The 56,490-nt window shown below is 73.8% G+C and carries 52 protein-coding genes (2 of these 52 only partly in view); 25 read left to right on the plus strand and 27 right to left on the minus strand.

Features of this window, described 5'->3' with window-relative positions; all coding sequences use genetic code 11:
- Positions 1-547, minus strand: the 5' portion of a protein-coding gene (locus ACH45N_RS09465; protein WP_397393155.1) for an AMP-dependent synthetase/ligase. Its footprint begins 1,280 nt before the window's first position; 547 of the gene's 1,827 nt are visible here — the first part of the coding sequence; the start codon lies at positions 545-547; its stop codon lies off the left edge, out of view.
- Positions 548-699: 152 nt separating this feature from the next.
- Between ACH45N_RS09465 and ACH45N_RS09470 the strand changes: the two genes are divergently transcribed.
- From ACH45N_RS09470 to ACH45N_RS09480, 3 genes are all read left to right on the plus strand, one after another.
- Positions 700-1,047: a chorismate mutase gene (locus ACH45N_RS09470; protein WP_285105256.1), complete on the plus strand. Its 348-nt coding sequence runs from the start codon at positions 700-702 to the stop codon at positions 1,045-1,047.
- Positions 1,048-1,251: 204 nt separating this feature from the next.
- Positions 1,252-2,430: a Vms1/Ankzf1 family peptidyl-tRNA hydrolase gene (locus ACH45N_RS09475; protein WP_397393156.1), complete on the plus strand. Its 1,179-nt coding sequence runs from the start codon at positions 1,252-1,254 to the stop codon at positions 2,428-2,430.
- A gap of 174 nt (positions 2,431-2,604) precedes the next feature.
- Positions 2,605-3,111 (plus strand): DUF1877 family protein, encoded by a 507-nt coding sequence (locus tag ACH45N_RS09480; protein WP_397393157.1) that lies wholly within the window; start codon positions 2,605-2,607, stop codon positions 3,109-3,111.
- A 76-nt stretch (positions 3,112-3,187) separates the two neighbouring features.
- Here the strand turns inward: ACH45N_RS09480 and valS are convergent, their stop codons facing one another.
- On the minus strand, positions 3,188-5,953 hold the full coding sequence (gene valS / locus ACH45N_RS09485) for a valine--tRNA ligase (protein ID WP_397393158.1): 2,766 nt from the start codon (positions 5,951-5,953) through the stop codon (positions 3,188-3,190).
- Between the two features lie 285 nt (positions 5,954-6,238).
- On the opposite strand from valS, the gene ACH45N_RS09490 reads away from it, so the two are divergent.
- The 4 genes from ACH45N_RS09490 (at position 6,239) to ACH45N_RS09505 (ending at position 11,848) form a co-directional block, all read left to right on the plus strand.
- On the plus strand, positions 6,239-7,222 hold the full coding sequence (locus ACH45N_RS09490; protein WP_397393159.1) for an ABC transporter permease: 984 nt from the start codon (positions 6,239-6,241) through the stop codon (positions 7,220-7,222).
- Entirely contained in the window at positions 7,219-8,226 is a 1,008-nt protein-coding gene (locus tag ACH45N_RS09495; RefSeq protein ID WP_397393160.1) for an ABC transporter permease, read from the plus strand. Before ACH45N_RS09490 ends, ACH45N_RS09495 begins: the two co-directional genes overlap by 4 nt.
- Positions 8,227-8,336: 110 nt before the next feature.
- Positions 8,337-10,043, plus strand: a complete 1,707-nt coding sequence (locus tag ACH45N_RS09500) for an ABC transporter substrate-binding protein (protein WP_397393161.1) — start codon at positions 8,337-8,339, stop codon at positions 10,041-10,043.
- The gene (locus tag ACH45N_RS09505; RefSeq protein ID WP_397393162.1) at positions 10,040-11,848 is read left to right on the plus strand and encodes a dipeptide ABC transporter ATP-binding protein; all 1,809 of its coding nucleotides are present in this window, start codon (positions 10,040-10,042) and stop codon (positions 11,846-11,848) included. Before ACH45N_RS09500 ends, ACH45N_RS09505 begins: the two co-directional genes overlap by 4 nt.
- A gap of 5 nt (positions 11,849-11,853) precedes the next feature.
- Here ACH45N_RS09505 and ACH45N_RS09510 read toward each other — a convergent pair whose 3' ends face one another.
- The gene (locus tag ACH45N_RS09510) at positions 11,854-15,432 is read right to left on the minus strand and encodes an ATP-binding cassette domain-containing protein (protein ID WP_397393163.1); all 3,579 of its coding nucleotides are present in this window, start codon (positions 15,430-15,432) and stop codon (positions 11,854-11,856) included.
- 126 nt (positions 15,433-15,558) lie between these two features.
- Between ACH45N_RS09510 and ACH45N_RS09515 the strand changes: the two genes are divergently transcribed.
- From ACH45N_RS09515 to ACH45N_RS09525, 3 genes are all read left to right on the plus strand, one after another.
- Positions 15,559-16,287: a DUF6597 domain-containing transcriptional factor gene (locus ACH45N_RS09515; protein ID WP_397393164.1), complete on the plus strand. Its 729-nt coding sequence runs from the start codon at positions 15,559-15,561 to the stop codon at positions 16,285-16,287.
- 10 nt (positions 16,288-16,297) lie between these two features.
- Positions 16,298-17,173 carry a hypothetical protein gene (locus tag ACH45N_RS09520; RefSeq protein WP_397393165.1) on the plus strand — a complete coding sequence of 292 codons (876 nt, stop codon included), beginning with the start codon at positions 16,298-16,300 and terminating at the stop codon, positions 17,171-17,173.
- Positions 17,174-17,258: 85 nt separating this feature from the next.
- Positions 17,259-18,251: a TIGR03557 family F420-dependent LLM class oxidoreductase gene (locus ACH45N_RS09525; RefSeq protein WP_397393166.1), complete on the plus strand. Its 993-nt coding sequence runs from the start codon at positions 17,259-17,261 to the stop codon at positions 18,249-18,251.
- 12 nt (positions 18,252-18,263) lie between these two features.
- Here ACH45N_RS09525 and ACH45N_RS09530 read toward each other — a convergent pair whose 3' ends face one another.
- Positions 18,264-20,072 (minus strand): protein kinase, encoded by a 1,809-nt coding sequence (locus tag ACH45N_RS09530; RefSeq protein ID WP_397393841.1) that lies wholly within the window; start codon positions 20,070-20,072, stop codon positions 18,264-18,266.
- Between ACH45N_RS09530 and cofE the strand changes: the two genes are divergently transcribed.
- Positions 19,968-20,756, plus strand: a complete 789-nt coding sequence (gene cofE, locus ACH45N_RS09535) for a coenzyme F420-0:L-glutamate ligase (protein WP_397393167.1) — start codon at positions 19,968-19,970, stop codon at positions 20,754-20,756. The genes ACH45N_RS09530 and cofE overlap by 105 nt on opposite strands.
- A 150-nt stretch (positions 20,757-20,906) precedes the next feature.
- Here the strand turns inward: cofE and ACH45N_RS09540 are convergent, their stop codons facing one another.
- The 3 genes from ACH45N_RS09540 to ACH45N_RS09550 are packed head-to-tail and all read right to left on the minus strand — an operon-like array spanning position 20,907 to position 27,117.
- Positions 20,907-24,884, minus strand: coding sequence for an ATP-binding protein (locus tag ACH45N_RS09540; RefSeq protein ID WP_397393169.1), 3,978 nt, complete (start codon positions 24,882-24,884; stop codon positions 20,907-20,909).
- Complete coding sequence (locus tag ACH45N_RS09545; protein WP_397393170.1) at positions 24,881-25,606, minus strand: DUF4194 domain-containing protein; 726 nt, start codon at positions 25,604-25,606, stop codon at positions 24,881-24,883. The genes ACH45N_RS09540 and ACH45N_RS09545 overlap by 4 nt, the downstream gene beginning before the upstream one ends.
- Positions 25,603-27,117, minus strand: a complete 1,515-nt coding sequence (locus ACH45N_RS09550) for a DUF3375 domain-containing protein (protein ID WP_397393171.1) — start codon at positions 27,115-27,117, stop codon at positions 25,603-25,605. The genes ACH45N_RS09545 and ACH45N_RS09550 overlap by 4 nt, the downstream gene beginning before the upstream one ends.
- Positions 27,118-27,323: 206 nt before the next feature.
- Here ACH45N_RS09550 and ACH45N_RS09555 point away from each other — a divergent pair, with 206 nt between their 5' ends.
- The 5 genes from ACH45N_RS09555 (at position 27,324) to ACH45N_RS09575 (ending at position 30,983) form a co-directional block, all read left to right on the plus strand.
- The gene (locus ACH45N_RS09555) at positions 27,324-27,611 is read left to right on the plus strand and encodes a helix-turn-helix domain-containing protein (RefSeq protein WP_397393172.1); all 288 of its coding nucleotides are present in this window, start codon (positions 27,324-27,326) and stop codon (positions 27,609-27,611) included.
- Positions 27,612-27,812: 201 nt separating this feature from the next.
- Complete coding sequence (locus ACH45N_RS09560) at positions 27,813-28,484, plus strand: YdcF family protein (RefSeq protein WP_397393173.1); 672 nt, start codon at positions 27,813-27,815, stop codon at positions 28,482-28,484.
- Positions 28,485-28,565: 81 nt separating this feature from the next.
- Positions 28,566-28,913, plus strand: coding sequence for a DUF1232 domain-containing protein (locus ACH45N_RS09565; RefSeq protein WP_397393174.1), 348 nt, complete (start codon positions 28,566-28,568; stop codon positions 28,911-28,913).
- A gap of 68 nt (positions 28,914-28,981) precedes the next feature.
- Positions 28,982-30,262, plus strand: a complete 1,281-nt coding sequence (locus ACH45N_RS09570; protein ID WP_397393175.1) for an FAD-dependent monooxygenase — start codon at positions 28,982-28,984, stop codon at positions 30,260-30,262.
- Between the two features lie 136 nt (positions 30,263-30,398).
- Positions 30,399-30,983, plus strand: a complete 585-nt coding sequence (locus tag ACH45N_RS09575) for a 1-acyl-sn-glycerol-3-phosphate acyltransferase (RefSeq protein WP_397393176.1) — start codon at positions 30,399-30,401, stop codon at positions 30,981-30,983.
- A gap of 102 nt (positions 30,984-31,085) precedes the next feature.
- On the opposite strand, the gene ACH45N_RS09580 is transcribed toward ACH45N_RS09575, so the two are convergent.
- Positions 31,086-31,808 (minus strand): TetR/AcrR family transcriptional regulator, encoded by a 723-nt coding sequence (locus ACH45N_RS09580; protein WP_397393177.1) that lies wholly within the window; start codon positions 31,806-31,808, stop codon positions 31,086-31,088.
- A 92-nt stretch (positions 31,809-31,900) separates the two neighbouring features.
- Between ACH45N_RS09580 and ACH45N_RS09585 the strand changes: the two genes are divergently transcribed.
- Positions 31,901-32,278, plus strand: coding sequence for a VOC family protein (locus tag ACH45N_RS09585; RefSeq protein WP_397393178.1), 378 nt, complete (start codon positions 31,901-31,903; stop codon positions 32,276-32,278).
- 201 nt (positions 32,279-32,479) lie between these two features.
- Here ACH45N_RS09585 and ACH45N_RS09590 read toward each other — a convergent pair whose 3' ends face one another.
- Entirely contained in the window at positions 32,480-32,926 is a 447-nt protein-coding gene (locus ACH45N_RS09590) for a TIGR03668 family PPOX class F420-dependent oxidoreductase (protein WP_397393179.1), read from the minus strand.
- An 84-nt stretch (positions 32,927-33,010) separates the two neighbouring features.
- Between ACH45N_RS09590 and ACH45N_RS09595 the strand changes: the two genes are divergently transcribed.
- Complete coding sequence (locus ACH45N_RS09595; RefSeq protein ID WP_397393180.1) at positions 33,011-34,096, plus strand: P1 family peptidase; 1,086 nt, start codon at positions 33,011-33,013, stop codon at positions 34,094-34,096.
- On the opposite strand, the gene ACH45N_RS09600 is transcribed toward ACH45N_RS09595, so the two are convergent.
- The 3 genes from ACH45N_RS09600 to ACH45N_RS09610 form a co-directional block, all read right to left on the minus strand.
- On the minus strand, positions 34,066-34,752 hold the full coding sequence (locus ACH45N_RS09600; RefSeq protein WP_397393182.1) for an SIMPL domain-containing protein: 687 nt from the start codon (positions 34,750-34,752) through the stop codon (positions 34,066-34,068). The genes ACH45N_RS09595 and ACH45N_RS09600 overlap by 31 nt on opposite strands.
- Before the next feature lie 72 nt (positions 34,753-34,824).
- Positions 34,825-35,928, minus strand: a complete 1,104-nt coding sequence (locus ACH45N_RS09605; protein WP_397393184.1) for a winged helix DNA-binding domain-containing protein — start codon at positions 35,926-35,928, stop codon at positions 34,825-34,827.
- Complete coding sequence (locus ACH45N_RS09610) at positions 35,912-36,535, minus strand: DUF4126 domain-containing protein (RefSeq protein ID WP_397393185.1); 624 nt, start codon at positions 36,533-36,535, stop codon at positions 35,912-35,914. The genes ACH45N_RS09605 and ACH45N_RS09610 overlap by 17 nt, the downstream gene beginning before the upstream one ends.
- Before the next feature lie 180 nt (positions 36,536-36,715).
- On the opposite strand from ACH45N_RS09610, the gene ACH45N_RS09615 reads away from it, so the two are divergent.
- Genes ACH45N_RS09615 through ACH45N_RS09625 form a run of 3 tightly spaced genes read left to right on the plus strand, consistent with a single transcriptional unit; the run spans position 36,716 to position 39,187 of the window.
- A complete protein-coding gene (locus ACH45N_RS09615) occupies positions 36,716-37,171 on the plus strand; it encodes a DUF1772 domain-containing protein (protein ID WP_397393186.1) in 456 nt (151 codons plus the stop codon).
- A gap of 41 nt (positions 37,172-37,212) precedes the next feature.
- Positions 37,213-38,283 (plus strand): diaminopropionate ammonia-lyase, encoded by a 1,071-nt coding sequence (locus ACH45N_RS09620; protein WP_397393187.1) that lies wholly within the window; start codon positions 37,213-37,215, stop codon positions 38,281-38,283.
- Between the two features lie 37 nt (positions 38,284-38,320).
- Positions 38,321-39,187, plus strand: a complete 867-nt coding sequence (locus ACH45N_RS09625) for a methyltransferase domain-containing protein (RefSeq protein ID WP_397393188.1) — start codon at positions 38,321-38,323, stop codon at positions 39,185-39,187.
- 35 nt (positions 39,188-39,222) lie between these two features.
- Here the strand turns inward: ACH45N_RS09625 and ACH45N_RS09630 are convergent, their stop codons facing one another.
- Positions 39,223-40,509, minus strand: coding sequence for a glycosyltransferase (locus ACH45N_RS09630; RefSeq protein ID WP_397393189.1), 1,287 nt, complete (start codon positions 40,507-40,509; stop codon positions 39,223-39,225).
- A 32-nt stretch (positions 40,510-40,541) separates the two neighbouring features.
- On the minus strand, positions 40,542-41,189 hold the full coding sequence (locus ACH45N_RS09635; protein ID WP_397393190.1) for a TetR/AcrR family transcriptional regulator: 648 nt from the start codon (positions 41,187-41,189) through the stop codon (positions 40,542-40,544).
- Between the two features lie 203 nt (positions 41,190-41,392).
- On the opposite strand from ACH45N_RS09635, the gene ACH45N_RS09640 reads away from it, so the two are divergent.
- Entirely contained in the window at positions 41,393-42,487 is a 1,095-nt protein-coding gene (locus ACH45N_RS09640) for a pentapeptide repeat-containing protein (protein ID WP_397393191.1), read from the plus strand.
- A 45-nt stretch (positions 42,488-42,532) separates the two neighbouring features.
- On the opposite strand, the gene ACH45N_RS09645 is transcribed toward ACH45N_RS09640, so the two are convergent.
- The gene (locus tag ACH45N_RS09645; protein WP_397393192.1) at positions 42,533-43,126 is read right to left on the minus strand and encodes an HhH-GPD-type base excision DNA repair protein; all 594 of its coding nucleotides are present in this window, start codon (positions 43,124-43,126) and stop codon (positions 42,533-42,535) included.
- A gap of 79 nt (positions 43,127-43,205) precedes the next feature.
- Entirely contained in the window at positions 43,206-43,865 is a 660-nt protein-coding gene (locus tag ACH45N_RS09650; RefSeq protein ID WP_397393194.1) for a hypothetical protein, read from the minus strand.
- 117 nt (positions 43,866-43,982) lie between these two features.
- Between ACH45N_RS09650 and ACH45N_RS09655 the strand changes: the two genes are divergently transcribed.
- The 3 genes from ACH45N_RS09655 (at position 43,983) to ACH45N_RS09665 (ending at position 47,149) form a co-directional block, all read left to right on the plus strand.
- Entirely contained in the window at positions 43,983-44,969 is a 987-nt protein-coding gene (locus ACH45N_RS09655; RefSeq protein ID WP_397393196.1) for a zinc-binding alcohol dehydrogenase family protein, read from the plus strand.
- Positions 44,966-46,642, plus strand: a complete 1,677-nt coding sequence (locus tag ACH45N_RS09660) for a CocE/NonD family hydrolase (protein ID WP_397393198.1) — start codon at positions 44,966-44,968, stop codon at positions 46,640-46,642. The genes ACH45N_RS09655 and ACH45N_RS09660 overlap by 4 nt, the downstream gene beginning before the upstream one ends.
- Before the next feature lie 123 nt (positions 46,643-46,765).
- Positions 46,766-47,149: a helix-turn-helix domain-containing protein gene (locus ACH45N_RS09665; RefSeq protein WP_397393199.1), complete on the plus strand. Its 384-nt coding sequence runs from the start codon at positions 46,766-46,768 to the stop codon at positions 47,147-47,149.
- A 106-nt stretch (positions 47,150-47,255) separates the two neighbouring features.
- On the opposite strand, the gene ACH45N_RS09670 is transcribed toward ACH45N_RS09665, so the two are convergent.
- From ACH45N_RS09670 to ACH45N_RS09720, 11 genes are all read right to left on the minus strand, one after another.
- Positions 47,256-47,843, minus strand: a complete 588-nt coding sequence (locus ACH45N_RS09670) for a ClpP family protease (RefSeq protein ID WP_397393201.1) — start codon at positions 47,841-47,843, stop codon at positions 47,256-47,258.
- Positions 47,840-48,490, minus strand: coding sequence for a ClpP family protease (locus ACH45N_RS09675; RefSeq protein ID WP_397393203.1), 651 nt, complete (start codon positions 48,488-48,490; stop codon positions 47,840-47,842). The genes ACH45N_RS09670 and ACH45N_RS09675 overlap by 4 nt, the downstream gene beginning before the upstream one ends.
- A gap of 76 nt (positions 48,491-48,566) precedes the next feature.
- Positions 48,567-50,210, minus strand: coding sequence for a hypothetical protein (locus ACH45N_RS09680; RefSeq protein ID WP_397393205.1), 1,644 nt, complete (start codon positions 50,208-50,210; stop codon positions 48,567-48,569).
- Between the two features lie 86 nt (positions 50,211-50,296).
- The gene (locus ACH45N_RS09685) at positions 50,297-50,818 is read right to left on the minus strand and encodes an alpha/beta fold hydrolase (RefSeq protein WP_397393206.1); all 522 of its coding nucleotides are present in this window, start codon (positions 50,816-50,818) and stop codon (positions 50,297-50,299) included.
- Positions 50,819-50,894: 76 nt separating this feature from the next.
- Positions 50,895-51,824, minus strand: coding sequence for a GNAT family N-acetyltransferase (locus tag ACH45N_RS09690; protein ID WP_397393208.1), 930 nt, complete (start codon positions 51,822-51,824; stop codon positions 50,895-50,897).
- A gap of 219 nt (positions 51,825-52,043) precedes the next feature.
- Positions 52,044-52,532 (minus strand): GNAT family N-acetyltransferase, encoded by a 489-nt coding sequence (locus ACH45N_RS09695; protein ID WP_285105181.1) that lies wholly within the window; start codon positions 52,530-52,532, stop codon positions 52,044-52,046.
- 19 nt (positions 52,533-52,551) lie between these two features.
- Positions 52,552-53,034 carry a GNAT family N-acetyltransferase gene (locus tag ACH45N_RS09700; RefSeq protein ID WP_397393209.1) on the minus strand — a complete coding sequence of 161 codons (483 nt, stop codon included), beginning with the start codon at positions 53,032-53,034 and terminating at the stop codon, positions 52,552-52,554.
- A 91-nt stretch (positions 53,035-53,125) separates the two neighbouring features.
- Complete coding sequence (locus ACH45N_RS09705; protein ID WP_397393210.1) at positions 53,126-53,521, minus strand: nitroreductase family deazaflavin-dependent oxidoreductase; 396 nt, start codon at positions 53,519-53,521, stop codon at positions 53,126-53,128.
- A 58-nt stretch (positions 53,522-53,579) separates the two neighbouring features.
- Entirely contained in the window at positions 53,580-54,383 is an 804-nt protein-coding gene (locus tag ACH45N_RS09710) for an ATP-binding cassette domain-containing protein (RefSeq protein WP_397393211.1), read from the minus strand.
- Between the two features lie 80 nt (positions 54,384-54,463).
- On the minus strand, positions 54,464-55,531 hold the full coding sequence (locus ACH45N_RS09715) for a putative F420-0 ABC transporter permease subunit (RefSeq protein ID WP_397393213.1): 1,068 nt from the start codon (positions 55,529-55,531) through the stop codon (positions 54,464-54,466).
- 17 nt (positions 55,532-55,548) lie between these two features.
- Positions 55,549-56,490, minus strand: partial view of a putative F420-0 ABC transporter substrate-binding protein gene (locus tag ACH45N_RS09720; RefSeq protein WP_397393214.1) — the 3' portion only. 93 nt of this gene lie beyond the right edge of the window; the window shows 942 of its 1,035 coding nt (coding positions 94-1,035); its start codon lies beyond the right edge, outside the window; the stop codon is at positions 55,549-55,551.

Consider the following 56,490-nt stretch of genomic DNA (forward strand, 5'->3'; position numbering starts at 1 on the left):
CCAGGTCGTCGCGCCGGACGGCGTCGCGCCGCTCGGCCACGATGCCGGCGGAAAGGTTGGTGCCGGCCTTGCGCAGGTCGAGCACGGCGTCCTCGTCGAGCAACAGGATGTCCTCGAGCCCGGGCAGGCTGGGCCGCACCTGCTTGACCGTCTCCGCGTGCGCGCTCGACTCGACCACGACGAGGCGCACGTCGGCGTCGGACAGGATCCACTGGACCTGCTCGGCCGACGAGGTCTCGTAGACCGGCACGGCGACGGCGCCGGCGGCCCAGATGGCGAAGTCGAGCAGCGTCCACTCGTACCGGGTGCGGGACATGATCGCGACGCGGTCGCCGGCCTTGATGCCGCGGGCCACCAGGCCGCGGGCGACGGCGAGCACCTCGTCCTCGAACTGGCTCGCCGACACCTTGATCCACGGGCCGTCTGGTGCGTCCCGCCGCTCGATGAGCGCCTGGTCTCCGGAGCGTGCCACGCGGTCCGCGAGGATCGTGTTGATGCTGGTGCCCTCTGGCACCTCCACCAATGCCGGCGACGTGGCAAGTGTCATGTGCTGCTCTCCGTTGAAGTCTTGAAGAGGTGAAGGCCCGGTATCGGGTCTTCACCAAGTTGCGTGGCCTGCTCGGGTGACTGTAGCGGATCCCTGTCTCAGGTCGGAACAGTCTTTCGCCCGCGGCGGTCACGGCCGGTTAGCCTCTACTTGTGTCTGACAACGAACCGACCAGCGCTCCGGTGCCGTCTGAGATCATCCGGCTCCGCGGGAGCATCGACAACATCGACGCGGCCCTGGTCTACCTGCTCGCCGAGCGGTTCCGGGTGACGCGCCGGGTGGGGGAGCTCAAGGCCGTCGGCGGGCTGCCCCCGGCCGACCCGGCCCGCGAGCAGGAGCAGATCGCCCGGCTCACGAGCATCGCCGAGGAGTCCGGCCTGGACCCCGAGTTCGCCGAGCAGTTCCGCCAGTTCATCGTGAGCGAGGTGATCCGCCACCACGAGCTGATCGCCGCGCAGCACAAGGGCGACAACCTGCCTGAGGTCGACACCTACGCTTGAAGGTGATGACCTGTGCGTGACGCATTTTTGCCCTCTCCGGGAACTTGGCAAACCTCGGGTCCGAATATCTCCTGTACAGGTCACAGAAATTTCCCCCACAGGGGTGGCGTGTGCCCGAGATCCGTCGTTTCCTGGAGTCAACGCCGGGGCGAGGTCATGCGGTAGGGCATCGCCTCGACCTCGGCGGGTGATGCGGAGGTGTTCATGAAGATCGATTGGCTCAAACCCCTCCTCGGCCACCCGGGACCGTTCGCCACCCTGTGCCTGGACGCGACACCGTCCGAGCACGCCGCCGACCGCGACGTCGGCGGGCGCTGGAACGCAGTGCGCAGGGACCTGGCGCAGCAGAAGGCTCCGGACGCCGTGCTGGACGCGATCGAAGAGGTGGTGCTGCGACCCACGAGGGTCCCGGGACCGCACGGCCGGGTCGTCATCGCCGACGAGACGGGCGTGCTGGTGGACCGCGTGGTGAACAACCCGCCGACCGCGAGCTCCGGCTCCTGGGAGGCCGTGCCGGCCCTGTTGCAGGCAGCCCTCGCCGCCGACGAGTCGGTGGAGCTGCTCAAGGTGACGGTGGACCGGGCGGGCGCGGACTTTCTCCGCGCGGGACCGGACGCCAAGGTGCACAGCACCTTCCAGGCGCCCCACGACGAGATCGAGAAGACCAGCTCCTCGGGGATCAAGCGCGCGCGGATAGAGTCCCGTGCCGAGGACTCCTGGGAGCGCAACGCCGCCGCCGTGGCGGCCGAGATCGAACGGCACGTGGGGGAGTCCGACCCGGAGCTGGTGCTGCTCACCGGGGACAAGCGGGCGGTCTCGCTCACCCGGGCCGCGCTGACGACGCCGACGACCGACAAGCTGGTCGAGGTGCCCGGTGGCGGGCGCAACGGGGGCGTGAACGAGAGCGCCTTCGCCGAGCGGGTGTCCGACGCCCTGGACTCCTACCGGGAGCGGCGGCGCGAACGGGTGCTGGCAGAGCTGCGTCAGGAGCTCGGCCGGGAGTCGAACGCCGTGACCTCGGTGGACGACGTCGTGGCGGTGCTCGCCCGCGGTCAGGTCAAGGAGCTCGTGCTCGCGGAGGAGTACGGGACGAGCCCCGGCCGGATGAACGGGCGCAAGCTGTGGATCGGGCCTGACCCGATGCACATCGCGGGCGACCGGTCCGACCTCGAGGCCATGGGGGTGACGGAGCGGCTCGAGGAGCTGCCCGCCAGCGTCGCGCTCGTGCGCGCGGCGGTGGGTCAGGACGCGGGCCTGACGTTCGCGCCCGAGGGTTCGGTGGAGCTCATGGACGGCGTCGGCGCGACCCTGCGCTGGCGTGACGACGGGACGCCCACGGAGGTGCTCGCGAGCATGTCCGGCGACGACCGTCGGCTGCACTGACCTCCCACGTGAATTCGATGTGAATTCTCGGCCGGTTGATCGGACAAAAGGCGCTCAGAACGGGCGCCAGACTGGATGGAATTTCCGATTTACCGCGTATGGGAAATTGTTGCGCCGGAATGTGTCCGTTTTGCCCATACACACGGAAACGCATTATCGGTACGGTCCTGGGCCATGGGGATGATTCATTGTGAGTACGCGCGGCTTGCCGCCGACGACTTCGACAAGGCACGGACAGATCTGACCTGGGCGCTGGAGCACATCGACGAGCTCGCCGGCGAATGGGTGGAGGTGGATCTTCCGGCACAGGAGGCCAGGTACTTCAGCATCGGCACCGTGTGGGGTCCGCTCCACACGGTGCTCCGGGTGCACGGCGGCATGCCCGTCGACCCGGTGCAGGGCGGTGCGGCGCTGGCTTCCACCGACGGGATCACGCCGGTGCGCTACCTGGGCCCGGAGGAGGTGGAGAAGGCGGCCGCGTTCCTGGTGGGTACGTCGTTCGACACCCTGGCGCCGCTGGCCGTGGCCGACCAGGTGTGCGACGAGGACGTGTGCCCGGACCCGGGTGAGCACGCCGCAGAGACCGACCACGAGCGCCTGGCGGTCGCCTACGGCGAGCTGACCGCGTTCTACGGTGCCGCGGCCGAGGCGGGCGACGCGGTGGTGCTGATGCTCAACTGAGCCGGAACAGTCGCAGCGGAAAAGAACGGGGGCGGGACGCCGATCAGTGTCCCGCCCCCGTTCTGTCTGCCCGGGCTCAGCCCTTGTTGCGCGGCGGGGCCTCGCCCAGCTCGCTGGAGGTGACGACGATCCCGCCCTGGACGGCCGGGTCGCCCTGGCCCTCCGCGGCGGTGACCAGGTCGAGCGGGCCGGTGACACGGCCGGCGGCCTTGACGTCCTCGACCGCGGTCTCGACCGCCGTCAGCGAGGCGGCCGGGACGGCCAGCGACGCCGCCACGATAGGCGTGCGCATCGAGGCCTTGGCCTCGGACTTCACCTTGCGCAGCGCGGCGAGCGCGTGCCCGGCGGCCGCGAGGTCGGCCGGGTCGGCGGCGCCGCCGGCCGCGCGCAGCGGCTCGGCCACGGGCCAGGGCGCGCGGTGCACCGAACCCTCGCGCCACCAGGACCAGACCTCTTCCGTGGCGAACGGGAGGTAGGGCGCCAGCAGGCGGAGCATGGTGTCGAGCGCGACGGCCAGGGCGGTGCGGGCCGAGGCTGTCTCCGGCGTGATGTCCGCCGAGTCGGCGCCCGCGCCGTACGCGCGGTCCTTGACGAGCTCGAGGTAGTCGTCGCAGAACGTCCAGAAGAACGTCTCCGTCAGCTCGAGCGCACGGGTGTGGTCGTAGGCCTCCAGCGCGGCCGTGGCCTGCTCGACCACGCCCGCCAGGCCCGCGAGCATCGACCGGTCCAGGGAGACCGTGACCGCCGCCGGGTCGAGGGCGATCTCGCTGCCCGCGCCGCCGCCGAACGACAGTGCGAACTTCGAGGCGTTGAGGACCTTGATCGCCAGGCGGCGACCGATCTTCATCTGACCCACCTCGAACGCCGCGTCGGTGCCCAGGCGGGCCGAGGCCGCCCAGTACCGCACCGCGTCCGAGCCGTGCTCGACGAGCAGGTCCATCGGCGTGACGACGTTGCCCTTGGACTTCGACATCTTCTTGCGGTCCGGGTCGAGGATCCAGCCGCTGATCGTCGCGTTCTTCCAGGGCAGCACCTTGTTCTCCAGGTGCGAGCGCACCACGGTGGAGAACAGCCAGGTGCGGATGATGTCCTGGCCCTGGGGGCGCAGGTCCATCGGGTACACGCGCTCGAAGAGGTCCTGGTCCCGCTCCCAGCCGCCGACGATCTGCGGGGTCAGGGACGAGGTGGCCCAGGTGTCCATGACGTCCGCGTCGCCCACGAAGCCGCCGGCCTGGCCGCGCTGCTCCTCGGTGTAGCCGGCGGGCGCCTGCGACGTGGGGTCGACGGGCAGGGCCTCCTCGGCTGGGACGATCGGGTGGGCGTAGTCCACCTCGCCCGACGCGTCGACCGGGTACCAGAGCGGGATAGCGACGCCGAAGAAGCGCTGGCGGCTGACCAGCCAGTCGCCGTTCAGGCCGTTGACCCAGTTCTGGTAGCGCACCCGCATGAAGTCCGGGTGGAAGTCGAGCTCCTTGCCGCGGGCCAGCAGCTCCTCGCGCAGCTCCTGGTCGCGGCCGCCGTTGCGGATGTACCACTGGCGCGACGTCACGATCTCGAGGGGCTTGTCGCCCTTCTCGAAGAAGTTGGCCTTGCGCTGGGTGGCGACGGGCTCGGTCGGCATGTCGCCCGAGGCGGTGAGTGCCTCGACGATGGCCTTGCGGGCGCTGAAGGTCGTCTTGCCCGCGACCTCGGCCTCGAACAGCTCCGCGCCCGGGCCGCCCGTGAGCCACTCCGGCAGCTCGCGCGTGATGCGGCCGTCGCGGTTGATGATCGAGCGCGTCGGCAGCTGCAGCTCGCGCCACCACTGCACGTCGGTGAGGTCACCGAAGGTGCAGCACATCGCGATGCCGGCGCCCTTGTCGGGCTCCGCCAGGTGGTGCGCCAGGACGGGGATCTCGACCCCGAACAGCGGGGACGTCACGGTGGTGCCGAACAGGTGCTGGTAGCGCTCGTCGTCCGGGTGCGCGATGAGCGCGACCGCCGCGGGGATCAGCTCGGGGCGCGTGGTCTCGATGTAGACCGGCTCGCCGTCGGGCTTGTGGAACGCGACCTTGTGGAAGTGCCCGGGGTAGTCGCGGGCCTCCAGCTCGGCCTGGGCCACGGCGGTCTGGAACGTGACGTCCCACAGGCCCGGGGCCTCGGCCTGGTAGGCCTCGCCGCGCTGGAAGTTGCGGACGAACGCCCGCTGCGCCGTGGCGCGCGAGGAGTCGCTGATGGTCTGGTAGGTCTGCGCCCAGTCCACGGAGACGCCGAGGCGCCGCCAGAGCACCTCGAACTCTTTCTCGTCCTCGGCCGTCAGCCGCTCGCAGAGCTCGATGAAGTTGCGCCGGCTGACCGGGACCTGGTCGGCGGCCTTGACGTTCTTGTCGGTGCCCTCGAACGGCGGCGTGAAGTCGGGGTCGTAGGGCAGGGAGAGGTCCACGCGGACGCCGTAGTAGTTCTGCACGCGGCGCTCGGTGGGCAGGCCGTTGTCGTCCCAGCCCATGGGGTAGAAGACCTCGAGGCCGCGCATGCGCTTGTAGCGCGCCACGATGTCAGTGTGCGTGTAGCTGAACACGTGCCCCACGTGCAGGGAGCCCGACACCGTCGGCGGCGGGGTGTCGATCGAGAAGACCTCGGCACGGGTCTTGGTGCGGTCGAAGGCGAAGGTCTGCTCGGCGGTCCAGCGCTCGTCGAACTTGGCCTCGAGGCCGTCCGCACTGACCTTGTCCGGTACCTCCTTGACCACCGCGCGTACGACCTCGGCGCCCGGTACCGCGGCGGCGGCAGGGGTCGGTGTCGTGTCAGGTGCGGGTGTGGTCGCGGCCGGGTCCGTCGGCCCGGTGGAGGCGGGAATGCTCATGCGCACCAGTGTCCCAGATTCGAGCAACCCGAGGCGCACGTCTTCCACAGGCTGCGACGGCCGTGCGCGCGGGGTGCGTCGACGAGACGTCCGCCACAGATACTTCGAGATGGTCGATAGGTGCCAGAGGCATGCACTATCGTTCTGCCGGGCCCGGAACCGGGCACACCGGTCAGGGCGGTCATCGTGGCCGTCCGACGCTCTCCAGGAGACGAATCGTGCGCATGTCGTGTTGTCGGTGCTCGCCGCACCGCCCCGTCATGTCCCGTCGTACCTAGGAGTCCCATGTCGCTCGACCGCTCCGACGAGCTGGTCGCGCCGACCGCACCGGCCGGCAGCGCTGCCGCCGCCGTCCGCCGCGCGTCCCTGTGGCGCCGCCTGGCCCGGGACCGGTTCGCCCTGGTGGGCGCCGTCGTCGTCGTGCTCTACGCGCTCGTGGCGCTGGCCGCGCCCCTGATCACCCGCGCGCTCGGCGTGGACCCGTACACCTACGACCTCGACGCGCTCGGGCCCACAGGCGCGCCCGCCGGGCCGCTGGGCGGTGTCAGCGCGGAGCACTGGTTCGGCGTCGAGCCGCTGACGGGCCGCGACCTGTTCGCCATCGTCGTCATGGGCTCGCGCACGTCGCTCCTGGTCGGCCTCGGCGCCACGGTCGTGGCCATGCTGGTCGGGACGGTGCTTGGCCTGGTCGCCGGCTACTTCGGCGGCTGGGTCGACTGGGTGGTGGCCCGGCTGATCGACGTCCTCATCGGGCTGCCCGCGCTCGTGTTCATGATCGCCGTCGGCGCCGTCGCACCCGACTGGTTCCCCCGCCTGCTGCTCCTGGTGCTCGTCATCGGGCTGTTCGGCTGGTCGTCGATCGCCCGCGTGGTGCGCGGCCAGGTCATGGCGCTGCGCGCCGCCGGGTTCGTGCGCGCCTCCCAGGCGCTGGGCGCCTCGCACGCGCACGTGCTGTTCCGGCAGGTGCTGCCCAACCTCGCCTCGACCGTCGTCGTGTTCGCGACCATCTCCATCCCGGGCGCGATCGGCTCGGAGGCCGCGCTGTCGTTCCTGGGCGTGGGCGTGCCGCCGCCCACGCCGTCCTGGGGCCGGTCGATCGGCGACGCCGTCACGTGGTTCTCCGTGGACCCCGTCTACCTGCTCTTCCCGGGGCTCGCGCTGTTCGGCGTCACGCTGGCGTTCAACGCGTTCGGCGACGGCCTGCGGGACGCGCTCGACCCGCGCGGCGGCGGCCCGAGGCGGCGGCGCCGTCGAGGGGGTGCGCGATGAACCTCGTCCGCTTCCTGGCGACCCGGCTCGCGACGCTCGTGTTCGTGCTGCTCACGGTCTCGTTCCTCACCTACGCGCTGTTCGTGCTGCTGCCCGCGGACCCGGCGCAGCTCGCCTGCGGCCGGCCCTGCACACCCGAACGGCTGGAGACGGCGCGGGCGTTCATGGGGCTCGACAAGTCCGTCGTGGAGCAGTGGTGGGAGTTCGTGCGCGGCGTGTTCACCGGTCGCACCTTCGGCTCGGCGGGCGCGACGATCGACTGCCCGCAGCCGTGCCTCGGCTACTCCTTCGTCCGGAACGCGCCGGTCACCGAGCTCATCGTGGGACGGTTTCCCGTGACGGCGTCGATCGCGGTCGGCGCGGCGGTGCTCTGGCTCGTCGTGGGTGTGGGCGCCGGCGCCGTGGCCGCGGTGCGCCGCGGCACCGCCCTGGACCGCGGGCTCATGATCGGGGCGATCACCGGGGTCTCCGCGCCCAGCTACCTGGTGGGACTGCTCGGGATCCTGCTGTTCGGCTTCACGCTCGACATGGTCCCGGTGTCCGGCTACGTGCCGTTCGCCCAGAGCCCCGTGGACTGGGCGTGGCACCTGGTGCTGCCGTGGTCCGTGCTGGCCCTGTTGTCGGCGGCCGTCTACACGCGGCTGACACGCTCGCAGATGCTGGAGGAGCTCGGCTCGCCGTACGTCCGCACGGCCCGGGCCAAGGGCATCACGGAACGCCGGGTCGTGACCCGGCACGCGCTGCGCAACGCGGCGATCCCCGTGGTCACGCTCTTCGCGCTGGACCTCGGCGCGCTCCTCGGCGGGACCGTCATCACCGAGCGGGTGTTCTCGATGCCCGGCATCGGCGCCCTGCTCATGGAGGCGGTGGGCGCCACCGACGTCCCGCTGCTGGTGGGCGTCACGGTGTTCACCGCGGCCATCGTGGTGATCGCGAACCTGGCGGTCGACGTCGTCTACGGCGTGCTCGACCCGCGGGTGCGGCGCGGAGGGAGGACCCGATGACCCGGCGATGTCGTCGGTGACGTCCGACCCCGCACCCCGCGGGACGCCGTGTCCCGCACTGCCGTAGCACCCCAGAACTCCGCAGCACCTCGTAGAGACGAGAAGACCAGATGAACCTCGCACCACGTCCCACCCGCAGGCCCGCCCGCCGGGTGGCGGTCGCCGGCATCGCCGTCGCCGCCACGCTCGCGCTGACGGCCTGCAACGCCAACTCGCAGCCGGGCGCGGCCTCGAGCGACGAGGCGACCGCCGTCCAGCAGGGCGGCGAGCTGCACATCCTGACCGCGGCGCCGTCGATCAACTGGGACCCGGCCACCAGCCAGAACCTCGCGATCACCACGCTCGGCCTGGTCGAGCGCCGGCTCACGGCGTGGCAGACCAACGCCGACGGCACCACCGAGGTGGTCCCGGACCTCGCGACCGACACCGGCACGCCGTCGGACGACGGGGCGAGCTGGACCTACACGCTCAAGGACGGCCTGAAGTTCGAGGACGGCACGCCGATCACCTCGGCGGACGTCAAGTACTCCGTGGAGCGCTCGTTCGCCCCGGAGCTGTCGGGCGGCCTGAGCTACCACAAGAACCTGCTGGAGGGGGCCGACGAGTACGGCGGCCCGTTCCAGGGCGACGAGCTCGACTCGATCGAGACGCCGGACGACAAGACGATCGTGTTCCACCTGGACAGCGCGTACGGCGACTGGCCGTGGATCGTCTCGATGCCGGCGTTCGGCGCCGTCCCCGAGGCGAAGGACGACATCCAGACCTACACGACCCAGCCCGTCGCCACCGGCCCCTACCGGGTGGCCGACACCGTCGAGGGCACCTCGGTGACCCTGGAGCGCAACCCCGAGTGGGACCCGGCCACGGACGACGCCCGCACCGCGGGCCCGGACTCGGTGGTCTTCGAGCTGAGCCAGGACGAGACGGTCGTGGCCCAGCGCCTCATCGCCGACTCCGGTGCCGACGCCTCGGCGTTCGGCGCCACGTTCGTGCCGCCCGCGCAGCTCGCGCAGGTGCAGCAGGGCCCGGCCAAGGACCGCCTGGTCACCTCCGGCCCGGGGGCGCTCGCGTACCTCGCGATCAACACCGAGGCCGACGGCCTGGACGACCTCGACGTCCGCAAGGCGATCAGCCTGGCCGTGGACAAGAACGCGTACCGCGTCGCGTCCGGCGGCGAGATCGCGGGCGACTTCGCGACCACGCTGGTCACGCCCGGCATCCCGGGCCGCGAGGAGTACTCGAACGGCGTGAACGACGTGGCACCGGAGGGCGACGTCGAGCAGGCCGAGAAGCTGCTGGACGACGCCGGCTGGTCGGGCCGCGAGCTGCGCCTCGTGGTGGAGGACGACGCCCCGACGCTGGCCAAGGCCCAGGCGATCCAGCAGGGTCTGGAGCGCGCCGGCCTCAAGGTCAAGATCGTGCCGCAGGCCGAAGAGGTGTGGGTCGAGACCGTGACGCAGGGCGACGGCTCGAAGTACGACCTCACGCTGTCGTCGTGGCAGCCGGACTTCCCGAGCGCGAACGGCAACATCCAGCCGCTGTTCCACTCGTCCCAGGTGGGCGACGGCGGGTACAACCTGGCCCGGTACGACAACCCGGACGCGGACGACCTGATCGACCGCGCGACCGAGGAGACCGACGTCGACGCCGCGGCCAAGCTGTGGGTCGAGGCCGACCAGCTCATCCTGGGCGACGCCCCGGTGGTGCCGCTGATCTACACGAAGAACTCGTTCCTGCACGGCTCGAAGGTCGAGAACTTCCGGATCCCGGACTTCCCGGCCTACCCGAACTACCTCCAGGTCTCGCTGGCTCCGTGAGCGGCGTCCTGGTGACCGACGGGCAGCCCCTCCTGCAGGTGGAGGGGCTGTCCGTCGTGTTCGACGACGCCGAGCGGCCCGCCGTCGACGGCGTGTCCTGGGCGCTGCGCCCCGGGCGGGTGACCGCCCTGGTGGGCGAGTCCGGCTCGGGCAAGACGGTGTCCGCGATGGCGGTGCTGGGCCTGCTGCCCGACGCCGCCGCCGTCGGCGGGTCGATCCGGCTGGGCGGTTCGCCGGGTGGCTGGGCCGGAGCCGGTGGCGGTGCAGAGGCCGGTGGCGGTGCCGGATCCGGTGGAGGGGCGGCGACCGAGCTGGTCGGCGCGTCCCCGGAGACCTTCCGCGAGGTGCGCGGCGCGGTGCTCTCGCTCGTCTCGCAGGAGCCGATGAGCGCCTGGAACCCCGTGCTCACGATCGGCGACCAGGTCGCCGAGGCGCTGCGGGCGCACCGGCGCGGACCGGACCGGCCCACCCGGCGGGCGGTGCACGAGCGCGTGCTGGAGCTGCTGGCCGAAGCCGGGCTGCGCGACCCGCAGCGGGTGGCCGCCGCGTACCCGCACCAGCTCTCCGGCGGTCAGCTCCAGCGCGCGCTCGTCGCGATGGGGCTGTCGCAGGATCCGGTGGCGATCATCGCGGACGAGCCGACGACGGCGCTGGACGTGACCGTCCAGGCCGGGATCCTCGACCTGCTGCGCGGGCTGCGCGACGAGCGCGGCACGGCCGTGCTGCTCATCACGCACGACATGGGCGTGGTGGCCGACCTCGCGGACGACGTGGTGGTGATGCGCGACGGGCGGATCGTCGAGGCGGCGCCGGTGCGCGAGCTGTTCGCGGCGCCCCGTGAGGACTACACGCGCACGCTGCTCGCGGCGGTGCCGCGGCTGGGGGAGCGGAGCCCGCTGGTCGAGCCGGCACCGCTGGTCGAGCCTGTCGAGACCTCCTCCGCGGGGAACCAGGTCTCGACGAGCTCGACCAACGTCCTGAGGCCGACCAGCGGGGTCGGGGCGGGCGGTGCCGCCGTGCTGCTCGACGACGTCACCGTCTCCTACGGCGGCCGGCACCCCGTGGTCGCGGCCGACGGCGTCACGCTCTCGATCGGTCGGGGCGAGGTGCTCGGCCTGGTGGGGGAGTCGGGCTCGGGCAAGTCGACCCTCGGCCAGGTGGTCGCGGGGCTGCTGCGGCCGACGTCGGGCCGCGCGGTCGTGGACGGCGTCGACCTGGCACGCGCGTCGCGCCGGGAGCGGGCCGAGCGCCGTCGGGCCACGGGCGTGGTGTTCCAGGACCCGGCCTCGACGCTGAACCCGCGCTGGACCGTGGCACAGTCGGTCGACGAGCCGCTGCGGCTGCACTCCGGCCTGGGCCGGGACGCCCGGGACGCCCGCGTGCGCGAGTTGCTGGAGCTGGTCCGGCTCGGCCCCGGGTACGGGCTGCGGTACCCGCACGAGCTGTCCGGTGGGCAGCGGCAGCGGGTCGCGATCGCCCGGGCGGTGGCGCTCGGACCGCAGGTGCTCGTGGCGGACGAGCCGACGTCCGCGCTCGACGTCTCCGTCCAGGCGCACGTGCTCGACCTGTTCCGGGACCTCCAGGCGGAGCTCGGCTTCGCGTGCCTGTTCGTGTCCCACGACCTGGCGGTCGTCGAGCGGGTGGCCGACCGGGTCGCCGTCATGCGGGAGGGGCGCATCGTCGAGACGGGTCCGACGGCGCAGGTGCTGGGCGCGCCCGTCGACCCGTACACGCGGGCGCTCGTGACCGCCGCGCCCGTGGCGGACCCGGACGCGCAGGCGGAACGTCGGGCAGTGCGGGTCTGACACGGTCAGCCGGCCAGGTGGGACCAGCGCGGTGCCAGGTCGCGCCAGCGCCCGACGGCGGCGACTCGCCCGCCGTCGAGCACCACGACCCGGTCGGCGACGGCAAGGGTCGCGGCGCGCGACGTGGTGCCGAGCACCGTGGTGCCCGCGGCCCGCAGGCCGGTCCACACCTCGGCCTCGGTGACGGCGTCGAGGGCGGACGAGACGTCGTCCACGAGCAGCAGGTCGGAACCCGTGGCCAGGGCGCGCGCCAGACCGAGCCGCTGGACCTGGCCGCCCGAGAGCCGCAGGCCGCGGTGTCCCACGACCGTGCCGGTGCCGCCCGCCTCGGCGACGTCCCGGTCGAGGCCTGCGGACCGCACGGGGCCGTCGACCGGGCGGTCGTGGTCGAGCCGTACGTTGTCCGCGACGGTCCCGGAGACGACGTGCGGCACCTGGGCGACGTGCGCGACGCGCGGCGGGCGCAGGAACGTCTGCGGATCCGTGACGGTGGCGCCGTTCCAGGACAGCCGCCCGCCGACGTCGACCAGTCCCGACAGCGCGCCGAGCAGGGACGACTTCCCGGAGCCGACCCGGCCGACCACGAGCACCAGCTCGCCGCGCCGCACGGTGAGGTCCACGCCGGAGACGCCGACGGTGCCGTCGTCGTGCGTCGCAGTGACGCCGTCGAGGCGGAGCTCGCGCAGGCGGCCCGGCGCGGAGAGGGCACCGACACCCGACCGGGCTCGCGCCGGGACCGCCGTGCCCGCGAACAGGTCGACGTCGTCGGGCACGTCGGCGAGGCGTTCGGTGCCCGCGTACCGGGAGGTGACCTCGACCCAGCGGCGGGCGGACGCGGCGCTGGTGACGAGGGCGCCCAGGCTGTACCCGATCCAGCTGAACGTGCCGATCGACGTGCTGACCAGGAGCGTCGTGCCCAGCGACCAGGTCCCTGTCAGGTGCAGCGTCCAGGCGAGCACCGTCGCGACGCGGCTCAGCACGGACGGCGCCAGGCCGACCAGGAAGTTGGTCCGCTCCTCCACCAGGGACGCATGCACGCGGCGCCCGTCGACGCGGGCGACCTGCGCGAGCACGCCCCCGGTGGCCGAGGCGAGCTTGACGGTACGCACGGAGTCGAGGGCCGAGCCGAGCAGCCGGCCCAGCTCCGCCGCGGCGTCGCCCGCCCGCCGTGCCGCCGCGGCGACCGACCGGCTGCCCAGCACCTGCGCCGCGAACATCACGCCTGCCATGGCCAGGCCGATGGCGCCGGCCAGCCAGCTTCCGCTCAGCACCACCAGGACGGCGAAGGTGAGCGGCGCCGTCAGCACCTCGCTCCAGGCCTGGGTGTGGCCGGTCAGGCGGTAGTCCTCCTGCGCGCGCGCCGCGATCTCGCCCGGGGCGTCACGGACGGTGCGGCGCTGCGCCGTCTGCCCGCGCAGCAGGGACAGGTGCAGCCGCATCCGGGAGTCGACCCACCACCGGGTGCTCGTCGGCCGGACCGTCAGCGGCAGCAGGGTGTTGGTCACGATCGCCGCGAGGATGGCGCCCACCAGCAGCCAGGGCGCGGAACCGTGCTCCAGGCCCACGACCGCTGACGCCCACAGCCAGCCGACCACCAGACCGGTCGAGGTGAGGTAGTCGGCCACCTCGAACACGATCGCCGGGACCAGCATGCCGTGCGGCCGGGCGCGCAGCGTGCTCCAGACCGCCCGCACCATCGACGGCCGCGGCGCGGCCGGGCGAGGCGTTGCGGGCGGAGACCCGGGGGAAGGAACCGCGGGCGGAGGAGACTCGGGCGGGACCGTCGGCACGGCAGCCTCCGGCGTGGGCACCGGCTCGCCGTCCGTGAGCCCCGCCGCCGCGACCAGCCGGGCGAAGTGCCCGTCCGACGCCGCCAGCCGGCCCCAGGGCCCGTGCTCGACGAGCCGTCCGCCGTCGAGCACGGCCACGGTGTCGGCGTGCCGCGCGGTGGGCAGCCGGTGGGCGACGACGATCGCCGTCCGCCCTGCCAGGAGTGTCCGCGCGGCCAGGGTGACCCGTTCCGCCGTGGCGGGGTCCATCCGCGCGGTGGCTTCGTCGAGCACCACGACGTCGACGTCGCGCACCAGGAGCCGTGCGAAGGCGACGAGCTGCTCCTCACCCGCGGACAGGGTCACGCCGTCGGGTCCCAACCGGGTGTCGAGCCCCTCGGGCAGCGACGCGACCCACGCCCGCAGGCCCAGGGCGTCCATGGCCTGCTCCACCCGGGCGGCCGGGACCGGCGCCCAGAGCGTGATGTTGTCGGCGAGCGTCGCCGCCAGGATCTCGGTGCGCTGCCCGACGACGCCGACCCGCGTGCGCAGCCCGTGCACGTCCAGGCCCGTGACGTCCTGGCCGCCCAGGAACACGCTCCCGGCGGGCGGCTCGACCGCGCGCGACAGCATCTTGGTCACCGTCGTCTTGCCCGACCCGGTGCGCCCCACGAGCGCGCACGTGGTGCCCGCCGGGACGGTCAGGGTGAGGGGGCCCAGGGCAAAGCCCTCGCCGTAGGAGAAGGTCAGGTCGCGCAGCTCCACCTCGACCCCGCCCGGGCTGCCGGACTCTGACCCGCGCCCACCGGTGCCGGACCGGCCGGGGAACGGTGCGCCGCCCGCGGGCTCCTGGGGCGCGCCGAGCAGGTCGCGCACCCGGTGGAACGTGCCGATCGCCTCCTCGACCCGGGGCAGCAGCCGGCCCAGCACGTCGACCCGGCCCACGAACCCCGTCACCAGCAGCCACAGCGTGACCAGCCGGGCGACGTCCAGCGCGCCGCCGCTGACCGCCCACACCCCGCCCACGAGCACCGCGCCCACCAGCGCGTCCAGCGGCAGCTCGGTGCGCAGCCGCACGCGCGAGAACGCGACCGACCAGTCCTCCCGCAGCCGGATCTGTCGCGCGGCCAGCTCGGCGTACCGGCGCAGCACGTATCGCTGTCCCTGCGCGGTGCGCAGATCGTCCCGGGCCGCCACCGCCTCCTCGAACTGCGCCATGTGCTCCGAGCCGGCCTCCGAGGCGCGCCTGCTCAGGTCGCGCAACGGTCGCGCCGACCGGCGTGCGAACACCAGCACCGCCGCGGCGACCAGCGGGAACGCCACCCAGGCGGGCCACCACACCAGGCCGGCGGCCACCCAGCCCACCACGAGGCTGATCGCGGCCTGGCCGAGCGTGATGCCGATCCCGCTGATCGCGCGGGTGAGCCGTTCGGGGTCGCCGTTGACCCGGTCCAGGAGTTCGCCCACGGCCTGCTCCTCCAGCTCCGGCAGGGGCTGGCCCAGCGCGGCCGCCGCCAGCTCCGACCGCAGCGTCGCCTCCGCGCGCGCCACGCCCCGCTGCACCACCAGCCACGTCACGGCGTCGAACACGATGACAGCGGTGCTCACGACCGCGAGCACGAGCAGGGTGTCCCGGGTCGGGTCCGCGGCCATGTGCCCCGTGACCACCGCGGCGTACGACGACGCGCCCGCCGCCAGTAGCGCGGCCGGGACGGCCACGACGCCGACCCGCAGCGCGCGGCGGCGCCACGGGCTGCGGCGCAGATCGCGGGGCAGGCGGAGCCTGCGGCTCGGTCGAGCCGGTACGAGGGGCATGACACGACTCTGCCACCGGACACTGACACTCGATCGGGCCCACGACCTGTCAGACGTACAGGTCCCCCGAGGGACTCGTACGTCTGACACGGGGGAGTGTCGGAGGTGGCGCGTAGCGTGGACGACGTGACCCCCTACCGCGAGCTCGCACCGCCGTCCGGCCTGCTGCCGGTCGTCGCCTGCCTGTGGGAGCACGACGCCCCGCCGGGCCACGAGCAGCGGATCATCCCGGACGGCTGCGTGGACCTCGTGCGGATCGACGGCGAGCTGGTGATCGTCGGCGCCGACACCGGCCCGGTCGTCGCCGGCTCCGGCGCGGCCCCGACGTCGCGCACCAGCGGCATCCGGCTCCGGCCCGGCGCGGCCGGCGCCGTGCTGGGCATCCCGGCGTCCGAGGTACGCGACCAGCGCGTCCCGCTCGCGGAGGTGTGGCCCGACGTCGGGCCGGCGCTCGCCGACGCGCTCGACGCGGCGGACCCCGCCGGCCGCCTGGACCTGCTCGCGCGCACGGTGCTGCGGCGCAAGGCCGAGCGGGACGGGCTCGTCGCGGCTGCCGCGCGGCGGCTCGGCGCGCCGGGCTCGCGCATCTCCGGCGTCGCGCAGGAGCTCGGCGTCAGCGAGCGGCACCTGCACCGGCGCACGGTGGACGCCGTCGGCTACGGGCCCAAGATGCTCGGGCGCGTGGCCCGGCTGCGGCGGCTCATCGCCCTCTCGACCGCTGGACCGCCGTCCCTCGCGGAGCGTGCCGCCGCGGCCGGGTACGCGAGCCAGGCCCACATGTCCGACGAGGTGCGGCGGCTCACCGGCCTCACACCCGTCCGATTTCTGGAAGACGCGACCCTGACCGCCGCCTAGCGTCGATGCCATGAGCACATCGACGAGCATCTACCTCGAAGCCGCCCGGCGGTTCGTCTACGACGACGCCCGCCTGCTGGAACGGCACCGCGTCGCGGTGCTGCTCGACGGCGCCCCGCCCGCCCGGGTCCTGGACGCCCTCCGCCCCTACCGCAACGCCGACCACGGCTGGGGCCACGCCCTGGAGCCCGACCTGCGCGGGCCGGACAGCCAGGTCTCGGGCGCGCTGTCCGCGCTGGAGGTGCTGGCCGAGCTGGGAACGGCTGCCGACCCCGACGTCGCGACGCTGGCCCGCGAGACCGCCGACTGGCTCGCCGGCGTCGCGCTGCCCGACGGCCGCGCGCCCCACGTGCTGCCCACTGCCGCCGGCTATCCGGCCGCCCCGTGGATGGTGCCGAACGACGGCGGCTTCCTCACCTACGCGATCGCCGGGCACCTGTGGGAGCTGGGCCTGGAGCATCCGTGGCTCGACGCCGCGACCGCCTGGTGCTGGAAGCAGCTCGACGGCGAGCACCCCGTGGACGGGTACACGGTCCTGTTCGCGCTCCGCTTCCTCGACGCCGTGCCCGAGCCGGGCCGCGTCGCGGCTGCCGTCGAGCGACTGCGGCCCGCCCTGCGCGACGACGGGACCATCTCCGTCTCGGGCGGGGAGGACGACGAGCAGCTCCGGCCCCTGCTGCTGTCGCCGCGGCCCGGTGCGCCCAGCCGCGCGCTGTTCGCCGAACCACTGATCGCAGCCGAGCTCGACCGGCTGGAACGGGAGCAGCTCGACGACGGCGGCTGGGACTTCGACTACCTGCACTGGTCGCCCGGCCAGACCGTGGACGCGCGCGGCCTCGCCACCCTCGGCGCGCTCGCGACGCTCCGGACGCACGGTCGCCTCTGAACCCGCTGACCTGTCAGACGCTCAGGTCACCCGGAGGACGTGAGCGTCTGACACCTCTGGGAGCAGGGGCCGTAGGCTGTCCCGCGTGGTGACCATCGGCTATGCCGCGATGCTCGAACAGTTCGCGCCCCGCGAGGCGGTGGAGCTCGCGGCGCTCGCCGAGACGCACGGCTACTCGGGCGTGATGGCCGCCGACCACTTCCAGCCCTGGACCCCGCAGCAGGGTCAGGCGGGCTTCGTCTGGAACGTGCTGGCGGCCGCCGCGGAGCACACCACGGGCGATCTCGGGCCGGTGACCGCGCCGACCTTCCGGTGGCACCCGGCGGTGGTGGCGCAGGCGTCAGCGACCCTCGCGGCCATGAACCCCGGCCGGCACTGGCTCGGCGTCGGCTCGGGGGAGGCGCTCAACGAGCACGTGGTGGGTGGCTACTGGCCCGAGGCGGCCGAGCGGATCAACCGTATGTTCGAGGCCGTCGAGATCATCCGGAAGCTGTTCGCCGGGTCCCTCGCGGGCCGCGACGTCAAGCACGCGGGAACCTACTTCAAGCTGGAGTCGACCCGGCTGTGGACCATGCCTGACGTCGCCCCCGAGATCCTGGTTGCCACGGCAGGCCCCGTCACGGCACGGCGCGCCGGGCGGACGGCGGACGGGCTGATCACGCAGGCGGCGCCCCTGGACCGGATGGCGTCCCTGCTGACCCGGTTCGCGGACGGCGCCCGCGAGTCGGGCCGCGACCCGGCGCGGATGCCCAAGGCGCTCCAGCTCCACCTCTCCTGGGCGCCCACCCACGACGAGGCGGTCGCCAACGCCCTGACCGAGTGGCCGGTCGGCGGCATGCGGTTCCCGCGGTCCGACATCCGCTCGCCGCACGACTTCGCCCAGCTCGCCCGGATGGTTCGTCCCGAGGACTTCGAGGGGCGCCTGCTGGTCTCCGCCGACCCCGACGAGCACCGCGCGTCGATCCAGCGGTACGTCGACCTCGGGTTCGACCGCATCTACCTCCACAACGCGGGCCGCAACCAGCGCGAGTGGATCGAGACGTTCGGGCGCGAGGTGCTGCCCAAGCTGGTGCGGTGAGCCGCCGGCGGGTCAGGGGGTCGCGGCCCAGTACGCGCCGTAGCCGTCCTTGTGGCGCACCTCGACGGCGGCGAGCGGACCGACGTCGGGCAAGGTCACGATGAGCCTGACGGCCGAGGTGTCCTGGAGCGGGCCCTGCGTCCAGAACGTGTCCTGGGCCGTGGCGTCCTCCACCCGGGCCTCCTTGACCGTCCCGTCCCGGCCGACGGCGTTGAGCCGCAGCCACTGTTTCGGCACGGGGTGGCCCCACGTGGCGGACCCGGTCTGGTCGCACCGGACCGCGAGCGTGACCTGCCGGCCATGTATTCCGGCGACGTCCGCGAGCCAGCAGGACTCGGGGCCGAGCCGTTGGGCGGTGCCCGGCGCCCACGGATCGCGCGCGCTCCCGTCACCGTCCGCTGCCGGTTCGGTGGTCGGGCCGGTGGTCGGGGTGCCCGTCCCGGGACTCGTGCTGCCGCCCGGTGACTGCTCCGCGGGGTCCTGCGGACCGGCCGTCCCGGACTGGCCCAGGTCGCCGCGCGCCGCGTCGTCCTCCGTGAGCGAGTCCCAGAGGCCGAACCCCGCGCCGGCCAGCACCAGCGCCCCCGCCGCCACGGAGCCCACCGCGAGGAGGAGGCGTCCGCGCCTCCGCCGCGGGGCGCGGCCGGCGCGACCCGGTGCGGCAGTCCCCGGCCCGGTACCCGCCGCCGGCCCCCGCGCGGACGCGGCGGCCCCGGCGGCCCCGCTCGCCGGGGTGACGAGGGTCGGCCCGGTGCCGCTGGGGTGCGGCACGCCGAGCGACCCCAGGATCGCGTCGAGCGACGGCCGGCGCTCCGGGTCCTTGACCAGCAGGGCGTCGAGGAAGGGGCGCAGGTAGGCGGGGCTGTCGGCGTAGGACGGGTCCTCCGCCGACACCCGGTACAGGACGACGGCGGGGTGGTCGCCCTCGAACAGGTGGTGGCCCGTGGCCGCGTAGTAGGCGAGGGCGCCGAGGGCCCAGACGTCGGCGGCCGAGGTCGCGCGGCTGCCGGTCGCCTGCTCCGGCGCCATGTACATCGGTGTGCCCACGGGCTGCCCGGTCAGGGTCAGGCGCGTCGCGTCGATCGCCGCGACCACGCCCAGGTCGATCAGGCGCGGCCCGTCCGGCCCGAGGATCACGTTGGCCGGCTTGACGTCGCGATGCACCAGGCCGGCGCGGTGGATCTCGTACAGGGCCTCGGCGACACCCGCGACCAGGTTCAGCACGTCGGCCTCGGGCAGCGGCCCGTGGGCCGCGAGCTCCTGCGAGAGGGTCGGCCCTGCCACGTACTCGGTCGCGAGCCAGGGCAGGTCCGCGTCGGCGTCGGCGTCGACGAGGTTCGCGATGAACCGGCTGCGCACCTTGGCCGCGGCGCGCGCCTCGCGCCGGAACCGGGTGCGGAACTCGTCGTCGTCGAGCTGGGCCCCGCGGATCAGCTTTGATGGCGACCTGCTGACCTCGTCGGGTGGTCCCGAGGTAGACGTCTCCCATGCCGCCGCTGCCGAGCCTGTTGCGGATGCGGAACGGTCCGATGGCGCGTGGTTCGCCGGGGCGCAGGGCTGCCGGTTCCGGTACGGGCGCCGTCCTTCGTGCGGGCGGGTCGTGCAACACCGGACGGTTCCCCCATCGATCGCGGCATCAAACAGACAATTGTGACGAACGCCAGGCAGGGTATCGCGCCGGGGTGGCCGCCCGCTGGTCGATGTGAGGATGGACCCGTGGAACGACTCAGCGTCTGGGCCCCCGACGGGCTGCCCGAGATCATCCCCGGCGACGACCTCGGCGAGCTGATCGCCGACCTCCTGGCGGGCCTGGAGGAGCAGGACCGGCCGCGCGACGGCGACGTCGTCGTCGTGACCTCGAAGATCGTGTCCAAGGCGGAGGGCCGCGTCGTGGCCGCCGACGACCGGGAGCAGGCGATCACGGACGAGACCGTCCGCGTGGTCGCCCAGCGCACGCGGCCGGGGCTGCCGCCGCTGCGGATCGTGGAGAACAAGCTCGGCCTGGTGATGGCCGCGGCAGGCGTGGACGCCAGCAACACGCCCGAGGGCACCGTCCTGCTGCTCCCCGTGGACCCCGACGCCTCGGCCCGCACCGTCCGGTCGGCGCTCACCCAGCGGCTCGGCCTGTCGCGGATCGGGGTCGTCGTCACCGACACGGCCGGCCGGCCCTGGCGCGACGCCCTGGTCGACATCGCGATCGGCTGCGCGGGCATCAGCCCGACCGACGACCTCCGCGGCAGTACCGACACGCACGGGCGGCCGCTCAACGTGACCGTCACCGCCGTCGTCGACGAGATCGCCGCGGCGTCCGAGCTGGTGCGCGGCAAGTCCGCGGGCCGGGCCGTCGCCGTCGTGCGCGGCATGGACCGGCACGTCACCGCCGAGGACGGCCCCGGTGCCCGCGCACTGGTGCGGGCCAGCGCGGACGACCTGTTCCGCGAGGGGTCGGCGGAGGCCTACGCCCGCGGCCTGGCTGCGGGCCGCGCGGGGACGGCGGTCGGCTGAGGCCCGTCCCGGCCGCGGACGACGGCGCCGGCTGACGCCGGACCACCCCTCTGACTCGGCTGAGGCCGGGTGCCGAGTCAGCCAGCTGGTCGGACCACTCAGCTGACTCGGCTGAGGCCGGGTGTCGAGTCAGTGTCGTGGTCGGCCTCGCTACAGTGCCGGGCGGCGCGACGTCATCCGGACGACGGGCGACGCGCCGTCGGACTCCTCGGCGGTCACCGTCGCGGACCAGTCCGGCGCCGGCTCGTCGTCGGCCGCGTCGGACGGCGCCGCCGGTGTCTGTCCCGCCGCCGGTGTCTGTCCCTCGGACGGCGCCACGGCCGAGGCCAGCGGCTGGAGGCCCCTCGGGGCCGGTCCGGGCGGGGGCGGCGGCGGAACGGCGGGAATCCCGCGCGCCGGCGTGGCGGCAGCGTCGCCCGCCGTGCCCGCCGTGCCCGCCGTGCCCGCCGTGCTGCCCGTGCCGGTGGCGTCGCCGGGGTTCTCTCCCGGAACCGCCGGGCCGGGGGCCGACGTCGGGCCAGGTGCCGGACCTGTCCGGACCGGTGCGGCCGAGTCGGCACCGCCACCCGCGGAACCAGTACCACCCGCGGAACCACCCCCCGCGGAACCACCACCCGCGGCCCCGGCCCCACCGCCGGACCCGCCCCGGGTCGCGGAGGCGACCGGGTCGACGTCGGGCAGCGGGGTCTCCAGGAGCACCACGTCCACGCGCGACTCCCGCATCTCCCGGCAGGTCGCCAGGCCGATGCCGCCCACGTAGTCCTCCAGGGTCTGCAGCAGCTTGAGCGGCGTCGCCAGGATCATGTGGAACCCGAACGCGGTGAACGTGTCCATCGCGGTGCGGGTGAACGCCGTGTCGGCCTTGTCGAAGGCCTCGTCCAGCAGGATCGTGCCGTAGGCGGGTGTCGCCGAGTCGGAGGCGCCGGCGAGCTGGTACCGCAGGGCGGCGGCCAGGCAGAACACCACGAGCTTCTGCCGCTGACCGCCGGAGAGGCCCGCGGAGGAGTCGTGCACGGCCAGCGCGATGCCACCCGCGGTGACCTCCACGCCGGTGAAGTGCACGTGTCGGCGCGTGTCCAGGCACAGGGAGCGCCAGGCCCGGTCGGCGGGGTCGCTGGACCCGAGCCGGCGCACGAGCCGTTCCAGCACCTCGTACTCGGGCTCGGTGTCGCCGGTCAGGGCGTCGAGGGTGGTCAGGAACTCCTCGACGGCCGCCGGACGGCGCTCCTTGACCCGGATCTCCAGGAACCGGTCGGTGTCGAACGGGGACCGCCGCAGCGAGGTGTTCACCCCGACGATCCGTTCGCGGATGGTCGCCGGCGCCTGCCGGATCTCGGCGGCCAGCTTGCGCAGGGCGCGGCGGGCCTGGTCGGTCAGGAGGTCGGAGAACCGGGCCTCCTGCTCGGGCAGCCGCGACGTCCGGATGCGCTCCAGCACCTCCAGGTACCGCGCCCGGTCGCCCACCTGGGCCGTCAGGTCACGGGTGATCGCGGGCCAGCGGCGCCGGAACTCGGCCAGGAGACCGACGATCTCCCGCTCGGCCGCGCCCGACGTGCGCAGCCCGGCCTCGCGCTCCGCGTCCAGCGTGCGGGACACCGTCAGGGAGACGTCGTCGATCACCTCGTGCGTCACCGTCTTGCGGACGGCGGCGTAGCGCTTCTCCAGCTCGTGGCGGTGCGCGAGCGGGATCGCAGTAGTCGGCGCGTCGCCGAGCTCGGCGACCACGTGCTCGAGGGACCGGCGGTGCGCGCGGGCCTCGGCGAGCGCGTCCGCTGCCTCCGCGGCCGCGGCGCGCGCCTGGTCGAGCCGGGTCTCGGCCGCCGCGACGTCCTGCGAGGCCTGCAGCAGGTCCATCGTGCCGTCCAGCAGCCGGTCGAACGACGCCTGGGCGTCGGTCAGGTCGGCCTCGGCGGTCTCGATGTCCACCTCGCGCCACTCCCGGCGCGCCACGTGCCGCAGCGTGAGCTGGCGGCGCACGGCCTCGCGCTGCTCGGCGACGGCGTCGGCCACGGCCTCGTCGGCCTGGGCGAGCCGGGCCTGCGTCGCGCGCGCGAGCTCCAGGAGCTGGTCGAGCCGGTCGTCGGCGTCCCAGCCGAGCGCCCAGTCCTCGACGCCGGGCAGCAGCGGCTGCTCGATCTCCTCGGGCCCGTGCTTGATCAGGCCCTCGCGGGTCACGGCGCGCTCGTGCAGGTCGAGCCCGGAGGGCTCCTCGACGCACAGGTAGTCGTACTGCTCGGACAGGCGGCGGTGCAGCCAGCCCGCCGCCGGGCCGTCCTTGACCTCGACCTTGTGCACCAGCGACGAGTCGTCGGTGGACCGCGGCGCGTCGTTGCGCACCCCGACCACGCGGTAGCGCAGCCCGGGCCCGGCCTCCACGGCCCGCGCGACGGCGGCCCGGTGCGCGGGGGAGACCAGCACGAGCGTGGCCAGCGGGCGCAGGATCTCCTCGATCACGGGGCGCCAGGCGGCGTCCTCCTCGCGCACGCGCAGCAGCTCGGCCGCGAACGGGAGCATCGAGACGTCGAGCCCGGCAGCCTCGGCCACCGCGCGGCGGGCCGTGGCGAGCGCGGCCGGCACGTTCGTCTGCGTCTGCCGCACGGCCTGGATCCGTGCGGCGACGGCCTCGTGCTGCTGCCCGACGGCGGAGCGCGCCGCCAGGGCCTCCCGGATGCGGCCGTCGAGGGCCTCCGGCGCCCGGGAGCGCCCGACCGCGGCCACGGCCCCGGTCGCCACCGCACCGGTCGCCCCACCCGTCGCCACGACGGGCAGCGCGTCCGTGGTGACCGCGGGGACGGCACCGGTCGCGACGGCGGCCACCTGTCCGGTCGACGCGGCGGCCACGGCGGGTACCGCGCCCGTCAGGGTCGGCACGGCGCCCGTGGCCGGCGGCCTGGCGCCGCCCAGCTCCCACCGGGCCTTCTCCTTGAGCGCCGCGAACTCCGCGAAGGTCTCGGGCATGTTCATGCCCACCGACTCGAGGTCGGTCTTCAGCTCGCCGCGCCGCGTGCGGACCAGGGCGGCGATCTCGCCCGCCCGCTGCAGGCGGTCGGCCTGGGTGGCCAGGGCCTGCCCGCCGCGCGCGCCCAGCACGTTGACGGCCTGCTGGTGGGTGTTCGCCGCGACGTCGACCTCGGTGTCGGCGGCCTTGCGGTGGTGCTGCGCCCGCTCTTCCGCGGCCCGTGCTCCCGCGAGCGCGCCGTGGGCCAGGTCGAGCTTCCACGCGTCCTTGAACGTCTCGAGCGAGCCGCGCAGCGTCGCCGCACGCACCCCGGCCGCCGAACCCTCGTCGTACGTCTTGGTCAGTGCCGAGAGCCGGCTCAGGTGCTCGATCTGCCGGCGCGACGTCTCGATGTCGGCGTAGGCGCGTGCCACGTCGGCGAACTGCTGCACGGCCTGGGCCGCCAGCTCGAACGTGCCGGGCTCGTCCAGCATGTGCCCGCGGAACAGGTCGTCCAGGCTGCCCAGGTTCTTCGCCGACTGGGTCCGGTGCAGCAGCACCAGCGCCTGCTCCGAGCCGATGCCCAGCGCCTGCGTGAAGGCCGCCGCGAACGGCGCATGCCGCTCGCTGACCGTCGCGGCCGGCCAGGCCGCGGTCACGCCGGCGACGTCGGGCCCGGACCGCACGAACCGCTCGAAGTCCAGCAGGCCGGCCTCGCCCGGCACCACGACGTGCAGCGTCGAGGGCGTCGACGAGCCCCGCGTCAGGTGGAACAGGCGCACCAGGGTCACGGTGCCGTCGTCGGTGTCGGTGCCGTCCGAGTAACGCAGCAGCACGCCGGACCAGGTGGCGCCCTGGCGCAGGTGGTCGGCCACCACCTCGCCCGTGCTCTCGTCGGTCCGGTGCCGCCACGCCCCGCGCACGTACGAGACGACGTCGCGGTCGCCCGCCTCGCGCTCGGTGGCGGCCGTGCCCGCGGCGGCCACGTTGAACCGCAGGTGCTCGGGCGGGGTCAGCACCGCGGCGACGGCGTCGACCAGCGACGACTTGCCCGAGCCCGAGTGGCCCGTCAGCAGGAACCCCTCGCGCGGCACGGGCACCACGTGGTGGCCCGAGAACGTGCCCCAGTTGACCAGCTCGACGCGCGACAGGCGCCACTGCCCGGTGGGGGTCGGGTGCGGGGTCTTCATGCGCTCTCCTTCGCCAGCCGGACGTACTCGGCGCTCAGCGCCGCGACCTGGTCCGCCCCGAACACGGTCCGGAGCACGGGGGAGACCGTGCACCGGTCGCCGCTGAGCGGCTCCAGCATGCCCGACTCGATCAGCCGGGCCCACGTCGCGTCGAGCTGCCGGCTGAAGTCCATCGGGGAACCGCCGCCGCGCCGCCGGTACACGGCGAGATGGTCGGCCGCCTCGTCGCGGCTGATCGCCACGCGGCCGTCGGACGAGTCCAGCAGCAGCGCGCGCAGGTGCAGCAGCAGCGCCGTGTCCAGGAACGTCAGCGCCACCTCGCGCACCACCTGCGGCGCGTCGGCCGCCGGCACGTCCCGCACGAACGCGACCTGCGCGTCGGCGTCGACCACCAGGTCGAGGTACTGGTCGGCGAGGCGCTCGCGGACCACGTCCTCGTGGGCCAGCAGCGCGCGCCAGGTGTCGGGCTCGGGCTCGGCCGCCAGGTAGGGACCGCGCACGAGGCGGGCCAGCGCGAGGCGCGCGGGCGCGGGGAGCGTGCCGTGGTCGCCGGGCCAGAGGTGGTTGCCGGCCTCGCCGGCGGTTCCCGGCGCGCCGCCGCCCGACGTCGCCGAGCCGCCGGCGCCCGACGACGTGCCGGCCGGCCGGCCGGGGCGCGCGCTGCGGAGGTCTGCCGGGTCGGGCCGCGCCGGGCCGGATCCGGGTACGCCGGGTTCTGTCACGGGACATGCTCCTCGAACTGGTGCTGGGGTAGTGCGGCCCGGCGCGCGACGCCGCGCGAGGACCGCCAGCTGACGTCCTCGCGGTCGCCGGTGGGGGTGCCGTGCTGCTCGGCGAGCGTCAGCAGGCCGACGACGCTCGCGGCGCCCTGCGTGGCGGGGTGCGCGCCGAGCACCGAGCCGACCGTGGCCCGGCCGGCCTGGTCGATCACGTCGTTGACGTGCCCGCGCAGCTCGTCCACGTCGATCTCCGAGTCGCGGGCCATGGCGCGCAGCGCCGTGAGCGAGACCGGCCGCGGCGGCAGGGCCGGGGCGGCGGGCGGCGCCTCGGCGTCCTCCCCACCGGGGTTGTGCGGCGCGAGGCCGCCCACGGACCGGGGTGCCACGGCGCCCAGCGGCAGGGTCAGGCGCAGCTCCGTGCCGGGCGCGACGTCGGGGGCCGCGGCGAGGGCGGCGTCCTGCGCCTCGCCGATCAGACGCCGCAGCGCGCGCTCGGCCGGGAGCTCGCCGGACCGGACCGTCCGCTGCAGCGCGCGGCGCAGGGTGCCCATGGTGTCGGTGAGCTCGTCGGCGGCGTCCTGCAGGGTGGGCAGCAGGCGGCGCAGCGCGGAGGCCTCGCCGGGCGCCAGGTGGACGGAGTCGAGCACCCGGCCGAGGTCGTCCTGCGCGGTGTGCTCCGACTGCCGCAGCAGCTCACGGAACCCGACCAGGCCGCGGCCCGCCTCGGACTCGGCGAGGTGGTCCACGCCGCGGTAGATGTCGTCGAGGAAGGTGTCGCGGGACCCGTCGGACTCCAGGAGCCGGCGGCGCAGCTCGCGGTCGGTGCGCTCCAGCTCGGTGCGCACGCGGGCCAGGTCGGCGGGGATGTCGCCGGCGAGGGCCAGGATCTCGCGGGCCCGCTCGGCGGCGACGTCCGCCGGCAGGGCCTCGGAGTCGCCGCGCCGGGCGCGCTCGATCTTGGCGTCGAGGGCCGCGCGCTGCTCCAGGAGGGCGGCGAGCCGGGCCTCCGGGTCGGGGTCGGCCTCGTCCGCCAGGCGGTGCAGGCCGTCGAGCACCGCGCCGAGGCGGGACGGCGTCACCGCGGGGTGCGGCCGCCGCAGGCGGGAGACGAAGCGGATGGCGAGCAGGGCGCCGTCGGACAGCTCGACCGTCTCCGCACCGGGCTCGCTTCCGGTCTGCGGGGCGCGCCGGCGCACCAGCACGCCCTCGTCGATCCACTCGGAGACGTAGAAGTAGCCGGAGTAGGGCAGCTCGAACCCGGCGCGGCGCAGCTCGGGCACGTCGTCGTCGATCCGGTCGGCGAGCTGCTCCACGGGCAGCCGCCGGCGGGACGCGCCGAGGTTGCGGTCGAGCAGCACGACGGCGGCCGCGGCGTTCCTCGACCGCAGCAGCACCCACGCGGGGTGCTCCTGGAGAAGGGCGCGCACGGCGCGCGCCGCCTGGCCGCGGCGACCTGTCCCGTGCCCGGCGGCCGGCCGGGGCGCGGCGTCCCCCGGTGAGCTCGCAGTACCCATGGGGGCTGAGAGTAGTAGGCCAACGTGTCGGTGCGGCACCCCCGGGGGAAACATGGCGACACTTGCTCCGTCGCTGCGCCGCGACGGCCATAGACGTATAGAGTCAGGTCCCACAGGGCTTGCCGGAAAACAGATCTCTACTTTCCGGCAGGCCCTGTCGTGCGTCATGGCACGTTTCGATGGCAGAGCGTCGACGGGAGGGCACCTTGCTCACGAACGCAGCCCAGATCATCGCCCGGATCCGCGCCGAGCGAGAGCTCAGCATGAGTTCCCTGGCGGTGCTCGCGGGCGTGCCCACGTCGACGATCAGCCGCATCGAGTCCGGCCAGATCGAACCGACGCTCGGCATGATCCGGCGTATCGCCCTGGGGGCCGGCTACCACCTGCACCTGCAGTACCTCGACCTGTTCTCGGGCAAGCTCGAGGACGACGTCGTCGCGGTCGCCGCCGACCCGGCCGGCGAGGGGGAGGACGACGACGATCCCGCGCACTAGGGCGGTTTCATCTGGTCCGCTACCTTGTCTGCGTATGGGATGTCGGTGCGGGGGGCACGGGGACGCGGAGGCGCCGCGGCGGCGGTGCGTTCCCGATGAATGTGACATTGCACGCAATTCCCGTGGAAACCGGGCATGCACTCTCACTCAGGTTGTGCCCCTCATTCCTCCGAGCAATATGGTCGTCATATGCCGAACGTCATGATCCCCGTCGAAGTGCGGGAGGACGTAGAGACACTGTGGGTGTTCCACGACCTGCAGCACGTGCCGCGGCCGGTCGACGTCGGCATCGGCCTGGGCGGTCATGACCTCGGCGTCGCCGTCTACACCGCCGAGCTCTACCACGCGGGGCTGTTCCCGCAGATCGTCTTCACGGGCGCGAACGCGCCCACCACGGTCGACGCCTTCCCCCAGGGCGAGGCGCTCGGCTACCGCGACCGCGCCATCGCGGAGGGCGTGCCCGCGGAGGTGGTGCTGGTCGAGCCCGCCGCCACCAACACCAGCGAGAACCTGGAGTACAGCCGCAAGCTGCTCGCCGAGAACGAGGTCGAGCCGTCCTCCGTGCTGCTCGTCTCGCACCCCTACCAGCAGCGGCGCGCGTTCGCGACGGCCCAGATGGTCTGGCCGGACATCGAGGTGCTGTGCGTGTCCCGGCCCATGTCGCTCGACGCGTACGTGCGCACGATCGGCGACGCCGACCGGGTGATCGACATGCTCGTGGGCGAGACGCAGCGCCTCACGCTCTACGCCGAGCTCGGGTTCATCTCCCACGAGGAGGACGTGCCCGCCGACGTGCTGGGCGCCTTCGACCGGCTCGTGGCGGCCGGGTACACGTCGCGGCTGGTGGAGGACCGCCGTCCGATCGACGTGTGACCGCGGCCTGAGGCCGACGTCACGAAACGGGCTTCCGGGACATCCCTGGCGAGTCGCTCCGTTCTCCGTTACGTTCCGGGCATGCGCGAGGAAAACAAGCGGGGCAAGGATCCCAGGAAGTTCACCTGGCAGGAGATCCTCACGTTCGTCGCGGGCGCCGGGTACGTGGCCAGTCCGATCGACCTCCTCTCCGAGGGCGTGCTGGGTCCGCTCGGCCTCGGCGACGACGCGATAGCGATCGTCATCGCCGGTGTCACCCTCTACAAGGCCATCCGCCGGTTCCGGCAGCACCGCACGGTGCCGGGCACCACCGGGGACGCGACGCCGGGTGGTCCGCAGGGCACCACGACGCCTGGCCCCGCGCCCCACGGCAAGACCGTGCCGGGCACCGCCGAGGACGTGACGCCGAACCGCAAGCCGCACCGCTGACCGGTGCGCCTGCCAGGCTCGTCAGCCCGCCCTGGCCCGTCGGCCCGGGCGGGTCTAGTGTCGACGGCGTGACCGGCGACAACGCACCCAGGGTCCTCGTTGTCGGGGGCGGCCCCGCAGGCGCTGCCACGGCGATCGCGCTGCGGCGCGAGGTCCCGGGCGCGCACGTCACCCTGGTCGACAAGGCGACGTTCCCGCGCGACAAGACCTGCGGGGACGGGCTGGGCCCGGGCGCGCGGCGGGTGCTGGACGGGCTCGGCCTGACGGAGCTCCTCAAGCCGTTCCACATGCCGATGTCGGTGGCGATCAGCGGCCCGGGCGGCGTCGAGGCGCTCGCGCGCGGCCCGCTCATGGAGGGCCGCGACCTCGCCGGGTACGTCACCCCGCGGCTCGCCCTGGACGACCTGCTGCTGAACGCTGCGCGCGACGCCGGCGCCGAGGTGCGCGAGGGCGTCGCGTTCGAGGGGATGACGGCGGCCGGGGGCACGCGCGAGCGGGTCACGCTCTCCGGCGCCTCTGGATCCTCCGGCTCCGAGGAGGCGTTCGACCTCGTCGTCGGCGCGGACGGGGCCTACTCCACGGTGCGGCGGGCCATCGGCGTCGACCGCCCCGCGATGCGGCACACCCACATCGCGATGCGCGCCTACGGTCGGGTCACCCACCCGGACAAGCCCGTGAGCGACACCCTCCGGTTCGACTTCCTGGAGTCCCTCCTGCCGGTCTACGGCTGGGTCTTCCCGCTGCCCGAAGACGGCGCGAACATCGGCGTCGGCCTCCCCGTGAACCACCTCAAGCGCCAGACCTCGCGCCACGGCCGCAAGCTGCGGGACCTCTTCGACCTGTACGTCGAGGACCTTCAGCGGCGGGGTTTCTCGGTGTCCGGGGTGGAGCGGGTCGCCACGCACCAGCTCCCGCACGCCGCCGCCCGCACGCCGATGACGGCCCCGGGGCGGGCCGCGGTGCTGGTCGGGGACGCCGCCGCGACGATCAACCCGCTCAGCGGCGAGGGGATCTTCTACGGGATGGCCGCCGGCGTGCAGCTCGCGGAGCACCTCGGCGGGCTGGAACGGTCCGGCGCGACCTGGAGCGGGGCGGGGCTGCCCGGTGCCCTGGCGGGGTTCGAGCGGGCGCACCGGCGCCGGTTCGCGCGGCACTACCGGGAGTGCTACCTGGCGCAGCAGCTCATGCGCTCCAAGACGTGGGCAGGGATCGCGACGCGCGCCGTCGCGGCGTCCGACGAGGCCATGGCGCACGTGGCGCTCATGCTGTTCGACGAGCAGTCGGCGGGGTCCCGGGGCCTGCTGCGCCTCGCGGCGCACAGCGTGCGGCCGCTGCTGCGACGGCGCTGAGGAACGGGCGAGGAACGGGCGAGGAACGGGCGGCGGACGGCGATCGTTGACGACTCGGTCGGTCTGTCAGACTTGCAGACCCCGAAGCTCGGCGCCGCCTGAGATTCTCTCCGCTCCACCTGACTCGAGGACGACGATGTCACGCTCCATCCGCCGGGCCGTTGCACGACTGATCTGGGCCGCCACCGGCTACCGGATGCGTTCGGAACCCGCCCCGACCAGGCCCACCGTGTTCATCGGGGCGCCGCACACGTCCAACACGGACTTCTTCCTCATGCTGGCGATCGCGTTCGACATGGACCTCAAGATCCGGTTTCTCATCAAGGACTCCTGGTTCAAGGGGCCGCTGGCCGGTGTCATGCGGTCGCTGGGCGGCATCCCCGTGGACCGCAAGGATCCGGCCAGCATCGTCGACGAGATCCTGGCCGCCGTCGGCCGGGGCGAGGAGTTCCATCTGGTCGTGACGCCGGAGGGCACACGCGGCGCCGGGTCCGGCTACTGGAAGTCGGGGTTCTACCGCATCGCGCTCAAGGCGGGCTTCCCGGTCACGCTCGGCTACGTCGACGGCGTCGCCAAGGTCGCCGGGCTCGGCCCGAGCATCGAGCTGACGGGCGACGTGAGCGCGGACATGGACGTGATCCGCGCGTTCTACGCGGACAAGTCCGGCGTCAAGCCGGCCAACCGCACGGAACCCCGCCTCCGCTCGGAAGACCCGGCCTGACCCACAAGCCGTCCCCGCTCGCCGCCCCGCCTGCCCCTCTCGCCCCGTTGAGTGCTGGCTATTTGCGCTGATCCAGCCGTGAAATGCGCAGATAGCCAGCACTCAACGAGTGGGGGGTGGGGCTAGGGAGTCCAGGACTCGGTCCAGGCCGTAGGTCCAGGCATGGGCCGGGCTGGAGGGGGCGTTCATCGCCTCGCCCGCCGCGCCGCCGACCCGCTGGGCGAGCTGGTGGTCGTCGCCGAGGTACTGCGCGAGCCGCCCGCCCCACCGCCCCCAGAGCTCCGGCAGCTCGCCGGCCCGCGGGTCCGGCCGCTGGGCCCGGGCGGCAGCGCGGACGAAGTCGAGCACGAACGTGAGTGCGGCGTCGCGGGCGACGTCGTCCAGGGGCAGCGGGTCCAGCGCGTGCAGCTCGTGGTCGTACTTGGCGATGGTGCCGGGTCCGAACGCCGTGCGGTCGTCGTCGATCTCCAGGAGCCACGGGTGCTCGCCCAGGAGTGCGAGGTTGGTCTCGGCGACCCTCCGCACCCGGGTGCGCCAGCCGGCACTCCCGTAGGCGGGTCGCGGCATGCGCGCGAACGCGGCGTCGGCCATCAGCACCAGCAGGTCGTCGCGGCTGTTGACGTGCGTGTAGACGGACATCGCCGAGACGCCCAGCACGTCGCCGAGCCGGCGGACCGTGACGGCGGCGAGGCCCTCGGCGTCCGCCACCGTGCCCGCGGCGTCGACCACCGCGCCCGTCGTGACGGCGGACCGCGGGCCCCGCGCGCCGCCCTGCGGCGCGGCGGGGTGATCGCGCCAGAGCAGGTCGATCAGCTCGCGGGGCATCGGGTCTCCAGGGTCAGGGTGACGGGCCGGGAACATTCTGCAACCATCTTACGTTGTACGCTGTACAAGGTTATTGGATGTGAGGAGCCAGCTTGAAGATCACCGGTACCGCCCTGTCCCTCAACGTGCCCGACGTCGCCGCGTCGGCCGAGTTCGCGAAGCAGCACCTCGGGTTCACCGAGGCCATGTCGGACGACGGGTTCGTGTCGCTGCAGCACGACTCGGCCGGCGTCAACATCGTGTTCCTGCGGGTCGGCCTCGGCACGTTCAAGCCCGAACGGATCGCCGGCCCTGCGGGCCAGGGCCTGCTGATCGCGTTCGTCGTGGACGACCTCGACACCGAGTTCGCCCGCATCGCCGCCGCCGGGGCCGAGGTCGTCACCCCGCCCGAGACCGAGCCCTGGGGCGAGCGCTACTGCCAGTTCGCCGACCCCAACGGGATCGTGTGGCAGCTCGTCCAGTGGGTCTGACCGGCTCTTCGCGGGGCTGACCTCGCCCTCTGCGGGCCTGTCCCGCACTCTCCGGGTCTGACCCGGCCTCTGCGGGGCTGCCCCGGCCTCTGCGGGTCTGACCCGGCAAGTCCCCTTTGAGGCCGGGCTTTCTTCGCTTTGAGCAGGGTCAAAGCGAAGAAAGCCGGGCCTCAAAGGGGATCGGCCGAACTGGGTTCGCGGTCAGCCGTGTGCCCAGCCCGACCAGCGGGTCACGCGCACCCGGATCACCGGCCCGTCCGGACGGCGCTCGCGGTACTGCGGGTACCGCACGGCGAGCGCGTCCAGCGCCGCTTCCCGGGGTGCGCCGTCGTGCTCGACGGCGGCGACGCCGTCGGCCCGCACCCACCAGAGCTGCGTCCAGTCGTCGTCGTACCGGTCCGCCAGCAGGGCGACGCGGGGGTTCTCCGCGATGTTCCGCAGGCGCTTGAGGTCCCGCGTGGTCTTGGGCTTGTGGTCGACGGCGACGACGATCTCGGCGGCGGCTCCCGGCAACGGACCCTCCGCGGCGCCGATCAGCGCGAACGTGACCGGCACGAGCTGCGGCACGCCGTCGGCGTCGGCCGTGGCGAGGTGGGCGTGCCGGGCCGCGGCGAACCGCGACCGGCAGACATCGGCATCGAGGCGCACGTCGTCATTGTGCCGACAGCGGCCGGGGCTCGCGACGCCGTCCTTGACCGTCCGACAGCGCGGCCCATCGGGGATGCTGTGGGCATGAGCAACCACCGACAGCAGCCCCGGCGGCTGCGCGACCTCGGGATCGTGGTCGGGCCGCTGAGCACGGGCCCGTCGAACGCGATCACCGACGTGCCCGGTGTGCGGGTGGGGCACACCACCATCGTGGACCCGCCGCGCCTGCACACCGGGGTCACGGCGATCGTGCCGGATGCCCTGGAGCAGGGCCGGCGCAGCCTGCCGTGCGGGCTGTTCGTCGGCAACGGGTTCGGCAAGCTGATCGGGTCAACCCAGGTCGCCGAGCTCGGCGCGATCGAGACGCCGATTCTCCTGACCGCCACCCTGAGCGCGTTCCGTGCGGCGGACGCCCTGGTCACGCACGTGCTGGCCGGCCCGGGTCACGAGCAGACGCGCACGCTCAACCCGGTCGTCGGCGAGACCAACGACGGCCGGCTCAGCGACATCCGGGCCCGGCCGATCACCGAGGCGCACGTGCTCGCGGCTCTCGACGGCGCGACGTCCGACGTGCCCGGCGAGGGCTGTGTCGGCGCCGGGACGGGCACCGTGGCGCTCGGGTTCAAGGGCGGCATCGGCACGTCGTCGCGGATCGTCGGCGGCTGGACGGTCGGCGTGCTGGTCCAGTCCAACTTCTCCGGCACGCTCACGGTGCGCGGCGTCCCGATCCGGCCGGACGACGGCGCCGCGCCGCCCGCCGCGGACGGCGCCCCCGTCGCCGGGCTTCAGCCCGAGGGCAACTCCTGCATGATCGTGGTCGCCACCGACGCCCCGCTCGACGCGCGCCAGCTCGGCCGTGTCGCGCGCCGTGCCGTGTTCGCGATGGCGCGCGTGGGCTCCGACTTCGCGGGTGGCAGCGGCGACTACGCGCTGGCGTTCGGCACAGCCGGGGCGCCGTCTTCGGGCGGGGTGGACGACGGTGACCTCGACCCGGTCTTCGCCGCGACGATGGACGCCGTCGAGGAGGCCCTGCTCAACTCGCTGTTCATGGCAACCACGACCGTGGGGCACCGCGGTACGGCGACCGCGGTGCCCCACGCCCTGGTGCTCGACCGGCTGCGCGCTGCCGGCGTGCTGCCTCAGCCCTCGGCGACGGGCCCCGTCTCGTAGTCGGCGGACAGCGTGATCTCGACGTCGATGTCCCGCGGCTGCAGCTCGACCTGGGCGCCGCCGCCCGCGGCGGCCACCGCGCCGGCCCGCATGGCGTACATCGGGGCGCCGCCACCCCCGTCGTTGCCGCCCCGCAGACCCGCCTCGTAGATCGCGACGGGCGCCACCGGGCCGAGGCCCAGGGCGTCGGCGTACGACTGGGCGCGCACCACGGTCTCCTCGGCGGCCTCGACGCGGGCCTCGGCCTGGAGCGCCTTACGGGTCTCGTCGGTCAGGGTCCAGTTGAGCCAGTCGATCTCGACGCCCTCGACGTCCATGATGTCGGCGAGCCAGGTGGACAGGACCTCGAAGTCGCGGAACGTGACCGACAGGCGGGCCGAGGCGCGGAACCGCCGGATCCGCTGCTTGCCGCCCGTCTGGGAGTTCTTGACCCGGTCGTCGTAGACGTAGGAGTGCACCGACGCGGAGTCCCACTTCTCCGCCGCACCCGACGCGACGTGCGCCTTGGCCTGGTCCACGAGGATCGTGTGGGTGCGGGCCACCCGCTCCACGACGTCGTTGCGGAGCGTGCCCGAGAACGCGACGTGCAGGTTGACGGTCCCGCGCTCGGCGGGATGGGTGCGCTTGGCCTGGCCTTCGACGGCGATGCGAGTCATGTGCGGAGTCTGCCCACGATGCCGCGGACCACGCCACCCCGCCGCGCCGACCGCGTGCTCCCCGGCGACGCGTCAGCCGATGGTGCCCTTGCCCACCGTGCCGCGCACGAGCGTCGGTTCGAGCCCGCAGAACGCCCCGTACCGCGCGGCCTCGGCCGCGAGGGCCGCCCACACCGTGGCCGAGGGCTCGTCCGAGAGCTCGACGGTGATCTCCACGGTCTGCGCCTTGAGGACCCGTGACCACCCGCCGGCGATCAGCCCGTCCACGGTCACCAGGCCGGTGTACAGCCAGCGGCTCGGCATGCCGTCCCTGGTCAGCGAGGGCCAGCTCTTGAAGTCGTGGCAGAAGAACTCGTCGTAGACGGACAGCAGGCGGGCGGTGCCCTCCGGGGCGGGCTCGGGCAGGTCGCCGTCGGTCCAGAGGGTCAGGCCGGCGATCTCGCGGCGGGTCAGCCCGGCGTCGGCCACCGCGGCGCGGGCCGCCGTCTTGGTCAGGGTGCCCCACCAGGCGACGTCCTCCGCGCGGCAGGGGCCGTGGCCCCGTACGTACGCGCGCGCCAGGTGCACGCGGGCCTCGTCCTCGTCCCAGGTCCGCTGCTCCGGGAGCAGCCGGTACGTGGCCTGCTTGCCCCGCATCGGGCCGCTCGCCACGATCAGGTCCAGCTCCGCGTGCATCATGACCTGGCCCAGGTGCCAGGCGTCCAGCGGGGCGCCCTCACGCTCGGCGAGCGCGACGCCGAGCTCCTTGCGCGTGCGCGGACCGTCCGCCAGCGCCTCGGCGAGGACGGCCTGCCGCCGGGGGAGCAGCGAGTGGTCGAAGTCGTAGGACCGCTCCGTCGACGCCATCGCCTTGCGGACCCGCGGTGCGGTGGCCGTCATGAGCGGCGCCAGGTCCTCGGGGACCACATAGTGCCAGGTGGGGCGGAGGACATGGGTGCGCAGGATCGAGCCGTCGGCCAGCGCCGCCTGCACCTGTTCGAGCGTGGCGGGCGCGGCCAGGCGCTGCGCCACACCCCACGCGGAGGAGTGCAGCTCCTGCGACTGGACGGCGCCCAGCCGGGCGACGACGCGGGCCACCGCGCCGTCGCCGGCGGAGTGCGCGGGGTCCAGCGTGCCCAGGCCGACCGAGGTGAGCCGGGCCCGCTGGAGCTCCTGGACGTCAGACGTAGTAGGCATCCTCGCCACCATGTCCCGCCGCTCGGGCGCGTCGGTGCTTGGCCAGGCTCCGGATCAGCATGATCACCCCGACCACGAACAGGATCAGCACCGGGATGATCGCCAGCGGGGCCAGGACGGCCAGGAACGAGACGCCGATGCTCGTCGCGTCCTCCGCCGCGCTGACCACGGGCGCCGCCGTGCCGCCCGAGACCGTGTTGGCGACCACGCGCCCGCCGGCCTTCGCCGCGTGGGTGCCGAGCGCGAGCACCACGCCCGCCACGATCGGGATCCACTGCCCCGACTGCACGAACGCGCCCGGGTCGGTGACCGTCGCCGTCTCCGACATCGAGCCGGCGCCGAAGGCGATGCCGCCCGCGGTGGGGCGGATGACGGTCTGCACCACGTCGTTGATCGAGTCGAGCACCGGGATCTTGTCCGCCGCGAACTCGAGCACCAGGAGCACGACCAGGATCGCCATCACCCAGCCGTTCTCCAGCCACGCCCAGGTGCTGGGCAGCTCCACGAGGTCCGTGAAGCGCGAGAGCACGCCGAGGAAGATGAGCGGGATCCATGCGTTGAGGCCCGCCGACAAGGCGAGCCCGCTACCGGTGGCAAGTTCGAGCATGCCCCGAAGTGTTCCACGGCACACCGACACTCCGTGGGCGAAACGTGTCCGGTGTGCCCGATCTGTTACCCGAGCGTCACGGGCCCCGGTTCGCCTGTCGGCGAGTCCTGGAACTGCCGGGCCTGTTCGTGGAAGAGTTGTCGACGACCACCGCACCGCCGCGCCGACCTGGAGCCCCGGATGATCTGGACCGTCTTCGCCGTCGCGTCGGTGGTGCTCCTCGGCCTGTCGGCCGGGGTGTTCTTCGGGTTCTCGTCGTTCGTCATGAGCGGCCTCGCCCGCGCCTCCGACGAGGCCGCCGGGGCGGCGATGAACGGCATCAACGAGACCGCGCCGATGCCGGCCTTCATGAGCGTCTTCTTCGGCGCGCTCCTCGTCCCGGCGGCGACCGGGATCTGGGGCCTCGTCGACGGTCACGGCGGCGGCGTCTGGATCCTCGCGGCCGCCGCGGTCTACCTGGTCGGCACGTTCGGCGTGACGATGGCCCTGAACGTGCCGCTCAACAACCGGCTGCTGGCCGCCCACGACAAGGCCGCGGGCTGGCGCGCCTACTGGCGGCCCTGGACCGCGTGGAACCACGTGCGCACCCTCGCGGGGGTCGCGGCGACGGCGCTCGCGGCGGTCGGCCTGCTCTGACGGGTCGGTCCTCGGGCGGGGTGTCGGGGACAATCGTCAACGTGCCCGCCATCGACTTCCACCGCACCCTGCCCGGATACGCGCCCACGCCGCTGCGCGACGTGCCGCGGCTCGCCGCGGAGCTCAAGGTCGGGCGGGTGCTGGTCAAGGAGGAGTCGAGCCGGCTCGGCCTGCCGGCCTTCAAGGTGCTCGGCGCGTCCTACGCGATCGCCCGCGCGCTGGGGGAGCGGTTCGGCCTGGCGACCGTCTCGCTGGACGCGGTGCGCGACGCCGTCCGGGGTACCGACGTCCGGCTGTACGCAGCCACTGACGGGAACCACGGCCGCGCCGTCGCGCACGTCGCTGCCCTCATCGGCGCCGCCGCGACGATCTACTACCCGCCGGGCATCACGCAGGCCGCCAAGAAGGCGATCGCGGCGGAGGGTGCGCGGACGGTCGAGCACGAGGGGGACTACGACGACGTCGTGGCCCGCGCCGCGGCCGACGCCGCGGCCGACCCGGCGGCGGTCCTCGTGCAGGACACCTCGTGGCCCGGGTACACGGACATCCCGCAGTGGATCGTCGACGGCTACGGGACGCTGTGCGTCGAGACCGACGAGCAGCTCGCCGCCCTGGGCGTCGCGCGGCCCGACCTGGTGGTCGTCCCGGTCGGCGTCGGCTCGTTCGCCCAGGCGGTGGTGAGCCACTACCGCGCTCCTCGGGCCGACGGCGAGGCGGTCGACGGCGGCACGCTGCTCGCCGTCGAGCCCGACCGTGCCGCGGGCCTCGTCGCGTCGCTGCGCGCGGGCCGGCCGGTCACCGCGCCGGTGGGGGACACGATCATGACCGGGCTCTGCTGCGGCACGGTCTCCGCGCTCGCGTGGCCCGTGCTGCGGGACGGGCTCGACGGCGCCGTGACGGTCTCCGACGACCAGGCGGCCGCCGCCGTCGACGACCTGGCGCGCTCCGGCGTCGACGCGGGACCGTGCGGCGCCGCGACGCTCGCCGCCGCCCGGCTCGTGCTGGGACAGCCGGGGTGGCGGAAGGCGATCGGGCTGCGGCCGGACGCCGTCGTGCTGCTCCTGTCGACCGAGGGCCGGGCCGCGAACCCCGTCCCGGCGGACTTCGTCTAGCGCGACCCGCCCCATCCCCGCTGCCAGGAGACCGACCGTGCCCGTTGCCGTTCCCACCGCCTTCGACCCGATCCTCCCGCTGCTGCGCTGCCCGTCGTGCGGCGCGGAGCTCACGACGGCGCCGGGCGCCCTGCGCTGCCCGCGACGGCACAGCTTCGACGTCGCCCGGCACGGGTACGCCAGTCTGCTGACCGGCACGCGCGCGACCAGCGGCGACGACGGGCCGATGGCCCGGGCGCGCCGCGACTTCCTGGCCGCGGACCGGTACGCGGCGATCCGGGACACCGTGGCCGACCTGGCGGGCGAGTCCGCGGGAGCGGCGGACGGCGCCAGGCCCCCCGCCACCGTCGTCGACGTCGGCTGCGGCACCGGCTACTACCTCGCCGGCGTGCTGGACGCGATGCCAGGCGCCGTCGGCCTGGGGCTCGACACCTCCGCGCACGCCCTGCGGTCGGCGGCCAAGGCGCACGAACGGGCGGCGGCCGCGACCTGGGACGTCTTCCGGCCGTTCCCGATCGAGTCAGAGCGGGTCGACGTGGTGCTGGACGTCTTCGCGCCGCGCAACCCGGCCGAGTTCCACCGCGTGCTGCGCCCGGGCGGCGTGCTGGTGGTCGTGCGGCCGTTCGGTGGGCACCTGGCCGAGCTGCGCCGCCAGGTCGCCGGGATGGTGACCGTCGACCCGGACAAGGAGGAGCGCCTGCACCAGGCGCTGGACCCGTACTTCGAGGCCGCGCGCACCGAGCAGGTCGAGTACACGACGCCCCTGACCCGCCAGGAGGCGGTCGACCTGGTGCTCATGACCCCCAGCGCGCGCCACGTCACGGAGGCGGACCTGGACGACGAGGAGACCCTGCCCGCCGAGGTCACGGTCTCGGTCCTGGCCACGGCCTACCGGCGCCGCTGACGGCGGCGGCGCCGGGCCGGCAGGTCCGGTAGGGGTCAGCGGGCGGCCGGCGCCCTGGCGGTGCGCAGGTAGTCCGTGAACAGCTCCGCCGTCCGGCCGATGCCGTCCTCCTGGCGGAGCCGTTCGCCCAGGCGGGCGGCCCGCTCGCGCATCCCGTCGTCCGAGGTGGCCTGGGCCAGCGCGACGGTGAGGCGGTCGGCGTCGAGCACCTTGACGGGGACGGGTTCGGGCCCGACGCCGAGGTCGGCCACGCGGCGGCCCCAGCTGAACTGGTCCACGGCCACCGGCGTCAGGATCGTGGGGATGCCGGCGCGCAGGCCCGCCGCCGTCGTGCCGGCACCGCCGTGGTGGATCGCCGCCGCGAGGCGCGGGAACAGCCAGTCGTACGGGGCGGACTCGAGGCGCAGCACGTGGTCGGGGAGCTCGCGGTCCCGGCCGAGCTCGGCCCAGCCGCCGATGAGGATGCCGCGGCGTCCGGTGCGGTCGAGGGCCTTCAGGAAGGCGTCGACCAGCCGCCCGGGCTGCGCCGTCGGCACGCTGCCGAGGCCGAACGACACCGGCGGGTCGCCCGCGTCGAGGAAGCGGACAAGCTCCGCGGGCGGCTCCCAGCCCGCCGGGGCCCTCGTGGGCAGGTAGCCGGTGACCTGGATGCGGGGGTGCCAGTCGGCCGGGCGGGGCAGCACGAGCGGGCTGTAGGCGTAGTACAGCGGCATGTTCTGCCGGTCCTGGAGCACGCGCGCGTTGGTGCGCAGCGGGGGCAGGCCGAGCACCTCGCGCCGCTGCCGGTTCACCCCGGGCTGCTGCATGGTGCGCCAGATCATCTGGTCCGTGCCCCACCAGCCCGCCCGGTCCAGGAGGGTGCCGCGGCTGCGGCCGTCGCCGAGGAAGAAGGTGGGAAACTCGCGGGTGGGCGTGACCGGAAAGAACTGCAGGTCGGCGCACGGGATGCCGAGCCTCTCCGCGATGCTGTACCCGTACAGCGCCGTCGGCCCCTTGTAGAGCATGGCCTCGCTGTGCTTCGTGGCGCGCCAGGTGTCGCGGATGATCTGCGGCAGCATCTGCTTGCGGGTCTTGGCGCCGTAGGCCATGAACCGCAGCATGTTGCCCGACTCGACCAGGTCGACCAGCTCGGGGTTGTCCGCGTACTTGGGCAGGACCGGTCCGAACGGCTCGAACTCCGTCCCGTAGGACGCCGCCAGCTCCGCGTAGTCCGGCGAGCCGACGACGGTCGGGTGGTGGCCCTGGTCGCGGAGCGCCACGGCCAGGCCGAGCAACGGCTCGACGTCGCCGCGCGAGCCCGCGGTCAGGATCGTGATCTGCATGGTCGTCCTCCGTGGAAGGTGGATATGACGGGCTAGCGCTGGTCGAGCAGGCCGTCGAGCAACGCCAGGGCGGCCGCGGTGTCCGGCTCGTCGGGCGTCAGCATCCGGTCGATCATCTCGGTGACCGTGTCGATCAGCGCCTCGGGCGAAGGGCTGTCCGGCCGGTCCTGGTGCTGCTGGATGGCGGTCATGATCGCGGCCGTGAGGGCCTCCAGGACCACGGCGACGGACGCGAGGTCCACGCCCTCGCGGATCACCCCGGCCTGCTGCTGGAGGGCGAGGAAGTCGCCGAGGAACCCCGGACCCGCCGGGCCCGGCATGGTCGCCGCCGGGTCGCGCAGGTACCGGCCGAAGACGTCGCGGTCCCGCGTGGCGATCGCGGTGAGCAGCGGGTCGCGGGCCACCACGCGGAAGCCTGCCCGGTAGATGCTCGCGGGTGTTCCCGGCGTGGGCTCCTCGCGCAGCCCCGTGCGCCAGCGGACGGCGTAGTCGGCCAGGGCGCGGGCCGCCACCGCGTCCACCAGCTCCCGCTTCGAGGCGAAGTGGCGGTAGACGATGGTCCGGCTGAGGTCGGCGGCCTCGGCGACGTCGACCATGGTCAGCTTGTCGTAGCCGCGGCTCAGCAGCAGGACGACGGCGGCGTCGAGCAGCGCGTCCCTGCGCCTAGAGCTGTCGACCATGCTTCCCCCCGCTGTGACCCTGCGCCGCTGTGACACTGCGACGATATCTGTCACAGCGTCCTCCCTGGACGCGCCGGCGTCAAGCGCCGTCCTGCCCGCGGATCTCGCCCGTCGCCCGGCCCGCCCGCCTTACGTTGCGCGCCCCCGGGCCCTTGGGCATGCTGTGTCCGCTTTGTTCGAAATGACTGGAGACAGCGCACGCGATGAACGCACTTCTCGAGGATGCTCCGCCGCGGCCCGAGCCCTTGCCCGGTCCGGCCGAGCCGTCCTCCGACACCCCGCCGACCCGGGAACGGCCGGACCGCCGCTGGCTGATCGACGTGACGATCGGCGTCGTCTCCAGCCTCGCGGTCGGCCTGCTGCTGGCCGGCTACCAGGCCTGGATCGACGACGAGCGGGAGAGCCGGACGCAGGCCGTCGAGGCGGATCGCGCCGAGCGGGACCAGGTGCTCGCCAACGTGACCTTCATCCGCGAGACGATCCGCGACGCGCCGGAGGGGGTCAAGCCGTTCCGCGGGATGAACCTGCGGGGCGCCGACCTCTCCGGGATGGACCTCGGGTGCCCCGTCCACTACGACCCCGCCGGTGGCTGGACGAGGGACCGGGTGGAGACCTGCGCGGACTTCACCGGGGCGGACCTGACCGGCGCGCGGCTGGACGGCGCGAACCTCACGGGCGCGCTCCTGGTCGACGGGTCGCTGGCGGAGGTGTCGGCGACCAACCTCTTCGCGCCGTCGGCGGAGATCGGCGGGAACCTGGAGGGTTCGCAGTTCGACGGGGCCGTGCTGTTCGGGTCGGTCTTCCGGTCGCCCGAGGGCACCTCGTCGTTCGAGGACACCAGCCTCGACGGCGTCCAGGTCGAGCAGGTCGAGCCGGCCGAGCCCGGTCAGGAGGCGACGGCGACGTTCACCCTGGCCGAGGTGTCGATGACGGGCCTGCAGACCGGTTCCGGCGGCGACGCGTCGACGGTGGGCTGGACGTCGATCGACTGCACGTCGGGACTCGCCCAGGCGCGCCGCGGCGGCGACGTGCGGCAGGTGGCGTCGTACGTCGACCTGGGCGACGGCGGCCGCGTCCAGTGCGGCGACTACGGGCAGCGGTGCGACTTCGACCGGTTCCCGCAGGTGGGCGCGCAGCTCGTGGCGGGCGGCGTCTGGAAGATGCCGGCTCCTGGGTGCGACTCCGGGTTCTCGGGGAGGACGCCGGAGGACACGCCCGCCGCGGAGGTCACCGAGTTCTACGACCACCTGCTGCCCGACTGGACGCGCGAGGACATCGCCGCGGCCCAGAGCCTGTGACGGTGTGCCGCGGTCCGGGCGTGGCCCGGACCGCGGCACACGGGGTCAGGCCTGGGCCTTGGCGGCCGCCTTCTGCGCCTTCTTGAACGCGCGGACCTCCTGCAGCGTCTCCGCGCTGGTCACGTCGGCGATGGAGCGGCGCGAGCCGTCCTCGCCGAACTCGCCCGCGGCCTCGCGCCAGCCCTCCGGCCGGACGCCGCGCTGCTTGCCGAGCAGGGCGAGGAAGATCTTGGCCTTGCGCTCCCCGTATCCCGGCAGGGCGTTGAGCCGCTGGAGCACCTCGCGGCCCGTCGGGGCGCCGCCGTCGGCGCCGGGCGCGGTCCAGATACGCGCGGCGTCGCCGTCGTACTCGTCCACGACGGTGTGGGCGAGCTCCAGCACGCGGCCCGCCATCGACCGTCCGTAGCGGTGGATCGCCGGGGGAGTGGTCGCCATCGTGACGAACTCGTCCGGATCGGCCTCGGCGATGGCGCGGACGTCGAACGAGCCCATCCGGTCACGGATCTTGCCGGGGCCGGCGAAGGCGTGCTCCATCGGAAATTGTTGATCCAACAACATGCCGACAAGGAGGGCGAACGGGTCGTCGCTCAGCAGCCGGTCGGTGTCAGGGTCGCCGGTGATCCAGAGCTCGGTAGCCATGGATCCATCCTGCCTCGTGTCGGGCCCTGAGGCGCTGGATCTGGACCCCAGATCCCTCGTGAGCCCTGGCGTACGGCGGTCACCCGTGCTCCGGCAGGATCTCTCCGAGTCCCACCGCGGTTGCCTGGAGGATCAGCGAGACCCTCGGCTCAAAGTCGAGCGCGGCATGCGCCCACTGCGGTTCCTGCTCGTAGAGCGCTGCGAGTGTCGGGGCGGGGTGCGCCGCCTGCCAGAGACCGGCCGTCACCGTGACGGTCGTCGCCACCAGGGTCTGGATCTGAGCGAGAGTCATGGAGCTCGCACGGTCCAGTGCGCCGACGAGCTCGTCGTGAGCCGCCGTCGCCCGGCTCTTGTAGCGGCGGGCGCGGTCCAGGCCGACGTCGTTCTCCAGGCTCATCACGACGTGGGTCAGGAGGTCGCAGAACACGGACAGGGACGTGACGGTCTCGGCCAGGACCTGGGCGACCTCGACGGGGCCGAGCCCGCTGCGGCCGGCGGCCGCCTTCGTGACGGCGTCGCGCCACTGGCCCCACCCGCGCTCGGCAAGTTCGAGGAGGAGCTCCTCCTTGCTGGCGTAGTACCGCCGCACACCTGTGCGGTGCAGGTTGGCACGCTCGGTGACCGCCGCCACCGTGACGAACCGGACCCCGCCCAGCTCGAGTGCGACGGCTTCGGCCGCGGCGAGGAGTTCTTCGGACCTCGTGGCCTTGTCCTCGGCTGAGCGGGCTCTCTCACGCATGCCACCAAGGTAACGCATCGCGTAGTGCGCTATCTCGGAACTCTGTGCTAGGTTCCACTTAACGCATCATGAGGTGCGTTATCAGTCGGCTGCGGCCGCAGAGCAGAGGAACCCCCCATGAAAGCTGTTCAGGCCAACGCCTTCGGAGATCCGGCGGTCCTCTCCGTCGTCGAGCTCCCCGACCCCGCCCCGGGCCTCGGTCAGGTCGCCATCGACGTCTCCCATGCCGCGGTCGGACTGATCGACCTGTTCTTCCGGCAGGGCGTCTACCGGGACAGTCCCGGCATGCCCCAGCCCCCGTTCGTCCCGGGTCTCGAGGTCGCCGGCACGGTCCGGGAGCTCGGCGAGGGTGTCACCGACCTCCACGTCGGCGAGCAGGTCGTGGCCATGTCCCAGACCGGCACCGGGGGCTACGCCACCGTGTACGTGGCGAACGCGCACTCCGTCGTCTCCATCGAAGGTTCCGGTATCGATCCTGCGCTGGCCGTGGCGATGATCCCGAACGCAGCGATGGCCTACGCGGCGCTCACCGAGGTGGCCCACCTACGCGAGGGGGAGACCGTGCTGGTGCACGGCGCGCTCGGCGGCCTCGCCGGCGCGTTCCCCGGCATGGCGAAGCAGCTCGGCGCTTCTCGGGTGGTCGGCACCGTCCTGACCGGCAAGCTCGACCAGGCTCGTGCCACGAAGCTGCCCTACGACCGGATCGTGGACTCGACCCAGCTCTCCGAGGTCCTCGGGGACGAGAAGTTCGACGTGATCATCGACCCGGTCGGCGGCAGGATCCGTACCCAGAGCCTCGCGCTGATGGGCCCTGGTGGGCGCCTGATCGCAGCCGGCAATGCCAGCGGCGACCGGGAGCACACCATCACGGACAGCGAGCTCTGGCTCGGCAGCATCACGATCGCCGGCTTCAACGCCGGCGCCTTCCTCCCCACCCACCCCGAGGTGGTGCGCCCCGCCCTCGAAGCAGCGCGCACCGCGGTCGCCGCGGGCCTCTGCCAGACCGTGGTAGACGTGCTCCCGTTCAGCCAGGCCGCTCTCGCGCACGAGCGGATGGAGAACCGCAGCGTCGCCGGGCGCATCGTTCTCGGGGCCCGGTCATGACGGTCATGGGGCGGGTCGCCGAGCTGCTGGCGCCGCTGCCGCCCGCGACCACGCGCAAGGTGACCGTCGAGCGGGGTCTCCGGATTCCGATGGACGACGGCGTCACCCTGCTCGCCGACCACTGGGCACCCAGGCCCGCGGCGGGAACACGGCTCGACCAGATCCCCGTCGTCCTGGTCCGCACGGCGTATGGACGCGGCGGGCCGCTCGGGCTCCTGTACGGGCCGGTGCTGGCCGAGCGCGGTGTGCAGGTGCTCCTGGTCAGCGCACGCGGCACGTTCGGCTCCGGTGGCGAGTTCCTGGCGATGCGGAACGAACGCGAGGACGGGCTCGCGACCCTGCGCTGGCTGGACGACCAGCCGTGGGCGGGCGCCGGCGTGATCCTGGCCGGCTCCAGCTACTTCGGGTACACGCAGTGGGCTGTCGCGGACGTGGCGCCGCCCTCGGTCAAGGCCATGGTTCCCCACGTCACCTCCTCTCGCCTCGCGCTCGGCCTCATGCCACCCGGGAGGTTCGACCTGGAGACCATCGTCGGGTTCTCCTGGAACACGGCGCCGCAACGGCGCCGCGACCAGCAGCTCCCGGCTTCGCAGGAACGTCGCGGGTACCTGCTGCGCGCCACGATCGGCGCCGACAGGCGACGTGTCGACCGCGCCATGAGCACGCTGCCGCTGACCGACGTCGACACGGCGCTGCTCGGGCGGGACTCGCGGTTCTACCAGGAGCTCCTGCACCACGACCAGGACGACCCCTACTGGACCGTCGCCGACCTCAGCGGCACGGTCGGCGACGTGCAGGTACCGATGAGCCTCGTCGGGGGCTGGTACGACATCTTCCTGCCCGATCAGCTCCGCGACTACACCAACCTCATGACCGCAGGCCGCGCACCTCGACTGACGATCGGCCCGTGGTGGCACGCGGATCCTCGTGGCATGGCCGCCTCGGTGAGCGAGACCGTCGGCTGGGCGGCCGCGCTCGCCCGAGGCGACGAGCCCGAGCAGCGCGGTCCGGTGCGGCTGTTCGTCATGGGCATCGACCAGTGGCGTGACGTCGAGCAGTGGCCGCCCACCGGCTACCCGCACCAGCCGTGGCACCTGCGTCCCGGGGGAGAGCTCGGTCCGACACCGACCAGCTCCGCCGAGCCGACCCCGTTCGTCTACGACCCGTCCGACCCCACTCCTTCACTCGGTGGCCCCAAGCTGAACCCGGGTGGTGCCGGCCCCGTCGACAACCGCCCGCTCGAGGCGCGCCCTGACGTCCTCACCTTCACCTCTCACACGCTCGACGCGGACCTCGAGGTGATCGGAGACGTCACTGCCGAGGTCTGGGTGCGCACCGACCGCCCGGACGGAGACGTGTTCGTCCGCCTCTGCGACGTGGACGAGAACGGCAGGTCCACCAACCTGTGCGACGAGCTGGTCCACTTCACCGCCGACGGCATCACCAAGGCCGCACTGCGTCTCTCACCGACCGCGCACGTGTTCAGAGCCGGTCACCGGATCCGGGTGCAGGTAGCCGGTGGCGCGTTCCCCCGCTTCGCCCGCAACCTCGGCGGCGGCGAACCCCTGCCCACCGCCACCACCCCGTACGAGGCCCACATCGAGGTGTTCCACGACGCGGAGCACCCGTCGGTGGTGCTGCTGCCGACGAAGGAGCCACGACCTTCCCGGTGAGCCACGCCTGAACCAGCCGGGATGCTGAGCGTTTTACCGCCTCGCATCCCGGCTGGTGAGGGCGCCCGCTGCTCTGAGCAGAACGCCCGGCTCCGTCGGCACGGCCGCTCTACTCTCGAAACCATGGCCGAAACCGCTCCGCCGCCGCAGCCCGTGCCTGACGACGTGCCTTCGGGCGCCGACGCCCCGCCGTCGTCGGCCCGTGCCGCCTGGCCGAGACGTGAGCCCCTGTGGCGGCACCTGGTGGGCGAACGTCTGCGGCAGCTCCGGCACCTGCGCGGTGAGACCCTCGACCAGACGGCGCGCCGGGCCGGCATCTCGCCGCAGTACCTCTCGGAGATCGAGCGCGGGGTCAAGGAGCCGTCCAGCGAGATGATCGCGGCGATCACCGGCGCGCTGGACGTCACGCTGGTCGACCTGGTCAGCGCCGTCGCCGATCGTCTGGTCACCGTACGGTCCACCCCGCGCGGCCCGACCTGCCGGTCGGCCTTCGCGCTGGCGGCATAGGCCCGGCCGGCTGTCCGGACCGGGCCGATCCGGTCGGCCCTGGCCGCCGCCGCGACCGGGCCCGGACCGGGCGGGCCGGAACCCACCCGGCCCGCCCGCGGCCGCGTCAGCGCTGCTCGATGACGTGGTCCAGCAGCCCGTACTCCCGCGCGGCGCCGGCGGTGAAGATGCGGTCCCGGTCGGTGTCGGTGCGCAGTGCGCCCACGCTCTGCCCGGTGTGCCGGGCGAGCGCCTCCTCCATGTCGGCCCGGATCCGCACCACCTCGTCGGCCTGCAGGATCAGGTCCGGGATCGCCCCGCGGCCCTGCGCCGCGGGCTGGTGCAGGATGACGCGGGCGTGCGGCAGCGCGGCGCGCTTGCCCTCGGCGCCCGCGGCGAGCAGCACGGCGCCGACGGCGACAGCCTGCCCGACGACGGTGGTCGACACCTGTGGCCGGATGTAGCGCATGGTGTCGTAGATGGCCATGCCGGCGCTCGGGTCGCCGCCCTCGCAGTTGATGTAGAGCTGGATGTCGCTGTCCGGGCTGCTCGACTCCAGGTGGATGAGCTGGGCGATCAGCGCGTTGGCGACGCCCGCGTCGATCGCGGTGCCCAGGTAGATGATGCGTTCGCTGAGGAGCTGCGAGTAGACGTCCATGATCCGCTCGCCCCGCGGGTGCGCGGCGATGACGTTCGGGATGGTGTAGGTGCTCATCGGGCGTCCCCCTCGGCGGTCGCAGTGGTCGTCGCGGCGGTCGGCGCAAACCCGGTCCGGGCGCGCTCCCGCGGCCGGATGCCGTCGAAGCCGCCCACGATCGTGTCGATGAACCCGAACTCGCGCGCCTCCTCGGCCGTGTACCAGTGGTCGTGCAGCGAGTCGTCGAAGATCCGCTCGACCGGCTGCCCGGTGTCCTCCGAGATCAGCCGCAGCACCGTGTCGCGGGTGTGTCGCAGGTCGTCGGCCTGCAGCTCGATGTCGACGGCGGTGCCGGCGATCCCGGCGGACCCCTGGTGCATCAGGACCCGCGCGTTGGGCAGCGCGCGGCGCTTGCCCGGCGTGCCCGCCGAGAGCAGGAACTGGCCCGCGCTGTAGGCGATGCCCAGCACGAGCGTGGAGACGTCGTTGGGGATGGTCCGCATGATGTCGCGGATGGCCAGCATCGCCGGCACCGAGCCACCCGGGGAGTGGATCCAGAGGTCGATGTCCGACGACGGGTCCTCCGTCGCCAGCGTGATGAGCTGCGTCATCAGGAGCGTGCCGTTGTCGTCGTCGAGGGGTCCGTCGAGGACCAGGACACGCCGCTCGAACAGGTCGCGCCGGGAGCGCTCGCCGAACTGCGGGGGCTGCGGTGATTCGGTCATGACCTCACCGTGCCTCCCCGGGTGGGCCCCGGGGAGGCGGATCTGCCGTGAGCAGCACTGCTCTGAGCAGCGAGAACTATTCGACGCGCAGGTCGATCCCGAACCGGACCTTGCTGTCGGCGGGGACCTCGCGGGCGACGTAGCGCAGCCACCAGGTGTCGTCCGCGGCGTCGGGCTCGACGGCGACCAGCTCGGCATCGGTGTCCAGCGTGACCTCCAGGCCTGGCAGCTCCCAGCGCTCGGTCGTCAGATCGGCGAAGGGGACGCCGTCGGCGACGTCGCGCACCGTGCCGCCGCCCAGGCCGCTCTCCGGGACCCGGACGTGGAACGCGAACGCCAGGTCGCCGCCGTCGTGCCGGGCGCACGTCAGGTCGAGCGACGGCCCCTCGGCCCGGGCGTCGACGGCCAGGTCGCTGACCAGCCGGATCCAGCCGACGTCGACGCCGTCCGCACCCACGCCGTCGCCCGAACCGGCACCGCTCGCCCCGGCACCGCCCACCCCGGAAGCGCCGTCCACCAGCCAGTGCACCGTCGCCGGGTGGAACTGGTCGGCCAGGTTGCCGCGCTCGCCCTCGACGTCCTCCGCGCCGACCAGCAGGCGCTCGCCGACCCACGACGTGGCGACCCGGCGCGGGTCGCGCACGATCACCTGGTCCACCTGCCGCTCGCCGCGGAACCCGGTGAGGTGCGCCAGGGCGTCGTCCGGCACCTCGGCGCCCAGGACCGCGACCATGGGGCCGAGCGCCAGGTCCCACGCGTGGCGGAACGGCCGGTCCGTCTCGGGGAACGGCGCCAGGTCGCGCCCGACGGCCGCCCAGATCCACAGCCCGATCCCCGAGGCGTAGTGCCGCAGGTCCATGCCGTAGCTACGGTCGTACGGGCCCGCGAGGTTGTGCAGGCCGGCGTGGTAACGACGCGCGGTGTCCTGCCAGAGGACCGCCTCCAGCTCGGCCCCGCCGTCGCGCAACGGGAGCTGGTGCGCGTACCGGCGCCACAGCGCCAGCGCGTACAGGTCGATGCCGTAGTAGGTGGGCGAGTTGTACTCGTCGAACGTGCCGTCCACCCGGAACCGGGCCAGCACCTGCTCGGCGAGCCGCAGCGCCGGTGCCGCCCAGGCGGGTTCGCCCAGGCGGACGGCGGCGTCGTCCAACAGGAAGGCGGCCATCAGCGCGATGTTCGTGTAGTGCGCGCCGACGCCGCGCGCGAGCGACCCCTCGACGGCCAGCCGCAGTGTGGCCTCCACGCGCGGTCCCAGGTCACCCGCCAGGGCCTCGGGGAACTCGTTCGCCACGACCACCAGGGTCGTGCCGATGAACTCGCGCCAGTTCGGGTCGTAGTCGCGCCACGCGACGGACTTCGCCGTCGGGCGCGGCTCGTGCGGGCTGCGCAGCCACGTGCCGTGGAACGGCGTCCCCGGGGCGTCGAGCTGGTGGTCCAGCACCCTGGTCAGGGCGCGCCGGGCCCGCTCCAGGTCGGACTCCGCGCCGTCCCGCGCCGCGCCCGCTCCGGAGACGCCGTCCCGGGCGGGCAGGTTCCGCGCGAGCAGGCCGACGGCGTACCAGCCGGTCTCGCGGACCAGGTGCCCCGTCGGGGCGTGGCCGCCGCCGGGCTCCTCGGGCGCTCGCAGCAGCCCCACCTCCGGGTCCCACTGCTGGTCCATCCAGTGCAGGGAGCGGGCGGTCAGGTCACGGGCCTCGGGGGTGATCCGGGCGGGTCGCATCGTCGGTACCTCGTCCTCGTCGATGAGTGGTCGGTCGTGCGGCGCCCACGCTCTCACACGTCCGGGTCCGCTCTCACCCGTCCGGGTCAGGGGATCAGGCGGTCCGCGATCTCCAGCGTGTCCTCGGTGAAGTGCCCGTCGTCGCGCACCACGAGCGTGCCGCCGAGCCGGTCGAACATCGCGCGGCCCTGCTCCGCGTCGCAGCCGAACTCGTCCGTCACGGAGTTGAGGAACACCAGGTCCCGGGCGTGCGAGCGGATCGCGTCCCAGTCGTAGGAGTCCTGCAGCACCGGCTCCGGGCCGGGGTTCGGGTTGGTCGAGTAGCCGCCTACGAGCACCGCCTGCGCCACGGTGACGTCGAGATGCTCCAGCAGCGCCAGGAGCAGGGCGGCCCCGCCGGAGTGCCCCACGAGCACGGTGTCCTCGTCGAACGTGTGCGCGGCGAGCACCGTGGGCAGGAACGTCGCGATCGGCTCGACGTTGGTCCCGGGGTGGTGCGGCGTCTCGACGTCGTACCCCCGCTGCCGCAGCCGGTCCGCGAGCCAGGGGTACCAGATCCAGGCCGGGTCGGCGTTGGTCCCGTGGAAGATGATCGCCCTGCGTCCCATCAGCTCTCCTTCGTCGCGCGAACGGACGGGGGCGTCCGTTCGCGTGTGGTGTCCGGCGTGGTCTCCGGCACGGACGCTACCGGCCGGCCAGCCGCACGGCCGGGTCCACGGCGAGGTTGACCTGGTCGAGCACCGGCTCGAACCCGATCGCCGCGTACACGCGGTTCGACACCGGGTTGTCGCGGTCGGTGTAGAGGCAGACCCGGTGGCCGTCGTCGAGCACGCGCTGGGCGACGTCGGCCACGAGCGCCCGGGCGTAACCGCGCCCGCGGTGCTCGCGCGGCGTGTAGACCGGACCGATCCGCACCACCCCGAACGACGGCGGCCGGGCACCGGTCAGCTGCACCACCTCGCCGTCGACGTCCCAGAGCCAGACGTCGCCGTCCTCGATGCGCTGCCGGGCGCCGCCGATCCGCAGCGGCTCCGCGTCCTCGTCCGGCGCGCGGCCCGACTGGGCGTCGGCCTCCGCGTGGAACACGTCGAACCACGCGGTGACCACGCCCAGGTCGGCGAGCGTGGCGAGCCTGGCGCGGCCCGACGGCGGCGCGGGCCGCACGATCCGCGTCGCCTCCCACAGCCGCTCCGGCCGGTCCTCGCGCACGGTGCCGCCGGTGCTGCGCACCACCTCGTCGGTGAACGCGCGGACGGCGGCGACGGGGCCGTTCGCCGAGGTCAGCGCGGCGTCGCCGGCGCGGGCGGTCCGGTCCAGGGCGGCGCGGGCGAGCAGCCGCGCGGCGTCCTGCGGCAGGTCGGGCACCCAGACGGTGTGCGGCGGGTGCGGCATCGTCCGCATCGCCACGGCGACCACGGCGTCGTGCTCCCGGACGACGGCCCACCACATCGGGTGCTCCGGCCGCGGCCCGCCAGGAGTGAAGGAGCGGGCGGCCTGGTGGGTCACCGTCGCGACGATGCTGGACACCACCGGGTCGGCGGCCAGCAGGTCGCCCGCGACGTCGAGGACGGCCGCCGGATCATCGAACAGCTCGACGCTGTAGGCGCTGGTCACCCGGAAATCCTGGCACGCGCCGCGCCCCGGATCGAGCGCACGACGCCCGCGGGCTGCTGATCCGCCGGCACGTCATGTCCGGCCCGCGGCGTGATCGGCAATCTGTCAGGTGGTCGGCGGAATGTCAGGTGGTCGGCAGCCCGAGGTGCCGATCACCTGACATTCTGCCGACCGCCCCGAACTGCCGACCGCCTGACAGACTGCCGACCGTCCCTCTGGTCAGCGGACCAGCCGGACCTCCAGCAGGTCCGTGTCCGGGTCCGTCGCGGTGACGCCGTCGGGCAGGAAGCCGGCCCGCTGCAGGAACTTGCGCGCGCGCGGGTTGGAGGCGAACGTCCAGACCTGGGCCGACGTGCCGGGCGGGAGGATGTTCTCCAGCAGCGCGTGGCCCACGTTGGTGCCGTGGAAGGCCGGGTCGACGTACAGCTCGTGCAGCTCGATCGGCTTGGCCGGGGGCTGCCCCAGGTGCGGGCCGGACGGGTTCTTCATCGCGAAGCCGACGATCTTGTCGCCCACCTCGGCGACGAGCGCCTTGTTGCCGGCGGCCAGGATCCGCATCCAGCCCTCGGTGCGGGTGCCGAGAGTCTCGGTCTTCCAGTGCTCGGGCGGCAGGAGGTCCTCGAACATGGCGCGCCGGGTGGTCCAGTGCACGGCGGCGATGCCGACGGCGTCGTCGGGGGTCGAGGCGCGGACGTGGAAGTCTGACATGAGGGGAACGGTAACCCGACTACCTGACCATCCGGACCTCTGCCAGGTCAGCGGTGCTCGTGTCGACCACCCGGGCGCCCTCCAGGACGAAGCCGTTGCGCTCGTAGAAGCGCCGCGCCCGCGGGTTGTCCTCCGCGACCCAGAGCTGGGCCGGGGTTCCGGGCGGCACCACGGCGTCCAGCAGTGCCTGCCCGACGCCGGTCCCGTGGTACGGCGCCAGCACGTACAGCAGGTAGAGCTGCCGGGCGCGCACGGGCAGCACGTCCTCCTGCTCGACGGCGTCGCCGGCCATCGCGATGCCGACCACCTCGCCGTCGGCGTCGGCGACGACGGGTGTGGCGCCGTTCGACAGCCACCGCTCCCACGTCGTGATGCGGCGCTCGAGCGTGGCCGTGGCCCAGAACTCGGGCGGGAGGATCGCCCCGTAGGTCGTGACCCAGGTGGTGTGGTGCACCTGGGCGACGGCGGCGGCGTCGGAGAGCGTGGCTGTGCGCAAGATCACGACGCGAAACATACTCCCGCGCCGGGGTGCCCGATGACACGCGGCCACCACCCGGCCGCCGTCCGCCCGGAAACCCGGCCTGACCTGGGCGTCAGCCCTTGTGCAGGGTCCCCACCAGGCACTCCTCGATACCGATCGCCGACAGGAGCCGCGACGGAACCGCCCCGAGCCAGCCGACGGCCTCGTACGCGGGCACGAGCCGCACGTCCTTGACCACGAAGTCGGCCCCGCCGCGCTCCAGGCGCACCGTGCCCGCACTCATGGTGTTGCGGGCCCAGTCGGTGCCCGAGCCCCACGGCAGCGGCAGCACCGCCAGCACCTCGTCCTCGGGCTGGGCCGCGAACGCGACCAGGGGGGTGCGGTACTCCACGCCGGAGCGGCGGCCCACGTGGTGCAGCACCACCCACGGCGGGATGCGTCCGGCGACGCGGAGCACCCACGGGTTGAGAACCTTGCCTGCCTGGACGACGAACTCTGGTGCGGCCATGGCTCCCATCATGGAGCAGGTCAGCTCATCCGTCAGCCCCAGGGCGCCGACCGAAATGTCAGCCGCGCTCGAAGGAGAGCACCGGCCGACCCGTCCGTGGGTGGCGCAGCACGTCCACGCGGACGCCGTAGACCGGCTCCAGCACCTCCGGGACCAGCACCTCGCCGACGGGGCCCGCCGCGACCACCCGGCCGTGGTCGAGCAGCACCAGGTGGTCGCAGGTCGCGGCGGCGAGGTTGAGGTCGTGCAGGGCGGCGACGACGGTCACGCCGTCGGCCGCGAGGTCGCGCAGCACCCGCATCGCGTGGAGCTGGGCGGAGATGTCCAGGTGGTTGGTCGGCTCGTCGAGCAGCAGCAGGCGCGGCTGCTGCGCCAGGGCCCGCGCCATGTGCACACGCTGGCGCTCGCCGCCCGACAGCGTGCCGACCTCGCGGTCCGCGAGCTCCTTGGCGCCCGCGGTGTCGAGGGCCGCGCGGGCGGCCGCACGGTCCGCGTCGGAGTCGCCCGCCAGCAGCGAGCGGTGGGGAATCCGGCCGAGCAGCACGGCGTCGAGCACGGTGAGCGGGAGGTCGGTCGTGGCGTCCTGCTCCACGAGCGCGAGCACGCGGGCGCGCTCGCGCCGGGGCAGGGCGGCCAGGTCGGCGCCGTCGAACGTGGTGGACGGTTCGGCTGCGGACGGCGTCCGCCCCGCCTGCCCGCTGCCCGACGACGGCGCCCGCCCCGCCTGCTGCACCCCGGCCAGCACGCGTAGCAGGGTCGACTTTCCGGACCCGTTCGGCCCCAGCAGCCCGGTGACGGCGCCCACCGGCGCGACCAGTCCGACGTCGTCGAGGATCCCTCGCGACGAGATCTCCCAGAACACCCCCTCGACCGCCAGCCCCGCCCGCTGAGTGCTGGGTATCTGTTGGCCAGAGGCACTTGAGACCCGCAGATGTCCAGCACTCACCGCTGGTTTCCCTTCCAGAGGAGGAACGCGAAGACCGGCGCGCCGATCGCCGCCGTGACGATGCCGACCGGCAGCTCGCGCGGCTCGAACACGGTGCGGGCCAGGGTGTCGGCCCAGACCAGGAACGACCCGCCGGCCAGGGCCGACAGCGGCAGCAGCAGCCGGTGCCGCGCGCCCGTGAACAGCCGCACCGCGTGCGGCAGGATCAGCCCGACGAACCCGATGGACCCGCTCTGCGACACGAGCGCGCCGGTCAGCAGGGCCACGCCGATCAGCAGGACCCACCGGGCACGGTTCACGGGCACGCCCAGAGCGGCGGCCGCGGTGTCCCCGAACGTGAACGCGTCCAGCACCGACCCGGTGAGCGCGAGCAGCGTGCCGAGCACCAGCACGGCGCCGCCGGCGATCGCCACCGACGTCCAGGTCGCGGACGCCACCGAGCCCATCAGCCAGGACAGCACCTCGCGGAACGCGTCGCCCTTGGCCGACCAGAAGATCACGAACGACACCGCCGCCGCGCAGAGCTGGCTGATCGCGAGCCCGGCGAGGACCGTCCGGGTGGGCGTGATCGTGCCGAGCGCCCCGGCCAGGGTGAGCGCCAGGGCGAGCGCGCCGACCGCCCCGGCGAACGCCGCGACCGGGAGCAGCAGCGGGACGCCCGCCAGCAGCACCAGGACGGCGCCCAGCGACGCGCCCGAGGACAGCCCGAGCAGGTACGGGTCGGCGAGCGGGTTGCGGGTCAGCGACTGCATCACCGCGCCGCAGACCGCCAGGCCCGCGCCGACGGCCGCCGCCGTCAGGATGCGGGGCATCCGGAGCTGCCACACCATGCCGTCGCGCAGCGCGGGCAGCGGCTCCAGCCCGAGCGGCCCGCCCAGCTCGAGGTGTGTCGCGAGCGAGCGGCCGACCTCGGACAGGGCCAGGTCCGCCGGGCCGATCGTCACCGCGACGCCGACGCTCAGCACGAGGACGAGCGCCGCGCCGGGCAGGGCGAGCCAGCCGCCCGGCCGCGGGGAGACGCCGGGCCGACCCGGCGCGGCCGGCGCGCCCGGTCGTCGCGCCACGTCCGACACGGGACCGCTCACAGCCCGAGGTCCGCCAGCTGGTCCACCACCGAGGCCACGGCGTCGACGTTCCGCACGCCGGCCTCGGTCGCCGGGAAGGGCAGCACGACGTACCGCTCCTCCTTGACCGCGGACATCTTGCGGGTCGCCGGGTTGGCCTCCAGCGCCTCGATCTTCGCGTCGGCGGGGTTCCACGCGGCATCGACCAGCACGATCACGTCGGGGTCGGCCTCGACCACGTTCTCCCAGCCGAGCGACGTCCAGGTGTCGTGCACGTCGGCCGCGACGTTGGTCAGCCCGGCGGCCTCCATGATCATCTGCGGCGCGCCGATGCCCGCCCCGACGTACGGGGTGTCGTCGCCCGAGGACCACCACAGGGCCGTGAGGCCGCGCTCGTCGGGCTCGATCGCGGCCAGCGCCGCCCGCTGCTCCTCGACGAGCGCGGCCGCGGCGTCGTCGGCGTCGAACAGGGAGCCGACCTCCTCGATCTCCGCGAACACCGTGTCGAAGGTCAGCGGGTCCGGCATGTACCCGTCCTCCTTGCAGGCGGCGGGGGAGACGTACGTCGCGACGCCGAGCTTCGCGAGGGTCTCGCGGTCGCCCGCGGTCTCCGCCGTCAGGTTGGACTCCCAGCCGGCGTAGACCAGGTCGGGCTCCAGCTCCAGCGTGGCCTCCGAGCCGGGCGCCTCGTCGGCGAACGGCTCGTCGACGGCGGGGACGGACTCCAGGGACTCCGGCAGCGGTCCGTCGAGGAACGCCGAGCCGACGATCCGGTCGCCCAGGCCGAGCGCCAGCAGCATCTCCGTGGTGGACGACTTGATGGTCACCACCCGCTCGGGCGGTGCGGTGACCTCGGTCTCGAACCCGCAGTTGTCCAGGGTGACGGGGAATCCGGCTGATGCCGGGGACGCGCCCTCGGCGTCCACCGCACCGGGTGCGCCGGCCGAGCAGGCGGCGAG

Origin of the sequence: Promicromonospora sp. NPDC019610, assembly GCF_044389365.1 — a bacterium.
Taxonomy (GTDB): Bacteria; Actinomycetota; Actinomycetes; order Actinomycetales; family Cellulomonadaceae; genus Promicromonospora.

Bases quoted from the DNA above. Each gene is read 5' to 3' on its own strand.
- ACH45N_RS09475 (WP_397393156.1), top strand. From the start codon at position 1,252: ATGAAGATCGATTGGCTCAAACCCCTCCTCGGCCACCCGGGACCGTTC.
- ACH45N_RS09480 (WP_397393157.1), top strand. From the start codon at position 2,605: ATGGGGATGATTCATTGTGAGTACGCGCGGCTTGCCGCCGACGACTTC.
- valS (WP_397393158.1), bottom strand. From the start codon at position 5,953: ATGAGCATTCCCGCCTCCACCGGGCCGACGGACCCGGCCGCGACCACA.
- ACH45N_RS09490 (WP_397393159.1), top strand. From the start codon at position 6,239: ATGTCGCTCGACCGCTCCGACGAGCTGGTCGCGCCGACCGCACCGGCC.
- ACH45N_RS09495 (WP_397393160.1), top strand. From the start codon at position 7,219: ATGAACCTCGTCCGCTTCCTGGCGACCCGGCTCGCGACGCTCGTGTTC.
- ACH45N_RS09500 (WP_397393161.1), top strand. From the start codon at position 8,337: ATGAACCTCGCACCACGTCCCACCCGCAGGCCCGCCCGCCGGGTGGCG.
- ACH45N_RS09510 (WP_397393163.1), bottom strand. From the start codon at position 15,432: ATGCCCCTCGTACCGGCTCGACCGAGCCGCAGGCTCCGCCTGCCCCGC.
- ACH45N_RS09520 (WP_397393165.1), top strand. From the start codon at position 16,298: ATGAGCACATCGACGAGCATCTACCTCGAAGCCGCCCGGCGGTTCGTC.
- ACH45N_RS09540 (WP_397393169.1), bottom strand. From the start codon at position 24,884: ATGAAGACCCCGCACCCGACCCCCACCGGGCAGTGGCGCCTGTCGCGC.
- ACH45N_RS09550 (WP_397393171.1), bottom strand. From the start codon at position 27,117: ATGGGTACTGCGAGCTCACCGGGGGACGCCGCGCCCCGGCCGGCCGCC.
- ACH45N_RS09560 (WP_397393173.1), top strand. From the start codon at position 27,813: ATGATCCCCGTCGAAGTGCGGGAGGACGTAGAGACACTGTGGGTGTTC.
- ACH45N_RS09565 (WP_397393174.1), top strand. From the start codon at position 28,566: ATGCGCGAGGAAAACAAGCGGGGCAAGGATCCCAGGAAGTTCACCTGG.
- ACH45N_RS09575 (WP_397393176.1), top strand. From the start codon at position 30,399: ATGTCACGCTCCATCCGCCGGGCCGTTGCACGACTGATCTGGGCCGCC.
- ACH45N_RS09580 (WP_397393177.1), bottom strand. From the start codon at position 31,808: ATGCCCCGCGAGCTGATCGACCTGCTCTGGCGCGATCACCCCGCCGCG.
- ACH45N_RS09595 (WP_397393180.1), top strand. From the start codon at position 33,011: ATGAGCAACCACCGACAGCAGCCCCGGCGGCTGCGCGACCTCGGGATC.
- ACH45N_RS09600 (WP_397393182.1), bottom strand. From the start codon at position 34,752: ATGACTCGCATCGCCGTCGAAGGCCAGGCCAAGCGCACCCATCCCGCC.
- ACH45N_RS09605 (WP_397393184.1), bottom strand. From the start codon at position 35,928: ATGCCTACTACGTCTGACGTCCAGGAGCTCCAGCGGGCCCGGCTCACC.
- ACH45N_RS09610 (WP_397393185.1), bottom strand. From the start codon at position 36,535: ATGCTCGAACTTGCCACCGGTAGCGGGCTCGCCTTGTCGGCGGGCCTC.
- ACH45N_RS09615 (WP_397393186.1), top strand. From the start codon at position 36,716: ATGATCTGGACCGTCTTCGCCGTCGCGTCGGTGGTGCTCCTCGGCCTG.
- ACH45N_RS09630 (WP_397393189.1), bottom strand. From the start codon at position 40,509: ATGCAGATCACGATCCTGACCGCGGGCTCGCGCGGCGACGTCGAGCCG.
- ACH45N_RS09635 (WP_397393190.1), bottom strand. From the start codon at position 41,189: ATGGTCGACAGCTCTAGGCGCAGGGACGCGCTGCTCGACGCCGCCGTC.
- ACH45N_RS09640 (WP_397393191.1), top strand. From the start codon at position 41,393: ATGAACGCACTTCTCGAGGATGCTCCGCCGCGGCCCGAGCCCTTGCCC.
- ACH45N_RS09645 (WP_397393192.1), bottom strand. From the start codon at position 43,126: ATGGCTACCGAGCTCTGGATCACCGGCGACCCTGACACCGACCGGCTG.
- ACH45N_RS09650 (WP_397393194.1), bottom strand. From the start codon at position 43,865: ATGCGTGAGAGAGCCCGCTCAGCCGAGGACAAGGCCACGAGGTCCGAA.
- ACH45N_RS09655 (WP_397393196.1), top strand. From the start codon at position 43,983: ATGAAAGCTGTTCAGGCCAACGCCTTCGGAGATCCGGCGGTCCTCTCC.
- ACH45N_RS09660 (WP_397393198.1), top strand. From the start codon at position 44,966: ATGACGGTCATGGGGCGGGTCGCCGAGCTGCTGGCGCCGCTGCCGCCC.
- ACH45N_RS09665 (WP_397393199.1), top strand. From the start codon at position 46,766: ATGGCCGAAACCGCTCCGCCGCCGCAGCCCGTGCCTGACGACGTGCCT.
- ACH45N_RS09670 (WP_397393201.1), bottom strand. From the start codon at position 47,843: ATGAGCACCTACACCATCCCGAACGTCATCGCCGCGCACCCGCGGGGC.
- ACH45N_RS09675 (WP_397393203.1), bottom strand. From the start codon at position 48,490: ATGACCGAATCACCGCAGCCCCCGCAGTTCGGCGAGCGCTCCCGGCGC.
- ACH45N_RS09680 (WP_397393205.1), bottom strand. From the start codon at position 50,210: ATGCGACCCGCCCGGATCACCCCCGAGGCCCGTGACCTGACCGCCCGC.
- ACH45N_RS09685 (WP_397393206.1), bottom strand. From the start codon at position 50,818: ATGGGACGCAGGGCGATCATCTTCCACGGGACCAACGCCGACCCGGCC.
- ACH45N_RS09695 (WP_285105181.1), bottom strand. From the start codon at position 52,532: ATGTCAGACTTCCACGTCCGCGCCTCGACCCCCGACGACGCCGTCGGC.
- ACH45N_RS09705 (WP_397393210.1), bottom strand. From the start codon at position 53,521: ATGGCCGCACCAGAGTTCGTCGTCCAGGCAGGCAAGGTTCTCAACCCG.